This is a genomic window from Lysobacter sp. CCNWLW3 (genome assembly GCF_036697405.1).
Classification (GTDB): Bacteria; Pseudomonadota; Gammaproteobacteria; order Xanthomonadales; family Xanthomonadaceae; genus Lysobacter.
In genome coordinates, this window is sequence record NZ_JBAHWA010000009.1 from 1 (window position 1) to 57,061 (window position 57,061).

49 protein-coding genes and 2 riboswitches (1 of these 51 cut by a window edge) are annotated in these 57,061 nt (G+C 70.4%); of the genes, 29 read left to right on the plus strand and 20 right to left on the minus strand.

From position 1 onward, the window contains the following. The coding region (locus V1318_RS14660) for a hypothetical protein (protein WP_332940453.1) at nt 1-187 on the plus strand (187 nt) is incomplete at its 5' end. Between the two features lie 316 nt (nt 188-503). On the opposite strand, the gene V1318_RS14665 is transcribed toward V1318_RS14660, so the two are convergent. Together V1318_RS14665 and V1318_RS14670 are read right to left on the minus strand one after the other, a co-directional pair. Next, nucleotides 504-1,169: a hypothetical protein gene (locus tag V1318_RS14665; protein WP_332940454.1), complete on the minus strand. Its 666-nt coding sequence runs from the start codon at nt 1,167-1,169 to the stop codon at nt 504-506. A gap of 154 nt (nt 1,170-1,323) precedes the next feature. Continuing rightward, nucleotides 1,324-3,849, minus strand: coding sequence for a penicillin-binding protein 1A (locus V1318_RS14670; RefSeq protein WP_332940455.1), 2,526 nt, complete (start codon nt 3,847-3,849; stop codon nt 1,324-1,326). A 230-nt stretch (nt 3,850-4,079) separates the two neighbouring features. Here V1318_RS14670 and V1318_RS14675 point away from each other — a divergent pair, with 230 nt between their 5' ends. From V1318_RS14675 to V1318_RS14740, 14 genes are all read left to right on the plus strand, one after another. After that, the gene (locus V1318_RS14675) at nt 4,080-5,138 is read left to right on the plus strand and encodes a pilus assembly protein PilM (protein WP_056179307.1); all 1,059 of its coding nucleotides are present in this window, start codon (nt 4,080-4,082) and stop codon (nt 5,136-5,138) included. Then, entirely contained in the window at nt 5,138-5,980 is an 843-nt protein-coding gene (locus tag V1318_RS14680) for a PilN domain-containing protein (RefSeq protein WP_332940456.1), read from the plus strand. The genes V1318_RS14675 and V1318_RS14680 overlap by 1 nt, the downstream gene beginning before the upstream one ends. Further along, nucleotides 5,977-6,690 carry a type 4a pilus biogenesis protein PilO gene (gene pilO, locus V1318_RS14685; RefSeq protein ID WP_332940457.1) on the plus strand — a complete coding sequence of 238 codons (714 nt, stop codon included), beginning with the start codon at nt 5,977-5,979 and terminating at the stop codon, nt 6,688-6,690. The genes V1318_RS14680 and pilO overlap by 4 nt, the downstream gene beginning before the upstream one ends. 53 nt (nt 6,691-6,743) lie before the next feature. Beyond that, the gene (locus tag V1318_RS14690; RefSeq protein WP_332940555.1) at nt 6,744-7,238 is read left to right on the plus strand and encodes a pilus assembly protein PilP; all 495 of its coding nucleotides are present in this window, start codon (nt 6,744-6,746) and stop codon (nt 7,236-7,238) included. 15 nt (nt 7,239-7,253) lie between these two features. Then, the gene (locus tag V1318_RS14695) at nt 7,254-9,251 is read left to right on the plus strand and encodes a type IV pilus secretin PilQ family protein (protein ID WP_332940458.1); all 1,998 of its coding nucleotides are present in this window, start codon (nt 7,254-7,256) and stop codon (nt 9,249-9,251) included. Nucleotides 9,252-9,408: 157 nt separating this feature from the next. Next, nucleotides 9,409-10,446: a MoxR family ATPase gene (locus V1318_RS14700; RefSeq protein WP_332940459.1), complete on the plus strand. Its 1,038-nt coding sequence runs from the start codon at nt 9,409-9,411 to the stop codon at nt 10,444-10,446. A gap of 51 nt (nt 10,447-10,497) precedes the next feature. After that, nucleotides 10,498-11,394: a DUF58 domain-containing protein gene (locus V1318_RS14705; protein ID WP_332940460.1), complete on the plus strand. Its 897-nt coding sequence runs from the start codon at nt 10,498-10,500 to the stop codon at nt 11,392-11,394. Beyond that, nucleotides 11,394-11,849, plus strand: a complete 456-nt coding sequence (locus tag V1318_RS14710) for a DUF4381 domain-containing protein (protein WP_332940461.1) — start codon at nt 11,394-11,396, stop codon at nt 11,847-11,849. Before V1318_RS14705 ends, V1318_RS14710 begins: the two co-directional genes overlap by 1 nt. Further along, entirely contained in the window at nt 11,849-12,865 is a 1,017-nt protein-coding gene (locus tag V1318_RS14715; protein ID WP_332940462.1) for a VWA domain-containing protein, read from the plus strand. Before V1318_RS14710 ends, V1318_RS14715 begins: the two co-directional genes overlap by 1 nt. Continuing rightward, nucleotides 12,862-14,583, plus strand: a complete 1,722-nt coding sequence (locus tag V1318_RS14720) for a tetratricopeptide repeat protein (protein WP_332940463.1) — start codon at nt 12,862-12,864, stop codon at nt 14,581-14,583. Before V1318_RS14715 ends, V1318_RS14720 begins: the two co-directional genes overlap by 4 nt. Before the next feature lie 14 nt (nt 14,584-14,597). Further along, nucleotides 14,598-16,298, plus strand: coding sequence for a BatD family protein (locus tag V1318_RS14725; protein WP_332940464.1), 1,701 nt, complete (start codon nt 14,598-14,600; stop codon nt 16,296-16,298). 153 nt (nt 16,299-16,451) lie between these two features. Then, a complete protein-coding gene (locus V1318_RS14730) occupies nt 16,452-17,759 on the plus strand; it encodes a dicarboxylate/amino acid:cation symporter (RefSeq protein ID WP_332940556.1) in 1,308 nt (435 codons plus the stop codon). A 181-nt stretch (nt 17,760-17,940) separates the two neighbouring features. Continuing rightward, nucleotides 17,941-19,941: a transketolase gene (gene tkt, locus V1318_RS14735; RefSeq protein WP_332940557.1), complete on the plus strand. Its 2,001-nt coding sequence runs from the start codon at nt 17,941-17,943 to the stop codon at nt 19,939-19,941. A gap of 103 nt (nt 19,942-20,044) precedes the next feature. Then, complete coding sequence (locus V1318_RS14740) at nt 20,045-22,222, plus strand: tetratricopeptide repeat protein (protein WP_332940465.1); 2,178 nt, start codon at nt 20,045-20,047, stop codon at nt 22,220-22,222. A 21-nt stretch (nt 22,223-22,243) separates the two neighbouring features. Here the strand turns inward: V1318_RS14740 and V1318_RS14745 are convergent, their stop codons facing one another. After that, nucleotides 22,244-22,723, minus strand: a complete 480-nt coding sequence (locus V1318_RS14745; RefSeq protein ID WP_332940466.1) for a hypothetical protein — start codon at nt 22,721-22,723, stop codon at nt 22,244-22,246. Nucleotides 22,724-23,022: 299 nt separating this feature from the next. Between V1318_RS14745 and V1318_RS14750 the strand changes: the two genes are divergently transcribed. Further along, a complete protein-coding gene (locus V1318_RS14750; RefSeq protein WP_332940467.1) occupies nt 23,023-23,352 on the plus strand; it encodes a hypothetical protein in 330 nt (109 codons plus the stop codon). 36 nt (nt 23,353-23,388) lie between these two features. Here V1318_RS14750 and V1318_RS14755 read toward each other — a convergent pair whose 3' ends face one another. The 3 genes from V1318_RS14755 to V1318_RS14765 form a co-directional block, all read right to left on the minus strand. Continuing rightward, on the minus strand, nt 23,389-24,498 hold the full coding sequence (locus tag V1318_RS14755; protein ID WP_332940468.1) for a hypothetical protein: 1,110 nt from the start codon (nt 24,496-24,498) through the stop codon (nt 23,389-23,391). A gap of 183 nt (nt 24,499-24,681) precedes the next feature. Next, entirely contained in the window at nt 24,682-25,377 is a 696-nt protein-coding gene (locus V1318_RS14760) for a hypothetical protein (protein ID WP_332940469.1), read from the minus strand. 102 nt (nt 25,378-25,479) lie between these two features. Then, a complete protein-coding gene (locus V1318_RS14765) occupies nt 25,480-27,417 on the minus strand; it encodes an acetyl-CoA hydrolase/transferase C-terminal domain-containing protein (protein WP_332940470.1) in 1,938 nt (645 codons plus the stop codon). Nucleotides 27,418-27,501: 84 nt separating this feature from the next. On the opposite strand from V1318_RS14765, the gene V1318_RS14770 reads away from it, so the two are divergent. Further along, entirely contained in the window at nt 27,502-27,873 is a 372-nt protein-coding gene (locus tag V1318_RS14770) for a BlaI/MecI/CopY family transcriptional regulator (protein ID WP_056179358.1), read from the plus strand. Next, nucleotides 27,860-29,539, plus strand: coding sequence for a TonB family protein (locus V1318_RS14775; protein ID WP_332940471.1), 1,680 nt, complete (start codon nt 27,860-27,862; stop codon nt 29,537-29,539). Before V1318_RS14770 ends, V1318_RS14775 begins: the two co-directional genes overlap by 14 nt. Nucleotides 29,540-29,572: 33 nt before the next feature. Here V1318_RS14775 and V1318_RS14780 read toward each other — a convergent pair whose 3' ends face one another. From V1318_RS14780 to V1318_RS14810, 7 genes are all read right to left on the minus strand, one after another. Further along, nucleotides 29,573-30,211: an ATP-binding cassette domain-containing protein gene (locus tag V1318_RS14780; RefSeq protein WP_332940472.1), complete on the minus strand. Its 639-nt coding sequence runs from the start codon at nt 30,209-30,211 to the stop codon at nt 29,573-29,575. Then, nucleotides 30,208-30,900 carry a molybdate ABC transporter permease subunit gene (gene modB / locus V1318_RS14785; RefSeq protein WP_332940473.1) on the minus strand — a complete coding sequence of 231 codons (693 nt, stop codon included), beginning with the start codon at nt 30,898-30,900 and terminating at the stop codon, nt 30,208-30,210. The genes V1318_RS14780 and modB overlap by 4 nt, the downstream gene beginning before the upstream one ends. Nucleotides 30,901-30,913: 13 nt before the next feature. Further along, complete coding sequence (gene modA / locus V1318_RS14790; protein ID WP_332940474.1) at nt 30,914-31,699, minus strand: molybdate ABC transporter substrate-binding protein; 786 nt, start codon at nt 31,697-31,699, stop codon at nt 30,914-30,916. Nucleotides 31,700-31,750: 51 nt separating this feature from the next. Further along, nucleotides 31,751-32,272 carry a hypothetical protein gene (locus V1318_RS14795; protein ID WP_332940475.1) on the minus strand — a complete coding sequence of 174 codons (522 nt, stop codon included), beginning with the start codon at nt 32,270-32,272 and terminating at the stop codon, nt 31,751-31,753. A 7-nt stretch (nt 32,273-32,279) separates the two neighbouring features. Further along, a complete protein-coding gene (locus V1318_RS14800; protein WP_332940476.1) occupies nt 32,280-33,143 on the minus strand; it encodes an MBL fold metallo-hydrolase in 864 nt (287 codons plus the stop codon). A 73-nt stretch (nt 33,144-33,216) separates the two neighbouring features. Then, the gene (locus V1318_RS14805; protein ID WP_332940477.1) at nt 33,217-34,014 is read right to left on the minus strand and encodes a S1/P1 nuclease; all 798 of its coding nucleotides are present in this window, start codon (nt 34,012-34,014) and stop codon (nt 33,217-33,219) included. A 93-nt stretch (nt 34,015-34,107) separates the two neighbouring features. Then, nucleotides 34,108-34,734 (minus strand): OmpW family outer membrane protein, encoded by a 627-nt coding sequence (locus tag V1318_RS14810; protein WP_332940478.1) that lies wholly within the window; start codon nt 34,732-34,734, stop codon nt 34,108-34,110. A gap of 255 nt (nt 34,735-34,989) precedes the next feature. Here V1318_RS14810 and gap point away from each other — a divergent pair, with 255 nt between their 5' ends. Continuing rightward, complete coding sequence (gene gap / locus V1318_RS14815) at nt 34,990-35,994, plus strand: type I glyceraldehyde-3-phosphate dehydrogenase (protein ID WP_332940479.1); 1,005 nt, start codon at nt 34,990-34,992, stop codon at nt 35,992-35,994. A 286-nt stretch (nt 35,995-36,280) separates the two neighbouring features. On the opposite strand, the gene metE is transcribed toward gap, so the two are convergent. Beyond that, nucleotides 36,281-38,560, minus strand: a complete 2,280-nt coding sequence (gene metE / locus V1318_RS14820; protein ID WP_332940480.1) for a 5-methyltetrahydropteroyltriglutamate--homocysteine S-methyltransferase — start codon at nt 38,558-38,560, stop codon at nt 36,281-36,283. 208 nt (nt 38,561-38,768) lie between these two features. Next, a riboswitch (cobalamin riboswitch) is annotated at nt 38,769-38,976 on the minus strand. Nucleotides 38,977-39,167: 191 nt separating this feature from the next. Between metE and V1318_RS14825 the strand changes: the two genes are divergently transcribed. Continuing rightward, nucleotides 39,168-39,614 (plus strand): hypothetical protein, encoded by a 447-nt coding sequence (locus tag V1318_RS14825; protein WP_332940481.1) that lies wholly within the window; start codon nt 39,168-39,170, stop codon nt 39,612-39,614. A 25-nt stretch (nt 39,615-39,639) separates the two neighbouring features. On the opposite strand, the gene V1318_RS14830 is transcribed toward V1318_RS14825, so the two are convergent. The 4 genes from V1318_RS14830 to V1318_RS14845 form a co-directional block, all read right to left on the minus strand. Continuing rightward, nucleotides 39,640-40,098 (minus strand): protease inhibitor I42 family protein, encoded by a 459-nt coding sequence (locus V1318_RS14830; RefSeq protein ID WP_332940482.1) that lies wholly within the window; start codon nt 40,096-40,098, stop codon nt 39,640-39,642. 139 nt (nt 40,099-40,237) lie between these two features. Beyond that, nucleotides 40,238-40,618 (minus strand): acyl-CoA thioesterase, encoded by a 381-nt coding sequence (locus tag V1318_RS14835; protein ID WP_332940483.1) that lies wholly within the window; start codon nt 40,616-40,618, stop codon nt 40,238-40,240. Nucleotides 40,619-40,922: 304 nt separating this feature from the next. Then, nucleotides 40,923-41,939, minus strand: coding sequence for a ribonucleotide-diphosphate reductase subunit beta (locus tag V1318_RS14840; RefSeq protein WP_332940484.1), 1,017 nt, complete (start codon nt 41,937-41,939; stop codon nt 40,923-40,925). A 152-nt stretch (nt 41,940-42,091) separates the two neighbouring features. After that, a complete protein-coding gene (locus tag V1318_RS14845) occupies nt 42,092-44,455 on the minus strand; it encodes a ribonucleoside-diphosphate reductase subunit alpha (RefSeq protein WP_332940558.1) in 2,364 nt (787 codons plus the stop codon). A 361-nt stretch (nt 44,456-44,816) separates the two neighbouring features. Next, nucleotides 44,817-45,111, minus strand: a riboswitch (cobalamin riboswitch). 127 nt (nt 45,112-45,238) lie between these two features. Between V1318_RS14845 and V1318_RS14850 the strand changes: the two genes are divergently transcribed. The 5 genes from V1318_RS14850 (at nt 45,239) to V1318_RS14870 (ending at nt 51,847) form a co-directional block, all read left to right on the plus strand. Continuing rightward, nucleotides 45,239-48,010: a DUF2339 domain-containing protein gene (locus V1318_RS14850; protein ID WP_332940485.1), complete on the plus strand. Its 2,772-nt coding sequence runs from the start codon at nt 45,239-45,241 to the stop codon at nt 48,008-48,010. Further along, a complete protein-coding gene (locus V1318_RS14855; RefSeq protein ID WP_332940486.1) occupies nt 48,007-49,386 on the plus strand; it encodes a DUF3999 domain-containing protein in 1,380 nt (459 codons plus the stop codon). The genes V1318_RS14850 and V1318_RS14855 overlap by 4 nt, the downstream gene beginning before the upstream one ends. A gap of 191 nt (nt 49,387-49,577) precedes the next feature. Further along, nucleotides 49,578-50,753, plus strand: a complete 1,176-nt coding sequence (locus tag V1318_RS14860) for a phosphoglycerate kinase (protein ID WP_332940487.1) — start codon at nt 49,578-49,580, stop codon at nt 50,751-50,753. Between the two features lie 2 nt (nt 50,754-50,755). Beyond that, the gene (locus V1318_RS14865; protein ID WP_332940488.1) at nt 50,756-51,406 is read left to right on the plus strand and encodes an HAD hydrolase-like protein; all 651 of its coding nucleotides are present in this window, start codon (nt 50,756-50,758) and stop codon (nt 51,404-51,406) included. A gap of 210 nt (nt 51,407-51,616) precedes the next feature. Then, on the plus strand, nt 51,617-51,847 hold the full coding sequence (locus V1318_RS14870) for a DUF6289 family protein (RefSeq protein ID WP_332940489.1): 231 nt from the start codon (nt 51,617-51,619) through the stop codon (nt 51,845-51,847). A 295-nt stretch (nt 51,848-52,142) separates the two neighbouring features. Here V1318_RS14870 and V1318_RS14875 read toward each other — a convergent pair whose 3' ends face one another. Then, nucleotides 52,143-52,730: a GNAT family N-acetyltransferase gene (locus tag V1318_RS14875; protein ID WP_332940490.1), complete on the minus strand. Its 588-nt coding sequence runs from the start codon at nt 52,728-52,730 to the stop codon at nt 52,143-52,145. Nucleotides 52,731-52,801: 71 nt separating this feature from the next. On the opposite strand from V1318_RS14875, the gene pyk reads away from it, so the two are divergent. From pyk to V1318_RS14895, 4 genes are all read left to right on the plus strand, one after another. Continuing rightward, nucleotides 52,802-54,268 (plus strand): pyruvate kinase, encoded by a 1,467-nt coding sequence (pyk, locus tag V1318_RS14880; RefSeq protein ID WP_332940491.1) that lies wholly within the window; start codon nt 52,802-52,804, stop codon nt 54,266-54,268. A gap of 68 nt (nt 54,269-54,336) precedes the next feature. Continuing rightward, nucleotides 54,337-54,876: a hypothetical protein gene (locus V1318_RS14885; protein ID WP_332940492.1), complete on the plus strand. Its 540-nt coding sequence runs from the start codon at nt 54,337-54,339 to the stop codon at nt 54,874-54,876. A gap of 155 nt (nt 54,877-55,031) precedes the next feature. Then, nucleotides 55,032-56,042 (plus strand): class I fructose-bisphosphate aldolase, encoded by a 1,011-nt coding sequence (locus tag V1318_RS14890; protein WP_332940493.1) that lies wholly within the window; start codon nt 55,032-55,034, stop codon nt 56,040-56,042. Between the two features lie 287 nt (nt 56,043-56,329). Next, nucleotides 56,330-56,845, plus strand: a complete 516-nt coding sequence (locus V1318_RS14895) for a hypothetical protein (RefSeq protein WP_332940494.1) — start codon at nt 56,330-56,332, stop codon at nt 56,843-56,845. Nucleotides 56,846-57,018: 173 nt separating this feature from the next. On the opposite strand, the gene V1318_RS14900 is transcribed toward V1318_RS14895, so the two are convergent. Further along, nucleotides 57,019-57,061 carry the 3' end of a DUF6498-containing protein gene (locus V1318_RS14900; protein ID WP_332940495.1) on the minus strand. Its footprint extends 593 nt past the window's final position, so only the last 43 of its 636 coding nucleotides appear in the window; the start codon falls outside the window, past its right edge; it ends in the stop codon at nt 57,019-57,021.

A 57,061-nucleotide genomic window follows, 5' to 3' on the forward strand; every position in this document is an offset into this window, starting at 1 on the left:
GCCGGGATTTTTCGATAGGACATCCCTGTCCTATCGAAAAACGGCGCGCGTCCTGCGCGCCGCCCTTCGGGTCTACGATTCGTTGGCGAGTGCGGTGCTATGGATTCCAATGCAACGGCAACAGGAACAGGAACAGGAACAGGAACAGGAACAGGAACAGCCGCGGCCGCGCCGCGCCGCGCCGTGAGCCGGCCGTCCGTATCCCTCGATTTTCGTCCGCGAGCAGCGCCGTAGGGTGTGGTGAGCCGTAGGCGAACCGCACCGTCGCGCGATGCGGGTGTCGCGAGGGTGGGCTTGGGGCGATGCGCCATGGTTTCGGGGCATCGGTGGCGGAAGCAAATCCCCCTCAATCCCCCTTTTTCAAAGGGGAAGGTTGTGCGTGGGGATGTGGTGAGTCGTTGGCGAACCGAGCCGGCGCGCAGTTTCGATAACGTGCAGCGAGGCAGTGGTCATCGCAAACCGACACGCGAGGTCGGCAGCGTTTGCCGCTCACCCCTCATCCCTCACTCCTGCTTCAAGCCCTCGTACCCAGCGATTTCCTCGTCCGCGAGCAGCTGTCGCAGCTGGGCGGCCGAGGCGCGCTTCATCGGCTTCTCGTCCACGCCCGACAGCGGGGCCTGGCGCAGCACGTCCAGCGGCAGCACGGTGAGGTCGAAGCTCAGGTCCTCGGCGCTGAAGATCCAGACCGGGAAGTCGTCGGCGCGTTCGCGGTCCAGGCGCAGCCGGCGGCTGCGTGCCTCGGCCGGGATGCCGTGCTGGTCGAGGAAGCGCGGGGCGGCGTCGGGGTCGTCGCTGAACAGCTGCAGCGCGACCGGACTGCGTGCGTCGGCGGTGCCGTCCAGGACCGGGCCGACCAGGCGCGGTTCGAACTCGGCTAAGAATTCCATCGCGCGCAGCGCGGCCTCGCGGCGCTGGCGCAGGCCGGCGGCGTTGTCGCGCTGGAACAGGCGCTGGTACTCGCGCAGGGCGTCCTCGATCTCGCGGTTACGCGGCAGCGAGGCGTCGTCGTAGATGCCCAGGCGTTCGGCCGCCTTGAGCTTGGCCTGATGGTAGTCGCGGATGCCGCCCTCGGCCATCAGCCGCGCGGCCTCATGGGCGAGGCGGTGGCGGCGTTCGCGGGTGCGGGTCTCGGCGTGCTGTTGTGCGTGCTGACGGGCGTGGTGTGGCATGACGACCTCCGCGGCTGGCACGGCGTCGGCGAGGGGACTCGCCGCGGCCGGCGGCCCGCGCCGGCGGTTTCAACGCTAACACGCCGATGTGCTTTTTCTCATCACATCGGCGCTGAAACGGTCCAGGCCCGCTGCGAGGCGGGCCTGGGGGCTTTTAGAAGATGTCGAAGGACTCTTCCGACGGCGCCGCCTCGGCCGGGCCGTAGTCGACGTAGGACTGCATCTTGTCCAGGTCTTCGGCCTTGACCCACTCGACGATGCCGCCGCCGCCGTCCGGGATCAGCGCGCCGTTGGCGCCGACCGAGACCTTGACCATGCCCTGCGGCGGTTCGTTGGGCGCGATCGGCTTGTCCTTGAGCGCGACCCGCATGTAGTCGATCCAGATCGGCAGGGCGGCCTTGCCGCCGTATTCGCGGTAGCCCAGCGACTTGTAGTTGTCGCGGCCGACCCAGACCGTGGTCACCAGCGGGCCACCGAAGCCGGAGAACCAGGCGTCGCGGTGGTCGTTGGTGGAGCCGGTCTTGCCGCCGATGTCCTCGCGGCCGAGCACCTTGGCCGCGGTGCCGGTGCCGCGCAGGACCACGTCGCGCAGCATCGACACGATCCGGTAGGCGATGCGGTCGTCGATCGCGCGCGGCGCCATCACCAGGTCGGCCGGCGGCTTGGCCGCGGGCTTGGCCGGCTCGGAGGCCTTGGCGCTGGTCTCGGGCTTGGCCCCGCCCTCGGGGCCGAAGTTGAAGCCGTCGACCACGGTGGACGAGCGCACGGCGCTGCTGCCGGGGCCGCGGCCGCCGCATTCGGGGCAGGCGGTCGGCGGCTTTTCCTTGAACACCACCGCGCCGGCGCGGTCCTTGATCTCGTCGATGAACCAGGGCGTGATGCGGAAACCGCCGTTGGCGAAGGTGGCGTAGCCGCGGGCGACCGAAAGCGGAGTCAGCGAGGCGGTGCCCAGCGACATCGACAGGTTGGGCGGCAGCTGTTCGATGTCGAAGCCGAAGTTGCTGATGTACTTGCGCGCGAAGTCCACGCCCATGGCGTCGAGCAGGCGCACCGAGACCAGGTTGCGCGACTGCACCATGGCCTCGCGCACGCGCATCGGGCCGGCGAAGTTGCCGCTGTCGTTCTGCGGGCGCCAGATATGGCCGCGGCGGTCGCGGAACACCACCGGGGCGTCTAGCACGATCGAGGCCGGGTTGTAGCCGCGTTCGAACGAGGCCGCGTAGACGAAGGGCTTGAAGCTGGAGCCGGGCTGGCGCCGGGCCTGGGTGGCGCGGTTGAACTTGGCGCCGGCGAAGCTGAAACCGCCGGACAGGGCGCGCAAGGCGCCGGTGGCCGGCTCCAGCGAGACCAGCGCGGCCTGAGCCTGCGGCAACTGCTCAAGGCGGTAGCCCAGCGGTGCGCCGGCCACGGGCGCCGCCGCCGCGACCGGGGCGTCGGGGTTCTTCGGGTCGACCTTGGGCGCCGGCGGTTCGATCTTCTCGACCCGGACCAGGTCGCCGCGCTTGACCAGGCTGCCCGGGCTGCGCCCGCCCCAGCCCTGGCTGGCGCTGAGGCTGATCTCGCTGCCGTCGGCCAGGGCCAGGCGCGCGCCGCCGCCCTCGTTGCCGAGCACGATCGCCGGCAGCAGGCCGGCCTGGGCCGGAATCGAGCGCAGGCGCTGCTTGGCGGTGGCCGCGTCCTCGTTGGCGGCCAGGTCGAAGTGCTGCTCGACCCCGTGCCAGCCGTGGCGGCGGTCGTAGACCTTGAGGCCGTCGCGCACCGCCTTGTCGGCCGCGACCTGCAGGGTCGGGTCGATGGTGGTGGTGACGTGGTAGCCCTTGGTCAGGGCCTCGGCACCGTAGCGCTCGATCATCTGCTGGCGGACCATCTCGGCCACGTAGGGCGCGTAGACCTCGACCGGACGCTCGTGCGGGGTGGCGTGCATGGGCACGGCCTTGGCCGTCGCGGCCTCGGCGGCGCTGACGAACTTGAGCTCGGCCATGCGGTCGAGGATGTAGTCGCGGCGTTCCTTGGCGCGCTCCGGGTTGCTCAGCGGGTTGCCGCTGGACGGGAACTTCGGAATGCCGGCCAGGGACGCCATTTCGTCGAGCGACAGCTCGCTCATCTTCTTGCCGTAGTAGAACTCGGCCGCGGCGCCGACGCCGTAGGCGCGGTTGCCGAAGAAGCTCTTGTTCAAGTACAGCTCGAAGATCTCGTCCTTGCTCAGCTCGCGCTCCATGCGCATGGCCAGCAGCATCTCGCCCAGCTTGCGCTTGTAGCTGTATTCCGAGCTCAGGAAGAACTGGCGCGCGACCTGCTGGGTGATGGTGGAACCGCCCGGGACGCGCTTGTCGTCGGTGGTCGCCAGCAGCCAGACCGCGCGGGCGACGCCTTTGTAGTCCACGCCGTGGTGCTGGTAGAAGCGCGAGTCCTCGATCGAGATGAAGGCCTGCTTGAGCCGCAGCGGCACATCCTCGATCGCCACCGGGTAGCGCCGGGTCTCGCCGAACAGGGCCATCAGACGGCCGTCGGCGGCGTAGACGTACATCGGCTCCTGCAGCTCGACGTTGCGCAGGGTCTCCACGTCCGGCAGCTTGGGGGCGATCAGGTAGTACAGGGTGCCGGCGGCGATCGCCCCAAGCAGGGTCAGGCCGGCGAACGCATACAGCGCCCAGCGCAGAAGGCGGCGGAGACGGGGCATCGAAGCGGGTTCCGATTGCGGGTTGTAGTGGGCGTGGAGTATAGAGGAGCCGGGGACAGGGACCGCCCCGGGGGGCACACGGCCGGTGGTTTCCGCTAAGGCCGTTACGCAAAAAAGGCGGTCTAGGTTGGCATTCCTGAAAGAAATGGTTGCCAGCCTGTGAAAAGTCCGTTATCTAAGGCGGGGCCACACGAAGTGCGCGTAAGCGCTTGTGGCATGGGGAGAAAACAGTGGGCGTCATCACAAAAAGCCAGCCGGCCCTCGTCGGCGTGGATATCAGTTCGACCGCAGTGAAGCTGTTGCAGCTCTCCCGAGCCGGCAACCGCTACCGGGTCGAGCATTACGCCGTCGAGCCGCTGCCGCCGAACGCCGTCGTCGAGAAGAACATCGTCGAGGTCGAGGCCGTGGGCGAGGCGATCAAGCGGGCGGTCGCGAGGTCCGGAACCCGGGCCAAGCACGCCGCCGCGGCGGTGGCCGGGTCTTCGGTGATCACCAAGGTGATCCCGATGCCGGGCGACCTGGACGGCGAGGAACTCGAGTCCCAGGTCGAATTGGAGGCGGTGAACTACGTGCCGTATCCGATCGAGGAAGTGAATCACGACTTCGAGGTCCTGGGCCCGATGCCCAACAGCCCGGACATGATCCAGGTGCTGTTGGCCGCCTCGCGGTCGGAGAACGTCGAAGTGCGCGCCTCGGCGCTGGAGATCGGCGGCTTGACCCCCCGGGTCATGGACGTCGAGGCCTTCGCGGTCGAGAACGCGTTCGCGCTGATCGCCGACCACCTCAGCACGCCGCGAGACGGCATCGTCGCCCTGATCGACTCGGGCGCGACCATGACCACGCTCAACGTGCTGCGCAACGGCCGCAGTCTCTACAGCCGCGAGCAGGTCTTCGGCGGCAAGCAGCTCACCGACGAGGTGATGCGCCGCTACGGCCTGAGCTACGAGGAGGCGGGCCTGGCCAAGCGCCAGGGCGGCCTGCCCGAGAGCTACTCGGCCGAAGTGCTGGAGCCCTTCAAGGAAGCGATGGTGCAGCAGGTCAGCCGCCTGTTGCAGTTCTTCTACGCCGGCAGCGAGTTCAACCGGGTGGACCAGATCGTGCTCGCCGGCGGCTGCGCCTCCATTCCCGGCATCGCCGAGATGGTCGAGGAGCAGCTGGGCGTGCCCACCATCATCGCCAATCCGCTGGCGCACATGACGCTCGGTCCGCGCGTGCAGGCGCACGCGCTTGCGCAGGACGCGCCGGCGTTGATGATCGCGTGCGGCCTCGCCCTGAGGAGCTTCGACTGATGGCACGCATCAATCTTCTCCCGTGGCGAGCCGAACGCCGTAAGCAGCGGCAGAAAGAGTTCGTCACCATGATCGTGGCGTCGGTGATCGGCGCCCTGTTGTTGTCCGGTCTGATCGTCATGTTCTACAACGGCCAGATCAAGGGTCAGAACACCCGCAACAACTTCCTCAAGGATCGCATCACCGAGGTCGACAAGCAGATCAAGGAGATCGAGGAGCTCGACAAGAAGAAGTCGAAGCTGCTGGCGCGCAAGGAAGTGATCGAGCAGCTGCAGTCGAACCGTTCGCAGATGGTGCATCTGTTCGATTCGCTGGTGCGCACGATCCCCGACGGCGCGGTGCTGACGGCGATCAAGCAGGACTCCGACACCCTGACCCTGGAAGGACGCGCCCAGTCCAACGCCCGCGTCAGTACCTACATGCGCAATCTCGAAGGCTCGGGCTGGATGACCAATCCGGACCTGTCGATCATCGAGGCCAAGGGTACCGACAAGGGCCTGCCGTACGAGTTCAAGCTGCAGGTCAAACTGGCCAACCCGAACGCGCCCAAGGACGAGGACGGCGACGGTCAGCCCGACGCTCCGGCCGCCGGCGCCGAGGCCGCGACGGCCGATGCCAACGCGACCGCTCCGGCGGCTGCGGCGCCCGCCGCCGCGGCTCCGGCCGCGAATGCGCCGGCCGGCGCGCCCGCTCCGGCGGCGATCGCTCCGGTGGCCCCGGCCGCCGCGCCCGCCGCCGCACCGGCTCCCGCTACCGCTCCGGGCAGCGTTCCGACGCCGGCCAAGAGTCCGGCCGCCGAACCGGCTCCGGCCGCAGGCAACAACAAGGGGGCCGAATCGTGAGCCAGAAGAAGATGTCGCTCAAGGACCTCGACTTCAACAACATGGGGTCGTGGCCGCAGCAGGCCAAAATCGGCTTCTGCGTGATCGTCGGCCTGGTGATCGTGGGCCTGGTCTGGTACGCGTTCGTGCGCGAGAAGCGCACCGCGCTGGAAGGCTTGGAGCGTACCGAGAAGGAGCTGCGCGGCGAGTTCGAGACCAAGCAGGGCCGCGCCGCCAACCTGGAACCGCTCAAGCAGCAACTGGTGCAGATGGAGCAGCAGCTGCAGCAGATGCTGCGCCAGCTGCCGAGCAAGACCGAAATGCCCGACCTGATCGTCGACATTTCCCAGACCGCGCTCGCCACCGGCATCAACAACGAACTGTTCCAGCCCGGTCCGGAGCAGCCCAAGGACTTCTACGCCGAGAAGCCGATCGCTCTGCGCATGGTGGGCACCTACCATCAGTTCGGCGCTTTCGTCAGCGGCGTCGCCTCGCTGCCGCGCGTGGTCATCATGACCATGCACGACATCTCGCTGCGTCCGCGCGGCGCCGCGGCCGGCGACAAGACCGCGGTGATCACGCCGAACAGTCCGCTGGAATTGGCCGGCACGGTCAAGACCTACCGTTACCTGGACGAGGAAGAAGTGTCGGCGCAGGAAAAGGCCAACGGTGATCCCAACGCCGCTGCCGCACCTGCCGCGCCCACTGGCGACAAGAAGGAGGGCGGCTGATGCGTACGACATTCAACGCGGGCGCTCGCGGCCGCTTCCTGATCGCGGCGACGATGCTGCTGGCGGCCACGGCCTGCTCGCGCGGCATCACCAGCACGCCGGGCGACGCGCCGAACCTGGAAAAATGGGTCGCCGAAGTGAAGGCGCGTCCGGCTCCGCCGCTGGACCCGCTGCCGGTGATGCAGCAGTTCGAAACCTTCGAGTACGCCGCGCAGGCGATGCGCGATCCGTTCAGCAACGCGTTCACCGACCAGGGCGGCGGCAGCGGTCCGCGCCCGGATGCGACGCGTCGCAAGCAGACCTTGGAGCAGTTCCCGCTCGACAGCCTGGACATGGTCGGCACGCTCGGCCGCGGTCCCGGGGTGATCGCCCTGGTGATGGCGCCCGACAAGGTGACCTACCGGGTGCGGCCGGGCGCGTACATGGGTCAGAACGACGGTCGCGTAACCAGCGTGTCCGAAGATCGGATCGAGTTGGTGGAACTGGTGCCGGATGGCGCGGGTGGTTGGCTGGAACGGCCGGCCACCGTGGCGTTAGAAGACAATTGATTGGGGGATAGCACGATGACCGTATTCAACGCCAAATGCTCGCGGCCGGCCCGGCGCCCCTTGGCTTTCAGCACGCGTGGCGCCGGCCTGGTGGTCGGCCTGCTCGCGGGACTCAGCGCCGCGCACGCAGCGACGCCGGCGTCTGAAGCCGCGGCACCGGTCGCGGCTCCCGCCGCGCCCGCGGTCGCTCCCGCGCACAACCTCGATCCGGCCAAGCAGCTGCCGGGCGCGATCTCGGTCGCGAACATCGATTTCAAGCGCGGCGACGGCGGCTCCGGCAAGCTGATCCTGAAGTTCAGCGGCGACGGTGCCGCGCCCGACCTGCGCAATCAGGGATCGAGCGTGATCATCAACGTCGGCAACGCCCAGTTGCCGGCCGCGCTGCAGCGCCCGCTCAACGTCACCGACTTCGCCACGCCGGTCCAGCGCATCGACGCGCGCGCCAGCGGCACCGGGACCCAGCTGGTGCTCAACACCAACGGCGGCTTCGAGTCGCTGGCTTACCAGACCGGCCGCGAGTACATCGTCGAGATCGTGCCCAAGTCGGCGGCCGCGGCCTCCAGCCGCGCGGTCGGCGCCAGCACGATCAGCAGCACCACCGACGCCAGCAAGCGCGGCTACAGCGGCCGTCCGGTGACCTTCAACTTCCAGGACGTGCCGGTGCGCACCGTGCTGCAGTTGATCGCCGAGGAGTCCAACCTCAACGTGGTCGCCGCCGACACGGTCCAGGGCAACGTCACCCTGCGCCTGGTCAACGTGCCGTGGGACCAGGCCCTGGACATCGTCCTGCAGGCCAAGGGCCTGGATAAGCGCCGCAGCGGCAACGTGGTGTGGATCGCGCCGCAGGCCGAAGTCGCCAAGTACGAACAGGACAAGGAAGACGCGCGCATCGCGCTCGACAACCGCGTCGACCTGGTCACCGAGTACATCCAGATCAACTACCACAACGCCGGCGCGATCTTCAAAGCGCTGACCGAGGCCAAGGGCGTCGGCGGTTCGGGCGGCGGCGGTGGCGGCGGTCAGAGCCAGAACGAGAACGGCTTCCTCTCGCAGCGCGGCCGACTGGTCGCCGACGAGCGCACCAACACGCTGATGATCAGCGACATCCCGAAGAAGGTTCAGCAGATGCGCGAGCTGGTTCGGGTGATCGATCGCCCGGTCGACCAGGTCGTGATCGAGGCCCGCATCGTGATCGCGACCGAATCGGTCTCGCGCGAGCTCGGCGCCAAGTTCGGCATCAGCGGCAACAAGGACAACGCCTACTTCAGCGGCAATCTGCAGGCCAATACGGATACCCGCAACTCGCAGGTCGCGGCCGATACCGCCTACGCCAACGCCTTCCGCGACTGGCTCAACGGCGGCTCGGTCGGCTCTCCGCCGGTGCGCACCCTGGGCTCGATCACCCGCGGTCTGATGACCAACCTGGGCGTCGACAACCCGGCCGGTTCGCTGGCGCTGTCGATCCTCAACGCCGGCTACCTGCTCGACATCGAGCTGTCGGCGATCCAGGAAGAAGGCCGCGGCGAAGTCATCTCCAACCCGCGCGTGGTCACCAGCAACCAGCGCGAAGCGGTGATCAGCCAGGGCCAGGAAGTGGGCTATGTGACGATCTCCCCGCAGCAGGGCGGCAACGCCACGCCGATTCCGAACGTCCAGTTCAAGGACGTGCTGCTGGAGCTCAAGGTCACCCCGACCATCACCAACGACGGCCGCGTGTTCCTGAACATGGCGGTCAAGAAGGACGAGGTCGACGGCCAGATCAACACCTCGATCGGCCAGGTGCCGATCATCGCCAAGCGCGCGGTCAACACCGCCGTGCTGGTCGAGGACGGCCAGACCGTGGTGATCGGCGGCGTGTACGAGTTCCGCGACCGCAGCGACATCACCAAGGTGCCGTTCCTGGGCGACATCCCCTTCCTGGGCAATCTGTTCAAGAAGAAGGGCCGCTCCAAGGAAAAGGCCGAGCTGCTGATCTTCGTCACCCCGAAGGTGCTCAAGGTGACGCAGCGCTAAGCGCCCGTCGCCGCAGCCGTAACGCGCAAGAGGGCCTCCGGGCCCTCTTCGCGTTTGCGGGCGGCGCCGCGGCTGGGAACTGAACGTGCCATCGGTTGGGTGAACCCCGGCCGCCAAGTTCGGTCAAAATCGAACTTCGCCCCGCCTCGGAACATCGATGGATACCCCCGAAAGCCTCGCCGGCCTCGCGCCGGACCGTCCGCCCGTCCTGCCCGATGCCGAGCTGGCGCGCCTGCACGACGCCTTCCGCGGGCTGCGCGAGGCGCTCTCGGCCGAGATCGTCGGCCAGGCCGCCCTGATCGAACGCCTGTTGATCGCCTTGCTCGCCGACGGCCATCTGCTGGTCGAGGGCGCGCCCGGCCTGGCCAAGACCAGCGCGGTGCGCGCGCTGGCGGCGCGCCTGGAGGCCGACTTCGCACGCGTCCAGTTCACTCCCGACCTGCTTCCGGCCGATCTCACCGGCACCGAGGTCTGGCGTCCGCAGGACGGTCGCTTCGAGTTCCAGCCCGGGCCGATCTTTCATCCCATCCTGCTCGCCGACGAGATCAACCGGGCCCCGGCCAAGGTCCAGTCGGCCCTGTTGGAGGCGATGGGCGAGCGCCAGGTCACGGTCGGGCGCGCGACCTACGCGCTGCCGCCGCTGTTCCTGGTGATGGCGACCCAGAACCCGATCGAGCAGGAAGGTACCTTCCCGCTGCCCGAGGCCCAGCTCGACCGCTTCCTGATGCACGTGCGCATCGGCTACCCGGAAGCCGCGGCGGAAGCCGAGATCCTGCGCCTGGCGCGCGAACGCGCGCGCGATTCCCTGCGCGCGGCCGCGCCGATCGAGCGCCGGATGCCCCTGGACGACGTGTTCGCCGCGCGCGCGGCGGTGCTGTCGCTGCACGTGGCGCCGGCGGTCGAACGCTATCTGATCGAACTGGTGCTGGCCTCGCGCGATGCCGCGCGCTACGACCCTGCGCTGGCGCGCCGGATCGCCTGGGGCGCCAGTCCGCGCGGTTCGATCGCGCTGGAGCGTTGCGCGCGCGCGCACGCCTGGCTGGCCGGCCGCGACTACGTGACCCCGGACGATGTGCGCGCGATCGCGCCCGAGGTGCTGCGCCACCGCATCCTGCCCAGCTACGAAGCCACCGCCGAGGGCTGGGACGGCGACCGCCTGCTGGCCGAACTGCTGCAGCGGGTGCCGCTGCCTTGATGGCCGGGGCCGAGCGTTCGTGATCCCGCTCAGGACCCCACGGAGCGACGGATGAGCGAGGGCATCGTACCCGCGCTGGCCGAACTGGTCGCCTTGCGCGCCGCCGTGGGCGGCCGCCGCAACGCGCGCCTGGGCCGCCACGGCGTCAGCGGCCATGCGCTGTCGCCCCTGCGCGGGCGCGGCATGGAATACGCCGAATCGCGCGAATACTCCAACGGCGACGACGCGCGCCATATCGACTGGCGCCTGACCGCGCGTACCGGGCGCGCCCATACCAAACTGTTCCAGGCCGAGCGCGAACGCCTCAGCCTGATCGTCGCCGACACCGCGCCGGCGCTGTACTTCGGCACCCGCGTGCGCTTCAAGTCGGTGCAGGCCGCGCGCGCCGGCGCGATCGCGGCCTGGGCCGCGGCGCGCGACGGCGACCGCATCGCGGCCCTGCGCGGCAGCCTGCGCGAAGCCCCGGTGCCGCCGGCCTCGGGCCCGCGCGGCGCCCTGCGCGCGCTGGACGCGCTGGTGCGCTGGTACACGCGGCCGCCCGAGGACGACGCCGGCCTCGCGGTCGCGCTGGACCACGCCGAACGCCTGCTGCGGCCGGGCTCGCGCCTGGTGGTGCTGGCCGATCCGCGCAGCCTGGCGCTGGTGCCGGAACGGCGCTGGCCGGCGCTGGCCCAGCACCACGAAGTGATCGTGCTGTTGCTGACCGATCCGCTGGAACACACGCCGCCGGCCTCCGCCCTGCCGTTCCGCAGCGGCGAGCGCCGGATCGAGCTCGATCTGGGCGTGGCCGCGCAACGCCAGCGCTGGGCCCAGGAATTCGTCGCCCCGGTCGCGGCCGCGCTGCAGAGCCTGCCGCTGCGCGGCGTGCGTGTGCAGGCGCTGTCCACCGACGCGCCCAGCGAATCCTGGCTGCCGCTGCTGGGCCGGGCGCGGCCGCTGGTGGCGTGATGGCCGATCCGACCCTGCTCCTGCGCGACGTGCACGACACTGCGGCGCCCTCGTGGTGGCCGCCGGCGCCGGGCTGGTGGATGGTGTTCGCCGCCGCGGCCTTGATCGCCGCGGCGGTGTGGTTCCTGCGCGCGCGCAGGCTGCGCAAGCGGCGTACCGCCGAGCGTCTGTTCGACGATGCGGTCGCCGCCGCCGACACGCCGGCGGCGCAGGTCGCGGCGATGTCGGAGCTGCTGCGCCGCGCGGCGCGGCGGCGCGACGGCGCGGCCGATCGTCTGCAGGGCGAGGACTGGCTGGCCTTTCTCGACCGCGGCGCCAAGTCGCCGCAGTTCGTCGAGGCCGCGGGCCGGCTGTTGCTCGACGGCGGCTACCGTCGCGACGTCGACCCGCTGCACGTGGAGGCGCTGCGCGAGCCGGTGCGCGCGCGTTTCCTCGAACTGATGGGCGTGCGCTGATGGACGCGCTGATGCGCGGCCTGGCCGACGCGCGCGACCTGTTCGCGTGGCCGTGGTGGCTGTTCGCGCTGCCGCTGCCGTGGCTGGCGCGCTGGCTGCTGCCGGCGGCGCGCGACGGCTCGGCGGCATTGAAGGTGCCGTTCGGCGAGCGCCTGGACGCGGTCGCGGCGGCCGGCGGCCATGGCCTGCGCGGGCGCGGACCGGGCTGGCTGATGTGGGCCGCGTGGGCGCTGCTGTGCGTGGCCGCCGCGCGTCCGCAGCAACTCGGCGACGCGGTGCAGCCGCCGCAGGTGGGACGCGATCTGATGCTGGCCTTGGACCTGTCGGGCAGCATGCGCGAGCCGGACATGGAACTGGGCGGACAACCGGTGGACCGCCTGACCGCGGCCAAGGCGGTGTTGTCGGACTTCCTCGACCGCCGCGTCGGCGACCGCGTCGGCCTGCTGGTGTTCGGCCGGCGCGCCTACGCGCTGGCGCCGCTGACCCTGGACCGCGCGACCGTGCGCGATCAGCTCGCCGACAGCGTGGTCGGCCTGGCCGGTCAGGAAACCGCGATCGGCGATGCGATCGCGCTGGCGGTCAAACGCCTGCGCTCGCAGCCGGCCGAGCAGCGCGTGCTGATCCTGCTCACCGACGGCGTCAACACCGCCGGCGCGATCGAGCCCAAGAAGGCGGCCGAACTGGCCCAGGCCGAGCAGGTGCGCGTGCACACCATCGCCTTCGGCGGCGACGGCGCGCTGTCCCTGTTCGGCATCAAGCTGCCGATGCCGGGCGCCGGCGACGATATCGACGAGACCACCCTGCGCGCGGTCGCCAAGCAGACCGGCGGGCGCTTCTTCCGCGCCCGCGATACCTCCGAACTGGCCGGCATCTACGCCGAGATCGATCGTTTGGAACCGATCCAGCGACCGGGCCAGGCGGTGCGTCCGCGCATCGAGCGCTATGCCTGGCCGTTGGCGGCCGCGTTCGCGCTGGCGCTGCTCGCGTTCGCGCTGCAGGGGAGGCGACGCGCATGAGCGACTGGCTGAGCGCGTTCTCGCAATTGCATCTGCTGCGGCCGCACTGGCTGTGGGCCTTGTTGGCGCTGCCGGTGCTGGCGCTGTGGTGGCGCGCGCGCCGGCGCCGCGCCAACGCCTGGCGCGATACCGTCGATGCGCACCTGCTGCCGCACCTGCTCGAGTCCGGTCAGGACCGCCGCACGCGCTACGGCCTGTGGCTGGCTTTGCTGGGCGGTGCGCTGACGGTGCTCGCCTTGGCCGGCCCGAGCTGGCGCCAGACCGAACAGGCGCTGTGGCAGAGCCGGGCGCCGCTGGTGATCGCACTGGACCTGTCCAGCGCCGCGCTCGCAGCCGATCTGCCGCCCTCGCGCCTGGCCCAGGCGCGCGCCAAGATCGCGACCCTGCTGCGCGAGCGCGACGGCGGCCAGGTGGGCCTGGTCGTCTACGCCGGCGACGCTTTCACCGTGGCCCCGCTCACCGACGATGCCGCCAACGTGGCCCTGTTCCTGGACGCGCTCAATCCCGACGTGATGCCGGTCGACGGCCAGCGCGGCGATCGCGCGATCGCGTGGTCGGCGCGGCTGCTGCGCCGGGCCGGCTTCGAACGCGGCGACATCCTGCTGCTCAGCGACCACTCCGATGCGCGCGCGCGCGCGGCCGCGGCCGAAGCGGCGGGCGAGGGCTACCGGGTATCGGTGCTGGGCCTGGGCAGCGTGGCCGGCGCCGCGATCCGGCGCAGCGACGGCAGCATCGTCGGGGTCAAGCTGGATCCGGCTTCGCTGCGCGACCTCGCTGCGGCCGGCGGCGGCGCCTACGCGGCCGTCGGCGGCGGAGACGAGGACCTGCAGGCGCTAGGCGTGCTCAAGCCCAAACCCACCGACGCCACCGCGGCCAAGGGCGAGAAGGGCCGGATCTGGCAGGACGAAGGCTATTGGCTGCTGCCGCCCTTGCTGCTGTTGGCGCTGTTCGCGTTCCGCCGTCGCGGCGGTGCGCTCGCGGTGTTGTTGGTATGCGCGTGGCTGCCGCTGCAGCCCGCGCGCGCGGCCGATCTGTGGCGGCGCCCCGATCAGGTCGAGCACAAGCGCATGCAAGAGGGCAGCCGCGCCTATCGCAGCGGCGACTACCCGCGCGCGGCGCAGTTGTTCCGCGGTTCCGACACAGCCGATGCGCACTACAACCTCGGTAACGCCCTGGCCAAGGCCGGGCGGTATCCGCAGGCGATCGCGGCCTACGATCGCGCGCTGCGCCTGCAGCCGGGCATGCCCGACGCGCTGGCCAACAAGCGCGCGGTCGAAGCGGCGATGAAGCGCAAGCCGCCGCCGCAGGACAAGTCCAAGCAGGATCAGTCCTCGCAAGGCGGCAAGGGCCAGCCCCAGCAATCGCAAGACCCGCAGCAGGGCCAGCAGAAGCAGCAGAAGCCGGCCCAGGGTCAGCCCAAGCCGGAGCGCGACGAGTCCGGATCCACCCCCAAGCAGGATCCGGCCGCCGCGGCCAAGGCCCAGGAGCAGGCCGATCGCGCCCAGCGCGAACGCATGCAGCGCGCCTTGCGGCAGCCGCCGCGCGAGCAACCGGCGCAGGCGCGCGCGCCCGGCAAGGAAACCGCGCAGCAGCGCGAAGTGCGGGTCGCCAACGAGGCCTGGCTCAAGCGCGTGCCCGACGATCCGGGCGGGCTGCTGCGCGAGAAGTTCCGTATCGAGCACGAACGCCGCCAAGTCCTGGGCGAGCAAGGAGATTGACCGCGATGCCGCGCATGCCATCCGCCCACGTCCGCACCGCCGCCGCGTTCGCGCTGTGGCTGCTGTTGAGCGCCGTCAGTTTCGGCGCGCTCGCGCAACCGCGCGCCTGGCTGGACCGCGACACCGTCAACGCCGGCGAAACCGTCACCCTCAACATCGAAACGACCTCGCTCAGCGGCGCCGGCCCCGACTATTCGCCGCTGAACAAGGACTTCGAGGTCAGCAACAACACCAGCCGGCGTTCCTTCGAGCGCAGCAACGGCCAGTTCGTCACCCGCTCGCTGTACGGCGTGGCGTTGCGCCCGCGCCGCGACGGGCGCCTGACCGTGCCGCCGCTGAGCGTGGGCGGCGAGCGCACCTCGCCGCTGACCCTGGTGGTCGCGCCGGTGGCCGCGCGCGCGCCGGCGCGCGCCGGCGACGACGTGTTCATCGAGAGCGAGGCCGACGACGCCGATCCCTACGTGCAGCAGGCGGTGGGCTGGGTGGTGCGCCTGTATTCGGCGGTGCCGATCGTGGCCGGCCAGCTCGATCAGCCGGCGCCGGAAGGGGCCTCGTTCCAGCGCGTCGGCGACGATGCGCAGTATTCGCGCGAACTCGGCGGGCGCCGCTACAACGTGGTCGAGCGCCGCTACCTGCTGGTGCCCGAGCGCAGCGGCGAGGTGACGGTGCCGGGCGCGCGCTTCGAGGGCCGCGGCGCGCCCAGCTTCTTCGAGGACATGTTCGGCAGCAACGGCGACAGCCTGCGCACCGCCGCCGCCGCCAAGCGCCTGCAGGTGCGGGCGATGCCGGCCAACGCGCCGCAGCCCTGGCTGCCGCTGCGCGATCTGCAGCTGCGCTACCAATCCGCGCCGCAGGACCTGCGCGCCGGCAGCGCCGCGACCCTGACCATCGAGGCCAGCGCCGATGGCGCCACCGCGGCGCAGCTGCCGGAGCTGCAACTGCCGCCGATCGACGGCGTGCAGGTGTTCGCCGAACCGCTGCAGTCGGACGAGAACTTCGTCAACGGCCGGCCGCGGGTCAAGCTCACGCGCAAATTCTCGCTGGTGCCCTCGCGCACCGGCGACGCGCGCCTGGACGGCCTGCGCCTGGCCTGGTGGGACGTGGGCAGCGGCAGCGCACGCAGCGCGCAGTTGCCGGCGCTGAGCTGGAAGATCGCGGCCGCCGACGGTTCCACCCCGGCGCCGCTGCCGGCGCCGGCCGCCGACGCCAAGGCCGGCGCCACCGCCTCGCCGATCGCGGCGATCGCGCAGGACCCGGCCGCGCGCTGGTGGGCGCTGGCGGCACTGGTGTTCGCGGCGCTATGGCTGGCGACCCTGGTCTGGGCCCTGCAGCTGCGCGCGCATCCGGCGCCGGCGCGCGCCGCGGCGGCCGCGCTGCCGGCGGCCGCGGGCGAGGGTACTGCGGCGCCGGTGCCGAGCGCGGGCCGGCGCGGTTCGCTCAAACAGGTATTGGACAGCGGCGATTTCGGCGAGGTCGCGGCCGCGCTGTGTGCGCTCGCGCAACCGCCCGCGGCCGATGTCGACGAGCTGATCGGGCGCCTGGACGATCCCGCCCAGCGCGCGGCCTTGCAGGCCATGCAACGCGCGCGCTGGGCCGGCGGCGACGGCCCCGGCGCGCGCGCGCAACTGCGCGCCGCGTTCGCCCAAGGCCCGCGTTGGCGCGCGGTCGCGGCGGCGGAACGCTCGCCCTTGCCGCCGCTGTACCCGCCGGCTTAGCCGGGAGCAGCGGCGCCGCTATCGGCGCAATGGCCTGTTCGCGCCGGCGGTTTCCTTCGATTTCGCGATTCAGCCAAGGCGGCGCGGGCCGGATCGGGCAGGTTTGCTAAGCTCCGCGGGTTCAAGTCGGGGAGTACGCAGATGACCGAAGCGATGACCGGGGCCGGCGGCGCCAAGCCCAAGAAGCTGCCGTTGCACTGGAAGATGGCGATCGGTTTCGCGGCCGGCCTCGCGTTGGGCCTGCTGGTGCACTACGGCGTCGGCGGCGACGCGGGCTGGGTCAAGACCCTCACGACCTACGTCACCCAGCCGCTGGCGACGGTCTTCCTGCGCCTGATCTTCATGCTGGTGATCCCGCTGCTGTTCTCGGCGCTGGTGATCGGCGTGTCGGAGATGGGCGACGTGCGCGCCTTCGGCCGCATCGGTTGGCGCACGCTCGCCTTCACGGTGCTGATGTCGGCCATCGCGGTCGCGATCGGCCTGCTGCTGGTGAACTGGGTCCAGCCCGGCGCCGGCGTGGACCCCGCCCTGGCGCAGCAGTTGCTGGCCGAGAACGCCGAGCGCGCCAAGGCCATCGTCAGCGATGTCGGCAGCCAGCCCAAGGGCATGGACATGCTGCTGGCCATCGTGCCCGACAACGTGGTCAAGGCCGCGGCCGAGAACACCATCCTGGCGGTGATGTTCTTCGCCCTGATGGTCGGCATCGGCATGGTGCTGACCCGTTCGGAGGCCGTGGACACGCTCAAGCGCGGCATCCAGGGCCTGTTCGAGGTGTCGATGACCCTGATCGGCCTAGTCATCCGCCTGGCGCCGTACGCGGTGTTCTGCCTGATGTTCAACATGACGGTGGTGTTCGGGGCCGACCTGCTGGCCAAGCTCGCCAGCTACGTGGTGGTGGTGGTGGCGGCGCTGGCCCTGCACCTGTTCGTGACCTATTCGCTGGCGCTGCGTTTCCTCGGCGGCTGGTCGCCGCTGAAATTCTTCCGCGGCGCCCAGGAGCTGATGCTGCTGGCGTTCTCCACCGCGTCCAGCAACGCCAGCCTGCCGACCGCGCTGCGCGTGGCCGACGAGATCGGCCTGCCGCGGCGGGTGTCGCGCTTCGTGCTGACCGTGGGCGCCACCGCCAATCAGAACGGCACCGCGCTGTTCGAGGGCGTGACGGTGATCTTCCTGGCCCAGTTCTTCGGCGTCGAGCTGAGCCTGGCCCAGCAGATCACGGTGATGTTCGTCTGCATCCTGGGCGGCATCGGCACGGCCGGCGTGCCCTCCGGTTCGCTGCCGGTGATCGCCTTGATCTGCGGCATGGTCGGGGTGCCGCCGGAAGGCATCGGCCTGATCCTGGGCGTGAACCATTTCCTGGACATGTGCCGGACCACCCTGAACGTGACCGGCGACCTGGCCGTGGCCGCGGTGGTGTCGCGCGGCGAGAGCGATCCGCCGGCCGAGCGCCTGGCCGACTGAGCCCAGCCGCCTTCGCACGCCGCAAAGCCCGCCACGGCGGGCTTTGCCGTTTCCGGGGCCCCGGCGGCGCCGATTCGGCGCGACAGGGCGGCGCGCGGATGGGACAATGGCGCGTCCGCCCGGCTGGTCCAGCCGCTCGCGCGGCCGCCTCCCGCCTCCAGAAGACCCCGTGCCCGACGCCATGACGACGCCCAGCCGCCGCGACCTCGCCAACGCCATCCGATTCCTCGCCATCGACGCGGTGCAGGCCGCCAACTCCGGTCATCCGGGCATGCCGATGGGCATGGCCGACATCGCCGAAGTGCTCTGGAACGATTACCTCAACCACAATCCGAACAATCCGAAGTGGTTCAACCGCGACCGCTTCATTCTCTCCAACGGTCATGGTTCGATGCTGCAGTACGCGCTGCTGCACCTGTCCGGCTACGACCTGTCGATCGAGGAGCTCAAGCGCTTCCGCCAGCTCGAGTCCAAGACCCCGGGCCATCCCGAGAACTTCATGACGCCGGGCGTGGAAACCACCACCGGCCCGCTCGGGCAGGGCTTCGCCAACGCGGTCGGCATGGCCCTGGCCGAGAAGCTGCTGGCGCAGCGTTTCAACCGTCCCGAGCTGGCCGTGGTCGATCACCGCACCTGGGTGTTCATGGGCGACGGCTGCCTGATGGAAGGCATCTCGCACGAAGCCGCCTCGCTGGCCGGCACCTGGGGCCTGGGCAAGCTGGTCGCGTTCTGGGACGACAACAAGATCTCGATCGACGGCAACACCGACGGCTGGTTCACCGACGACACCCCGGCCCGCTTCGAGGCCTACGGCTGGCGCGTGATCCGCAACGTCGACGGCCACGATCCGGTCGAGATCAAGACCGCCATCGACACCGCGATGTCGAAGAACGACAAGCCGACCCTGATCTGCTGCCGCACCACCATCGGTTTCGGCTCGCCGGCCAAGGCCGGCAAGGAATCCTCGCACGGCGCGCCGCTGGGCAAGGACGAAGTCGTCGCCACCCGCGAGGCCCTGCAGTGGCCGCACCCGGCGTTCGAGATCCCCGAGCCGATCTACGACGGCTGGCGTTCGCGCAGCACCGGCCAGGTGCGCGAGGACCAGTGGAACCGCCTGTTCGACGCCTACGCCGCGCAGTACCCGGACGAGTCGGCCGAGCTGGTGCGCCGTTCGCACGCGGAACTGCCGGCAAGCTTCGCCGCCGACGCCGACGCCTACATCGCCAAGCTGCAGGCCGACGGCCAGACCATCGCCTCGCGCAAGGCCTCGCAGATGGCGATCGAAACCTTCGCGCCGCTGTTGCCGGAACTGATCGGCGGTTCGGCCGACCTCGCCCATTCCAACCTGACCCTGTGGAAGGGCAGCAAGTCGGTCGCCAGCGACGACCCCAACGCCAACTACATCTACTTCGGCGTGCGCGAATTCGCGATGACCGCGATCAGCAACGGCCTGAGCCTGCACGGCGGTTTCATTCCCTACGACGCCACCTTCCTGGTGTTCAGCGACTACGCGCGCAACGCCGTGCGCATGAGCGCGCTGATGGGCGCGCACGCGATCCACGTCTACACCCACGACTCGATCGGCCTGGGCGAGGACGGCCCCACTCACCAGCCGATCGAGCATCTGGCCAGCCTGCGCTACATTCCGCACAACGACGTCTGGCGCCCCTGCGATGCGGTCGAGTCGGCGACCTCCTGGCGCGCCGCGATCGAGCGCAAGGACGGCCCGAGCTGCCTGATCTTCTCGCGTCAGAACCTGACCCACCAGCCGCGCAGCGACGAGCAGCTCAAGCAGATCGCGCGCGGCGGCTACGTGCTGCGCGACAGCGACGGCACGCCCGAGCTGATCCTGATCGCCACCGGTTCGGAGGTCGGCCTGGCCACCCAGGCCGCCGACGCGCTCGCCGCCGAAGGCGCGAAGGTGCGCGTGGTGTCGATGCCGTGCAGCGACGTCTTCGACCGCCAGGGCGCCGACTACCGCGAATCCGTGCTGCCCAACGCGGTGCGCAGGCGCGTCGCGATCGAAGCCGGCGTCAGCGATTTCTGGCGCAAGTACGTCGGCCTGGACGGCGCCGTGATCGGCATCGACGGCTTCGGCGCCTCGGCGCCGGCCGAGGCCCTGTTCCCGCACTTCGGCTTTACGGTCGAGCGCGTGGTCGCCGCGGCGAAGGCGCTGGCCTGAGCCCAGGGGCCGCGCCGATGAGGCTGCCGGCACCCGACACGCCGCACGCGGCGCGCGCGACGCGAGCCGCGCGGACGATGGCCGCCGTGCCGGGACGCGCCGCTTGATCGCGGGCCCGGCGCAGGGACCGGCCGCACCGCCGCCGACAGGGCGGCGCCGCGGCCTCTCCCTGGCCGCGGCCTGCGCGATCGGATCATGCTTCGCTGCCGGCCTAGCGCTGGCGGCGCCTCCGCGCATCCTGTGCGACGCCGGTCCCTCGCGCGCGCTGCCGGATCCGGCGGCCTGCGCCAACCGGCTCGGCCTGGACGCGCAGACCGCCGCCACCCCCACCGGCGCCGCCCAGGCCCTGCTCGCGCAGGCGCGCGAACGCATCGGCGGCGGCCGCTTCGACGAGGCCGAACAGGCCCTGGACTGCACCGAGGCGACGATAGGCCGCGATCCCGACGGGGCCTTGCATTACGAACTGGTGCGCCAGCGCGGCGTGCTCGCCTATCGGCGCGAACGCATACCCGAGGCCTTGGCCCGCTTCGAATGCGCGCTCAAGCTGTCCAGCGCGCAGGAGGACCGCAGCGCGATCGCGCGCGATCTCAAGAACGTCGGCAGCGCGCTGCGCCGGCTCGGCGATTTTCGCGGCGCCCTGCGCAGCCTGACCGAGAGCCTGCGCATGCAGCGCGACCAGGGCGAAGTCGGCGGCGCCGTGCTCAACAACATCGCCGACGTCTACCGCGAACTCGACGACCCCGACGAGGCGATCCATCACTACCGTCAGGCCCTGGCGGCGTTCCGCGCCCAGGACAACCGCGTCGAAGCCGGGCACGTGCTGGAAAGCCTGGCCGAACTCAGCCTGGACCGCGGCGACGCCGCGCAGGCGCAGCGCTGGTTGCGCGAGGCCTTGCAGACCTATCGCCAGGCCGGCAACCGCGCTTACGAATTGCGCGTCTACGCCGGGCTGATGCGCACCGCGCTGTCGCGCGCCGACCTCGCGCAGGCGCGGCTATGGCGGCAGGCCGCATTCGCGATCGCCGGCGAGCACAAGCTCGATCCGCCGGCCGGTCTGCAGCTGCAGGTCGCGCGCAGCGAACGCCTGGAAGGCCGCGCCGATGCGGCCGCGCAACGCCTGCGCGACGCGCTCGCGGCGCTGCCCGACGGAAGCGTGGAGCGCATCGCGCTGCTGGAGGAACTGTCGCTGGCGCAGGAGGCCGCGGGCGACCGCGGCGCCGCGATCGCGACCCTGCGCAGTGCGCACGAACGCGAGCGCGTGCTCAGCCGCGCCCAGCAGGACCGCCAGCTGGGCTGGCTGCGCACCCGCTTCGAAACCGCCGAGCGCGACCGCACCATCGCCGCGCTGGAAACCGAGAACCGGTTGCGCCGCGGCGAACTGCGCCAGCGCACTTTGCTGCTGTGGTTGACCCTGGCCGCGAGCCTGGCCGCGGCGCTGGCGCTGGGTCTGCTGTGGATGCGCCGGCGCCAGCGCGCGCGCCTGCTGGACGCCGCGCGCCAGGTGCGCGAGGAAGAGGCGCTGGCGCGCTACCGCCGCGAAGCCGATGCCTTGGCCGAGGATCGCAGCCTGCTGCAGGCCTTGCTCGACAGCCGCCAGGACGCGGTCTGCCTGGTCGACGCCGAGGGCCAGGTGCTGGCCGCCAACCGCGCCGCTTGCGAGCTGCTCGATGCCGACGCCCTGTCGCCGGTGGGCCAGGCCCTGGCCGACCATCTGGCCGAGGCCGATCGCGAGGCCTGGACGGCGGCGCTGGAACGCATGGAAGACGCCAGCGAACAGACCCTGGCCTGCGCGCGCCGCGACGGCGCGGTCCGCCTGCAGGCCCAGCTCACGCCCTGGCAGCGCGGCGACGGCCTGATCGTGCTCGGGCTGCGCGAGGACTCCGCGAGCGCGCCCGCGCTGGCCGCGTTCGCGCAGGTCGCGACCAACCCCGAGGACTCCGCCCACGACGCGCGCATGCGCGAGGATTTCCGGCGCGCGCTGGTGGAACTGATGCTGGCGGTGGTCGAGACCTGGGAGCGCAGCACCGGCAGCAGCCGCCTGGAGCTGGCGGAGAAGAGCCGCATCTGGCGCATCACCGTCGACGACGGCCGCCTGCGTGTGCGCGCGATGGAACGCTACCTCACCCTGTCGCGGCTGCCGCAGCGGCCGCGCTGGCGCGACGTACTGCGCTCGGCCTACTACGTGCTCAGCCACTGCGCCCTGTCGGCGCCCGAGCGCGAGGACCTGCAGCGCCGGGTCGACGCGGCGCTGGCCTATACCCGCCGCCGCGCCCTGGTTTGAGCGCTGTCTTCGGCGCCGGTCTCAGCGATCCGTCAGCAGCGGCTCGGCCTCGACCCGGTTGTCGACGCAGACCACGCACACGCCCTGCAGGTTGCCGTCCTTGAAGCGGTACAGGTCGTGGTGCGAGCCGTTGTCCGGATCGAAATCGGCCGGACTCTGCACGAACGGCACGGGCTGCTGGCCGGAGGCATCCGTGGATTTGACGCCCAGCGCCGAGCACTGGTCGTGCGCGGCTTGGTTGGCCCAGTACCACTCGTCGACGATGCCGCAGGTCTTCTCCGGCACGCAGTAGCTGGCGCCGCTCTCGCCCAGCAGCGGGGCGTGCTCGCTGCGGTACTGCGCCAGCGCCAGCGGCGACAGGCTGAAGCTGCTGACGATCTTGGGCGAGGTGTTCGGATCCAGGCACCAGTTCTTGTTCTTGGCCAAGGGATCGTGGGCCTGGGCGCAGGTGGCGAACAGCAGGCTCAGGCCGAGCAGGCAGGGCAGCGTATGGCGCGTCATGGCTCGATCATGGGTGTGGATGACCCGCTCAGTGTAGGCGCGGCCCGGTCCGCGGCTCCAACGGTTTCGGGGGCACAAACGGGGTACGAATCCGCGCCAAGCGATTGATTCTTCGACGCATCGGGGCGATTCCTTCCCGCCGCGGTCCGGTTTGATCCCGTGCGCGTACTGGCCGCGCGGCACGACCGCTCCTAGCGTGATCCGGCCCGGTCAGCCGCGATCCCCGCGATCGCGCCGCTGGCCCCGCGACCCGCACCGTCCAACCGCCGTCGCCACGGCGGTCCCACCTGGAGATCGATATGAAGCTCAAGCTGTTCAACCTGGCCCTGATGACCACCGTGCTGCTCGGCGCCAGCCTCGCCGCCGATCCCGCCGTCGCCGCCAACGGCGTCCCCGGCCGGGTCGTCCACGACCGCGACGATCCGGTCGGCACCGGCAACTGGCGCGGCAGCTACTACACCGAGTACACCGTGTGGGGCGACGGCATCGAACACATCGGCGAGGTCGGCACCACCTTCCGCACCGGCCACGACGTCTACGGCACTTCGTACGAGAGCTGCCACACCGCGCTGCTCGCGCAGGCGACCGCCGCCTACGCCGCCGGCTGGACCGATTGCACGCAGCTGTAATCGTCAGGGGGATCGCGCGCCGCCCCGCGGCCGCGATCAGCCGGCGGGCCGTTCGCCGCGCACGGTGACGCGTTGCGGCGGCTCGTCGGTCTCGAGCCGGCCGGGGTAGCGGTCGTACTCGGACATGGGGCTGTCCTGCGCGCAGCGCGCGTCGGGGAAACCGTAGCGCTGGCGCAGGGTCAGCCCGCATTCGGCCATGGCCTGGAAGGCCTGGCCGACCTGCATGCATTGCTTGTCGAAATCGCGCCGGAACGCATCGCGGCGGCGCATGAAGTCCTCGCCGCATTTGCGCCCGACCCTGATCCGGTCCAGGTCGTCCTGGGCGGCGTTGGTGCCGGCCAGGCCGTACTCCTTGAGCTCGGCCTCACTGAGGATGCGCAGGTCGCGGTTGGCCACCGTCATCATCTGGTCGGCCACCGCGGTGGCGACGCCGTTGCGTTCCAGGTAATCGCGCACCTGGCTGTTGATCGCCTTGAGCTCGGCGCTGAGTTCGGCGCGCGAGGTGGCGGTGGAGCGGTCGCGGATCAGGCGGTGGATGCCGACCTTGCCCGAAATCGAACGGGTATCGCCCGCGGCCAGGACCAGCACGCAGGCGCTGTGGCATTGCGAGTCGTCGCGGATCCAGATCGCCCAATGCGACTCGGCGATCGAGTCGCCGGCGCGGATCGCTTCCTCGACGTGGCCGCCGGTCGAGTCCAGGTCGAGGATGCGGGTCGGGATCTCCATGCGGTCGGCCATCGCCGCCACGCGTTGGATCAGGGCGGTGAAGCCGGCGCCGATCTTGCCGCGGTAGCGCACCCGCACCATGCCCTGCGGCTGGCAGTCGCGCAGCGCGTCGACCAGGCTGAAGAACTCCAGTGAGGTCAGCGCTTCGCCGTCGCCGTGCTTGGCGTAGTCGTACTCGCAGCTGATCGAGGCTTCGCCGGAGTCGAGCTTGGCCGGCGGCCAGTAGGTGCCCTTGAGCGAATCCGTCTTGCCCGGCGGCCGGACGTTGGCGGGCGCGGCGGGACGGTCGCCGGACTGGTCGCCGATGGTGACCGCCTCGGCCCCGGGCCTCGCATCGTCGCCGTCCGCCGTCCGCTGGCAGGCCACGGCCGCCAGGCACAGCGCCAGCAGACCCGATGCGAACAGCCACCTCTTCGACATGCCTTGCTCGTCCTGGTTACGGTTGCGGCCGCCGCGCGCCCTGCAGGTCGCGACGGTCGGCAGGGGATTGGACCGCGCGGCCGGCCGCGAGTTTCAAGCGCCGACCCCGCCATGATCGCGCGGGCAGGATGAACGCGAGCGTGATCCTGCGGCGCCGTGGACGGCGGCGCCGGCTTGGCCGCTTCAGGAGGCCGGCGGACGCGGCGTGTCGTAACGCTTGAAGTAGCGGTGGTGGCGCATGTGGTCGTGGCGTTGGCCGATCGCGAAATAGGCCTTGCCGCCGCGGCGCCCGGGCTGCAGGCAGGGCAGCTCGTGCTGGGCCTCGGGGTTGTTGGTGTAGTAGGCCGGAATCTTGTCGATGTAGCGGCTCAGCATTTGCGGCCCGCACTCGACGTCGTTGTAGCGGTCGAAGCCGAAGCGCGGATGGCCGATGTTGAAGTCGTCGACGCAGACCACGCCGTTCTCGATCAGCGCCAGCTCGCGTTCCAGCGGCCAGGCGTCGTACCAGTGCGCGTCCAGGTAGTACAGCGGGCAGCGGAACTGGTCGCGGAACTTGGCGATCAGGTCCGGCGAATCCAGCTTCTCGACATGGGTGTGCGGCATGAAGCCGACCCGGCGCTGGACCACGTCGACATAGCGGTCGACCACGTCGCAGGTGACGATGTTGAGGTGCGGATAGGCGCGCGCGAGATATTCGGTGGTGTCGCCGACGTTGGAGCCGGTCTCGATGATCGCGTCGCATTGGTAGCGTTCGATCAGGTAATCGAATTCCAGCGCCGTGGTGACGTCGAAACCGAACGGGCCGCCGTCGTCGCTGAGCTCGGCTGCGCCCAGGCGTACGGTGCGATAGAAATGCTTGTAGACGTTATCGGACGACATCCGCGACGCGCTCCCCCGAGCCTGGTCCGTGGCTTGAGTATAAGCGTCGTTCGGCGCGGGCTGCGCATCGTCTTGGCGCCTCGGCGCCGAAACCGGCCGGGCTCAGGGCGCGCGGGTCTCGCGCAGGGCCAGCGCCAGCAGGCGCGCCAGCAGGCGCTCGCCCAGGCCGGCGGGAGCGGCCAGGTCCATGCGCGCCAGGGCCTCGGCGTCGTCGCCGCGCGCGCCGGCCAGGGCGCGCGCGATCGTGGCCAGCTTGCCGCCGCGGCTGGCGGTGGCGGCCTTGAGCCAGCCCAGCGCACGCACCAGGCGTTGCTCGACCGCGGTGAAATCGCTGCCCAGCGGGTAGTCGGGCAGCAGGCCGTCGCGACGCAGCGGCGCCAGCGCCTGGCGCAGCTGCTCGGGCGCGTTGCGCCGCGTCGGCGCGGCCAAGCGCCGGTCCGCGCCCAGCTTGCCCTCGCGGCGCGCGGTGTCGAGCAGGCCGTCGCGGTAGCGCGCATCGGCGATCGCGGCCATCGCCAGCACGCAGTCCTCGTCGGCCCGTCCGCGCAGGTCGGCGATGCCGTACTCGCTGATGTAGATATCGCGCAGGTGGCGCGGGATGGTGGTGTGGCCGTAGTTCCAGACCAGGTTGGAACGGTTCGCGCCGTCGGCGTCGCGGGTCGCGCGCAGCATCAGCACCGAGCGCGCGTCGGGCAGGGCGTGGGCCATGGCGACGAAGTTGTACTGGCCGCCCACGCCCGACACGACCCGGCCGTCGGCGAGGCCGTCGGACACCGCCGCGCCCAGCGCGGTCGCCATCATGCAGGTGTTGAAGAAGCGCGCGTCGCGGCGTTGCAGGCGCTCCAGCGCTTCATGGCCGCCGTAGAGCTCGTTGACCTCGCTGATGCGACGCATGCCGATGCCGCGGCGCTGGTCCTCGGGCAGGTGGCGCAGCCAGTCGTAGAACTCGGGCGAGCCCAGGTAGAAACCGCCGTGCAGGTACTCGCCGTCGCGCTCCAGGGCGGCGCGGTCGGCCTCGTCGGCGCTGCCGTCGGCGAGGCGCCGCATCAGCGCTTCGTCGTCGACCACCTTGCGCCGGATCACCCCGACTTCGACCAGGCGCCGGAAGCCTTCGTTGATCATCTCGCTGCAGCCGTACAGGCCGATCGCGAACGGCGCCAGGTCCTCGCGCGCGGCCAGGGCCGGATCCAGCGCCGCCAGCACGCGCCGGTAGCCGGCGTTGTCGGCGTGGCGCAGCGCCAGCGCATGGCAGAGCGCGTCGGCGAGCGCGCCGATGCCGATCTGCAGGGTGCCGCCGTCGCGCACCAGGGTGCTGGCGTAGAAGCCGATCGCATAGTCGGCGTCGGTGACCGGCTGGCGCGGCAGGCCGAACAGTTTTGGGTGCGGGCCGGGCGGGGTCAGCACCACGTCGAAGTAGTCCTCGGCAACGGTGGCGCTGCCGCCCAGCCACGGCAGTTCCGGGTCGACCTCGGCGATCAGCAGCGGCCGCGGCAGGCCGCGCGCGACGATCGCGTCGACCGCGTCCTGGGTCAGGTCGGTATTGCACGACAGCGACAGGCGGCTATCGCCGTCGCGGCGCGCGACCTTCTGCACGATCGCATTGACGCCGCGGTCGGCGAGCGCGCGCGCGACATGCGTGTAATTGAGGCTGGCGTAGCGTTGCTGCGCCGGCGGCGAATGCAGCAGCGCGCCGGACTGCAGATAGAACTCCTCGATCTCGACGTTCGCGGGCAGGGCGTCGCGCTTGAGCGCGGCCACGTAGCTCAGGCGCGGAAAGTCGTCGCCGAAGTGTCGGCTCGCGAACGGCGCGACGAAGCGCCCCTCCAGGCCCTGGCCGGCGCCGGGCGGATCCAGCGACAGCGCGGTGTACAGGTGCAGCATTCGCGAGGGCTCGGCCTGGACGCGTGCGTAGATCGCGTTCAACAGGCGATGCGGCTTGCCCAGGCCCAGCGGCGCGCCCAGGTGCAGCGGGCCCTGGATGCGGGACAGCAGGAAATCGACGGCGTCGTCGACGCGTTCGTAGCGGGCGGGTGCGGTCATGGCCGCAGTATCGCATCGGCGCGGCGGTAGGCTTGACATGGGCGATTACGGGTGTAATCTCAGGAAAAATTACGGATGTAAACGATGCAGATCAGCGAAGCCGAATCGGTGGTGATGGACGTGCTCTGGCGCGAGCATCCGCTCGCCGCCGAGGACGTGGTCGCGGCCCTGGCCCAGCGCCAGGACTGGCAGGAGGCGACCATCAAGACTCTGCTCAACCGGCTCTTGAACAAGGGCGCGGTGCGCGCGGAGAAGCAGGGCCGTCGGTATTTGTACGCGCCGGTGCTCAAGCGCGAGGACTGGGTGCTGGAGGAAAGCCAGGGCCTGCTGCAGCGCCTGTTCGACGGCCGCGTCGCGCCGCTGGTCGCGCATTTCAGCGAGCAGCGCAAGCTCAGCCGCAAGGACATCGCCGAACTGCGCAAGCTGCTGGAGGAGCTCGACGATGAGCAGCGCTGAGATCGCCGCCGTGCTGTTGGAAACCGCGCTGGCGAGCAGCTTCGCGATCGCCGTGGTGCTGCTGTTGCGGCGCCCGCTGCGGCGCGGCTTCGGCGCGGCCGCCGCCTATGCGTTATGGGCGCTGGTGCCGGCGGCCGTGGCCGCGGTGCTGTTGCCGGCCGCGCCCGCGCGCATGCCGCTGGCCTTGCCGGTGCAGGCCGTGGTCCAGACTCCGCTGGCGATGGCCGCGCCGCAGGCGAGCGGCATCGCGCCGACCGCCGCGGTCCTGGCGGTCTGGCTGGCGGGCGCGCTGTCGGCCTTGGCCGCGTTGGCCTGGCAGCAGCGCCGTTTCGTGCGCGCGCTGGGCGTGCTGCGCCTGCGCGCCGACGGACTGCGCCAGGCCGATGCGGTGGCCGGCCTGCCGGCGGCGATCGGTTTGCTGCGGCCGATCATCGTCGTGCCCGAGGATTTCGAGCGGCGCTACAGCGTCGAACAGCAGGCGCTGATGCGCGCCCACGAGCGCGAGCACATCGCGCGCGGCGACCTGGCGCTCAACGCCGCGGTCGCGTTGCTGCGCTGCGTCTACTGGTTCAACCCTTTGCTGCACTACGCCGTGCGCCACTTCCACCACGACCAGGAACTGTCCTGCGATCAGCGCGTGGTCCGGCGCCATCCGCAGGCGCGTCGCGCCTATGGCGAAGCCATGCTCAAGACCCAGTTGGCCTCGCGCCCCGTGCCCCTGGGCTGCCATTGGGGCCACAGCCATCCGCTCAAGGAGAGGATCGAAATGCTCAAGCACGCCAACGTATCGCCGAAACGCTGGATCGCAGGCGCCGCCCTGGTCGCCCTGCTGGCCGCCGCTACCGGCGCGGCCGCCTGGTCGGCGCAGCCGCAACGCGCGCCGGCCGCGGCCGCATTGCCCGACGGCTATGCCTTGCTGAAGTTCGAGGTGCGCCTGGACGGCGGCGAGCCCAGCAGCTTCCGTGTGCTCGAACGCTACGGCCAACCCTTCGGCGTGAGCGGCGACGAAGGCGGTTCGAAGTGGTCGCTGCAGGGCCGGGTATCGCCCCTGGGCGAAGGGCGATCCTTGCTGGTGGCCTCGCTGCAACGCGACGGAAAGCCGGTCGGACAGCCGCGCCTGACGGTGCGCAACGGCGAACCGGCGCGCATCAGCATCGGCAGCGTGCGCGGTTCGAGCAACGCCGAAGTGCTGCAAGGCATCGACATGACGGTGACCGTCAGCGCCGCTGCGGATGCGCGGCCCGCCGCCCAGCCGCGACCCGTCGCCGAACCGCGGGCCGTGGTCGAACCCGCGCCGAGGCCGGTCGCCAACCCGCATGCGCAGACCATGGAGCTGACCGCCGCGGCGTATGGCGCGTTGTCGCCGCCGCCGTACCCGAAGGGCCGCAAGGTCAACGGGCGCGTGCTGCTGGAGATCCAGGTCGGCGGCGACGGCGGCGCGCAGCAGGTCCGGCTGGCGCAAAGTTCGGGCGATGCCGAGCTCGACGCCAGCACCGTCGAGGCCGCGCGCAAGTGGCGCTTCCAGCCCGCGACCCAGGACGGCCGGCCGGTGGCGTCGTGGGTGCAGGTGCCGGTCGATTTCGCCGCCGCTTCCGGTCCGACCGCGGGGGCGTCGTCCGACCTGTCGGCGGTCGCCCTGGATCCGATCCGGGTGACGGACGAATGATCGCGGCCGCCTGGCGGCGCGCATCGATTCGGGCTACGCGCCGACGATGTGGACCTCGTCGGCGATGCGCCGCACTTCGTCGGGGTAATGACTGACGTAGATCATCGGCAGGGCGACCTCGTCGCGCACGCGCTGCAGGTAGGGCAGCAGTTCGTCGCGGCGATTCATGTCCAGCATCGACAGCGGCTCGTCCAGCAACAGGATCTGCGGCTGCGACAGCAGGGCCCGGCCCAGGGCCACGCGCTGCATCTCGCCGCCGGACAGCCCGGCGGTGGAACGCGACAACAGCGCGCCGATGCCGAGCAGTTCGACGATCGCATCGAGCTGGAAACGCGGCGCCGCGCGCGCCTCGCCGCGCAGGCCGTAGAGCAGGTTGCGGCGCACGTCCAGGTGCGGGAACAGGCGCGCGTCCTGGAACACGTAGCCGATCCGGCGCCGGTGCGCGGGCAGGTCGATGCCGGCCTCGGCGTCGAACAGGCAGCGCCCGCCGATCTCGATGCGGCCGCGCTGCGGCCGCAGCAGGCCGGCGATGGCGTGCAGCAGCGAGGTCTTGCCGGCGCCGGAATCGCCGACCAGGGCGATCACGCGGCGTTCGCTGCGGATGCTCACGCTGCGCTCGAAGGCGCCGCGGCGCACGCTGAAATCGAGCAGATGGGTCGGCGCCGCGCTCATGCCTGGGTCTCGCGGCGCTGGCGCTGCACCAGCCATTCCGACAGCAGCACCGCGGCGAACGAGATCGCCACCGCGACCACGGTCAGCCGCCACAGCCCGGACTCGGCGCCGGGCACCTGCAACATGCCGTAGATCGCCGACGACAGGGTCTGGGTTTCGCCGGGAATATTGGACACGAAGGTGATGGTGGCGCCGAACTCGCCCAGGGCCTTGGCGAAGGCCAGCACCGCGCCGGCGATCACGCCGGGCAGGGCCAGCGGCAAGGTCATGCCGAAGAACACCCGCCAGGGATTGGCGCCCAGCGTGGCCGCGGCCTGTTCCAGGCGGCGGTCGACGGCTTCGATCGAGAGCCGGATCGCGCGCACCATCAGCGGAAAGCCCATGATCGCGCATGCCAACGCGGCGCCGGTCCAGCGGAACGCGAAGCTGAAGCCGAAGGTCTCGGACAGGAAGCGGCCGATCGGGCCCTGATTGCCGAACAGGATCAGCAGCACGTAGCCGGTGACCACCGGCGGCAGCACCAGCGGCAGGTACAGCATCGCGTCGAACAGCAGCTTGCCGGGGAAGGTCTTGCGCGCGAGCAGCCAGCCCATGGCCACGCCCAGCGGCAGGCTGAGCAGCACCGCCACGCTCGCGACCTTGAGGCTGAGCGCGATCGCGGTCAGTTCGGCGGGGCTGAAATCGAACATGCGCCGGTCGCGCTTACTTCAGCACGGCGAAGCCGTGGCGGCGGAACAGGGTCGCGGCGGGCGCGGTCTGCAGCCAGCGCACGAACGCCGCCGCCTGCGGATGGGCGCTGGTGCGGATGCGCGCGACCGGATAGACGATGGCCGGGTGGCTCGCGGCCGGGAAGGTCGCCAACACGCGCACGTTCGGTTCGGCGCGCGCGTCGCTGGCGTAGACCACGCCCAGCGGCGCCTCGCCGCGCGCGACCAGCATCAGCGCCGCGCGCACGTTCTCGGCCTCGGCGACCCTGGGCCGCAATTGCGCCCACACGCCCAGCGATTCGAAGGATGCGCGCGCGTACTTGCCGGCCGGCACGCTCGCGGTCAGGGCCAGGGCCAGGCGGCCATCGCCGAGCAGCGGGCGCAGATCGACCCCGGGTTCGAGTTTCAGCGGTTTGGCCGCGCTGTGCTCGGGCGCGATCAGCACCAGGCTGTTGCCGAGCAGGTTGCGCCGGCTGGCCGCGTCGATCAGCTTGCGTTGCTGCAGGTAGTCCATCCAGTCCAGGTCGGCGGACAGGAACACGTCGGCCGGCGCGCCCTGTTCGATCTGGCGCGCCAGCGCCGAGCTGGCGGCGTAGGACACCCGCAGCGGCTGGCCGGTTCGGGCTTCGTAGGCGACCGCGGCTTCGTCCAGCGATTCCTTGAGGCTGGCGGCGGCGAACACGGTGATCGGTTCGGGCTTGGGCGGCGCGGCGAACGCACCGCTCGCCGGCAGGGCGAAGGCGCAGAACGCGGCGAGCCAGCGGCGGCGCGACAGCAGCATGACGGACTCCGGTGGGCTACGGCGGCAGCGTAACGCGAAAAGCGAGGAGCCCTAAGGCGCGTCGATCACTCGGATCGACTCGATCTGACGCACCCAGCGCGCGGGCCGCGATTCGCCCGGTGCGATCAGGCGCCAGGGGCCGTCGTCGGCATCGAGGGCGGCGCCGTCGCAGCGATCGGTCAGCACCACCTCGCGCGCGCCCAGGCTGGGGTCGAGTTCGGCCAGGGAGTAGGCGGCGCGGTAGCCGTCGCGCGCCGAGACCACCACCACGCGCGCCAGCTGCGCACCGCGCAGCGGTTCTTCCGGCATCGCCCCGGACGCACGCAACAACGCCGCCAGCGACACGCCTTCGCAGCTCAGGGTCTTGCCGTGCGCGCTGGCGGTGACGGTCGTGCGCGGCAGGCCCGCGATCCGCGCCGCATCCAGGGCGACGTCGATCGGGGCCATGCGCTGCGGCGGGTCGGAGGCATGCGCATGCGCGCTCTTCTCGGGCTCCGCGGCGGCGGCGCCCAGGGACCAGGCCAGGCTCAGGGACAGGCAGACGATCGCGAGCGGCGTGCGGATCGGACGCATGACGGCCTCAGAGTTGGTTGAGCGGGATCTTGAGATAGCGTACGCCGTTGTCCTCGGCCTCGGGCAGCGCGCCCGCGCGCAGGTTGACCTGCAGGGCCGGCAGGATCAGCGCCGGTACGGCCAGGGTCGCGTCGCGCGCCTCGCGCATGCGCACGAAGTCGGCTTCGCCGGTATCGCCGCGTACGTGGATGTTGCTGCGCTTCTGTTCGCCGATGCTGGTTTCGCACAGCGGCGCGCGGCCGCCGGGGCCGTAGTCGTGGCAGACGTAGACGCGGGTGGCGTCGGGCAGTTCGTACAGGTGGCGGATCGAGGCGTACAGCATGGCCGCGTCGCCGCCCGGGAAATCGCAGCGCGCGGTGCCGCTGTCGGGCATGAACAGCGAATCGCCCACGAACACGGCGTCGCCGATGCGATAGGCCAGGCTGTCGAGGGTGTGGCCGGGCACGGCGATGGTGCGCGCGCGCAGGTCGCCGATCGCGAAGTCTTCCTCGTCCTCGAACAGATGGTCGAACTGGCTGCCGTCGGCTTCGATCTTGGCGTCCAGGCCCAGCACCGGCACGAAGGTGCGCTGCACTTCGCGGATGCGCCGGCCGATCGCGATGCGCGCATGCGGCAGGCGCTGCTTCAGCCAATGCGCGGCGCTGAGGTGATCGGCGTGCGCATGCGTTTCCAGCAGCCAGCGCACGTCGGCGCCGCGGGCCTGCGCGGCGTCCAGGATCGCCTGCGCCGATGCGCCGCCGGTGCGACCGGAGCGGGCGTCGTAGTCGAGCACCGGGTCGACGATCGCGGCCTGCGACGTCCCCGGGTCCACCACCAGGTAGCTCCAGGTCCCGGTGTCGGCATGATGGAAGGACTGCACCTGCGGGGACATCGGATTCCTCTTGCTGCAGCGTCCGTGCGATTCGTGCGCGCGCCGGGGCCCGGCGCTCGGCGAGGTCTTGCGCTCAGCGCTTCAGCGCGGCGTTGAGCAGGGCGGCCAGATGGCTGCCGCCGCGGCGCAGCTGGGCCTCGGCCTCGGGAAGCCAAGTCTGCACGTAATTGTCGTCGATGATCGCCCGGCTCGGATACAGGCCCGGCCGCAGCGCGATCCGGCACGAGGCCTCCGCCCAGCCCACCGAATCCGGCGGCAGCGGCGGTTGCGACAGCGGTACCGCCAGCGACAACGCGCGCAGGCGCTGCAGCCATGCGTGCTCGTCCAGCTTGGCGCGGTTGAGCAGGCCGCTGTCCCACAGCGCGTGCAGGTTGCTGCCGCGGCCGTCGAGATTGATCTGGATGTCGTTGCCGCCCTTGTCGCGGGCGTAGCCGGCATGCAGCGGCTGATGCACGTCGCCGACGAAATGGACCACGAATTTCAGCGCCCGCGCACGCTCGGCGCGCGGGCGCGTGCGGTCGGCCAGGATCAGGGTCTGGGCGCGGATCGCTTCGATCACGCAGTCGCCGTTGGGGCAGTGGCGCGCCGGCTGGTAGGCGCAGTCGTCTTCGCCGAGGTTGACGTAGTGCCACTTCGCGCTCTTCTTGCCCAGGTCGGGGTCGTTGGCGCGCAATTCGTCGGCCCAGTTGGCGATGCCGGGCAGGCTAGGGTCGGGCTCATCGGCCAGCAGCGCGGCGATCTGGGCGCGCGTGGCCGGAGTCAGGTCGTCCCAGGCCAGGGCGGCCACCAGGCGGTGGCCGAGCGGCCCCCAGGCCAGCGCATCGGCCGGCAGCAGCGCGAGCAGGATCAGCAGCAGTAGGGTCCGGATCATCGCGCCACTTTACCGGAGCGGGCGCCGTCATCGACCGCCGATCGGCGGTCGCGACGGTGCCGCGTCTGTCGGTTCGCCGTTGCCGGCCCAGCCTCAGAACCGGTGGATATAGGCCAGGCCGTAGACCAGCGGATCGATCTGGGCGGTGCCGATCTTGACGCCGTTGACCTCGACATCGGTGTCGATGTCCATCCAGCGCACGTCGACCCGGATCGCGCCGCTTTCGCCGATCATGAAGTCCACGCCCGCGTGCGCGGCCGGGCCCCAGGAATCCTTGAGCTTGATCGTGGTGCCTTCGAGCGCGCCGGTGGTCTTCTCGCTGAAGAACAGGGTGTAGTTGATGCCGGCGCCGACGAACGGCGAGACCATGCCGCGGCTGTTGAAGTGGTACTGCAGGGTGACCGTCGGCGGCAGCTGCTTGGTCGTGGCGACCTGGCCCACGTCGACGATGTCGATGTCGTGCTCGAACGGGATCGAGGCCAGGACTTCCAGGCCCAGGTCGTTGCGGATGAAATACTCGAACGTCACCGTCGGCTGGACGTTTTCGCTGATCTCCAGGTCGAACTCGCCGTCCAGGACGCTGCCGTTGTCCGAGGTCGGCGAGACCTGGTGGGCGCCGACACCGAGGCTCCAAGTGCCGGCCGACTGGGCCAGGACGGGTTGCGACAGGCAGGCCAGAGCCAGGGCGGCGATCGCGCCACCGTAAGTACGCTTGTTCATTCCTTGAATCCCCTGTTGGATCGAGCTGATTTGATCGGGCTGGGCGTAATCCGGTTTTGGATCGCCAGCCACTTTATGCGTGCCAAATCCTGCCCGTCCTTGACTTTCGTTGCAATATCGCCCGACGCCCGATGCCGGACCCGCCCGCCCGGGGCCGGGTCGTTCCGTGGGGCGGGCCGGGGCCAGGGCGCCGCGTTTGCTAGAATGCGGGTTTCCCCATCCCAGCCGCGCGTGCGGGCCCAGGAGTTTGCAGAAATGGCGATCAAGGTAGGCATCAACGGCTTCGGCCGCATCGGACGCAACGTGCTGCGCTCGGCGGTGCAGAATTTCGGCGGCGAGATCGAAATCGTCGCGATCAACGACCTGCTCGAGCCGGACTACCTGGCCTACATGCTCCAGTACGACTCGGTCCACGGCCGCTTCAAGGGCGAGATCGCGGTCGAGGGCAACACCCTGATCGTCAACGGCCAGAAGATCCGCCTGACCCAGGAACGCGACCCGGCCAACCTCAAGTGGGACGAGGTCGGCGCCGAGGTGGTGATCGAGTCCACCGGCCTGTTCCTGGACAAGGCCACCGCGCAGAAGCACCTGGACGCGGGCGCCAAGAAGGTCGTGCTGTCGGCGCCGTCCAAGGACGACACGCCGATGTTCGTCTACGGCGTCAACGACAAGACCTACAAGGGCGAGGCGATCATCTCCAACGCCTCGTGCACCACCAACTGCCTGGCCCCGCTGGCCAAGGTGCTGAACGACAAGTGGGGCATCAAGCGCGGCCTGATGACCACCGTGCACGCCGCCACCGCCACCCAGAAGACCGTCGACGGCCCGTCCAACAAGGACTGGCGCGGCGGCCGCGGCATCCTGGAGAACATCATCCCGTCCAGCACCGGCGCGGCCAAGGCGGTCGGCGTGGTGATCCCGGAACTCAACAAGAAGCTCACCGGCATGTCCTTCCGCGTACCGACCTCGGACGTGTCGGTGGTCGACCTCACCGTCGAGCTCAACAAGGACGCCACCTACGCCGAGATCTGCGCGGAAATGAAGGCGCAGAGCGAAGGCGCGCTCAAGGGCATCCTGGGCTACACCGAGGACAAGGTGGTCGCCACCGATTTCCGCGGCGACACCCGCACCTCGATCTTCGACGCCGACGCCGGCATCGCCCTGGACGGCACCTTCGTCAAGCTGGTGAGCTGGTACGACAACGAATGGGGCTACTCGAACAAGTGCCTGGAAATGGTCAAGGTGGTCGCGGGCAAGTAAGCCGCGGCGATCGTAGCCACAGGAGAAGGCCCCGCATTCGCGGGGCTTTTTCTTTGGGGCGAAGGTAAAGCAAATCCCCCTAAGCCCCTTTTCCAAGGGGGGAACCGAGTCGGTCTTTAGCGCACGACGAAAAATCGCCCCCTTTGAAAAAAGGGGGCTGCGCGCAGCGTCCCCGCGAGGTCTGTACTTGCCAGGCCGCGCGGGGGATTTGCTTTTGCGCGATGCGGTGAGGCAAATCCCTCCGACCCATCTTTTTCAAAGGGGAGAACCGGTTGCGAAGAAGGGGTTACGCCGAGGCCGTCGCCGACTCCCGCAAACCCTCCGCCGCCTGCACCATCGCCCGCAGCGCCGTGCGCACCTCCGGCCAGCCGCGGGTCTTGAGGCCGCAGTCCGGATTGACCCACAGCTGCGCCGGGGTCAGCACGTCCAGCGCCTTGCCCAGCAGCTCGCGCATCTCCTCCACGCTGGGCACGCGCGGCGAATGGATGTCGTAGACGCCCGGGCCGATGCCGTTGGGGTAGCGGTAGCGCACGAACGCGTCCAGCAGCTGCATGCGCGAGCGCGAGGTCTCGATCGAGATCACGTCGGCGTCCAGGTCGGCGACCGCCTCGATGATGTCGTTGAACTCGGCGTAGCACATGTGGGTGTGGATCTGGGTCGCATCCCCGACGCCGCTGGCGGCCAAGCGGAAGGCTTCGCCGGCCCAGGCCAGATAGGCGGGCCAGTCGGCGCGGCGCAGCGGCAGGCCTTCGCGCAGCGCCGGTTCGTCGATCTGGATCACGGCGATGCCGGCTGCCTCCAGGTCCAGCACTTCCTCGCGCAGGGCCAGGGCGATCTGGCGGCAGGTGTCGGCGCGCGGCTGGTCGTCGCGCACGAACGACCATTGCAGGATCGTGACCGGGCCGGTCAACATGCCCTTGACCGGGCGTGGGGTCAGCGACTGCGCATAGCGCGCCCAGTCCACGGTCATCGCGCGCGGACGCGCGACATCGCCGTACAGCACCGGCGGCTTCACGCAGCGCGAGCCGTAGCTCTGGACCCAGCCATGGGCGGTGAAGGCGAAGCCGGACAGTTGCTCGCCGAAGTACTCGACCATGTCGTTGCGTTCGAACTCGCCGTGCACCAGCACGTCCAGGCCCAGCGCTTCCTGTTCGCGCAGGCACAGCTCGGTCTCGCGTTCGAGAAAGGCGCGGTAGCCGGCGTGGTCCAGGCGCCCGGCCTTGTGTTCGGCGCGGGCCTGGCGCACCTGCGAGGTCTGCGGGAAGGAACCGATCGTGGTGGTCGGGAAGTCGGGCAGCTTCAGTCGCTGCGCCTGCACCGGCGCGCGCTGCGCGTAGGGCGAATCGCGACGGGCCATGGCGGGGACGATCGCGGCGAGCTTGGCGCGCACCTGGGCGTCGCGCAGCAGCGGCGAGGCCAGGCGCGCGGCGCGCGCGCTCGCGGCCGCGGCCAGCGCGTCGGCCGCGCGGTCGTCGCCGGCCAGGGTGTCGGCGAGCAGGCGCAGTTCCTCGAGCTTCTGCTTGGCGTAGGCCATCCACTGTCGCAGCGGCGGCGGCAGCTTGCGCTCCAGCTCAAGATCGATCGGCACGTGCAGCAGCGAGCACGACGGCGCCAGCCAGCGTGCGCGTGCGCCGGCGCGGCGCGCCAGGCTGAGCGCCGCGTCCAGATCGGCGCGCCAGACGTTGCGGCCGTCGACCACGCCCAGGCTGAGCGCGCGATCCTCCGGCAGCCTGGGCAACAGCGCTTCGAGCTGGCCGGGCGCGCGCGCCAGGTCCAGGTGCAGGGCCTGTACCGGCAACGCCGCGGCCAGTTCGGCGTTGTCGCCGAGGCCGCCGAAGTAACTGGCCAGCAGGCGCCGCGGCGCATCGGCCGCGGCGAGCGCGTCGTAGGCGCGGCGATAGGCGCGGCGATCGGCCTCGTCCAGGTCCAGGGCCAGGCAGGGTTCGTCCAGCTGCACCCATTGCGCGCCGGCGCTCTTGAGCCGCGCCAGCAGGTCGGCATAGGCCGGCAGCAGGGCATCGAGCAGCTCGCGCGGGTCGCCGCCGTCGCCGCGCTTGCCCAGCTTGAGCAGGGACACCGGCCCCAGCAGCACCGGCCGCGCCTGCAGGCCCAGGGCCTGGGCCTCGGCGAGTTCGGCCAGCGGTTTGTCGCCGCGCAGGACGAAGCGCTGGTCGCGCTCGAACTGCGGCACCAGGTAGTGGTAGTTGGTGTCGAACCACTTGGTCATTTCCAGGGCGCGCAGGTCGTGGCGCGCGTCCTGCAGGCCGCGTGCGAGCGCGAAGTAGCCGGCCAGTGGATCGGCGTCGAGCGTCTCGCGGTAGGGCGCGGGCACCGCGTCGAACAGCACGGCGGTGTCCAGCACATGGTCGTAGAGCGAGAAGTCGTTGCAGGGCACTACGTCGGCGCCGGCGTCGCGCGCCAGCGTCCAATGCCGGGCGCGCAGCGTGCGTGCGGTGTCGTGCAGATCGCCGGCCGCGGTCTCGCCTTTCCAGAACGATTCCAGGGCCTGCTTGAGCTCGCGTCGCGCGCCGATGCGCGGGAAGCCGAGGTGGGTAACGCTGATCATGATGTCTCCTGCGATGCGTGTGGGCATGAGCAGGGCAACGAAGGAAGGCGGATACGCGCGCGCGACCGCTCGCCGCGGAAGCGGCGACGCCGGAGCACGACCTGCCTTCGACCTTCGCCCCCGCGGGCGAACCGGCTACGTCGGATCGGCGGGGACGGGCCGCGGCCGCGTCGCATCGCCGGCCCGACGGGGCCGGAGTCGGACGGAGGGCGAACCCTCCGGTCGTGGCAGGTCTTCGGGCTTGGGGCGTGGCGTCGCTGGACGCCGCCTACTGTCCGTCGCTTCCCGGGTTCGCACCCAGTGCCTGACGGAGGTCGTTCCCTATACCGCTGCGGGGCAGCTCCGGAATTGGACAGGTGTCCGCACCGGATTCCCTCTGGACGCCGCCGGCGCGAACCGTCGGCGTCTTGTCGCATCGCTTTATCTTTATGAAGCGATGGTCACCATGACGGTTGCCAAAGTACGGCCCGGCCGCGTCCAAGTCAATCGCCGGCGGCCTGCCTCGGCATCGGCGCCGGGCGGCGTTCGTGGAACCCGCGCGCGAGACGGTATAAAGGCGCTGAGTCCGCCGGCTAGCCTGCCGGGGCGTCACGCTCAGGGGGAGCGCATGAAACTGAAGTTGAACTGGCATCAATCGATCGAACTGGGCGCTTTTCCGTACGCGGCGCCGATCGCGAACGTTCCCAAAAATCCGGGTATCTACATTTTCCTGCGCGTGCACGGCCGGACCGCCGAGGCGATCTATGTCGGCAAGGCCGGCAACCTGCAATCGCGGATCAAGACCCAGTTGAACAATCTGAAGCTGATGCGCGGAATCCAGTCCATGCCCAACGGAAAACGCCGGCTGGTCTACGCCGAGTTCGTGGCCCGCCCCGGGCAGAAAGCCGCCACCGCCCTGCCGATCTGCGAAAAGACCTTGATCCGCTACTACCTGTCGCTGGGTCACGAACTGCTCAACATCCAAGGCGCCAAACTGCGCTACCACGAGCTGGATTCGCAGCGCAGCGATCTGCGCAAGTTCCTGCCGATCTCGACCAAGATGCTGATCGGCTGACGGGTTCCGCGTCCGCCGTGGCGGCTCACTCCACCTCGATGCGGTACACCGCCTGGCGCGCGGGCGCGGCGCCTGGCTCTTCGGGGCGCCGGTAGTCCAGCCGCAGCAGGCCGCTGCCGGGCCGGATGGCACGGAAGCGCCAAACCACCTGGCCGGGCGCGCCGGGCGGTGGTTCGCCGTCGGCGGACGCGGCTTGAGGACGGAACGCCAGGACCGAACTCAGGACTTCGCTGCGACCCGGATCGCCGACATCGTCCACGCCGGCGACCACGTCCCAGCCGTAGCCGGTGGAGGGTTGGTCGTCGAGCGCGATTTCGAACTCTCCATCCAGCTTCAGTGCGATCTCGGCGCCGCTGTCGGCCAGCGTCAGCCGCGGCACCGGAGCGGGTTCCGCGGCCGGCGTGGCGGCTCGATCCTGCGGCGGCACGTACGCGCAAGCGGCCAGCATCAGCGCCGCGATGGTCAATGGGATAAGTCGGATCACGCGATATCGCCGCCTCGGTCGGAGCGGGCATCTTGCTGAAGTCGGGCCGGCTGCGCCAGCTCGGGCCCGGCTGGGATACGCATGCATCGTGTCGCGCGACCGCAGCGGCGTCGGGCCGGCGCGGAGGCGACGCGCGCGCTCAGGCCGGTGCGGACTCCAGCGCGGGCACCGGCGTCGGCACGCCCTCGCGATCCAGCGCGATCATGGTGAAGCGTCCGCGCGTGGCCAGCCGCGACTCGCCGCTGAGCAGGTCTTCGCTGTGCATTTCGACCTCCACCTGCATCGAGGTGCGTCCCACCGAGACCACGCGCGCGATCAGCTCGACCAGCGCGCCCTTGGGCACGGCGGTGTGGAAATCGATCTGCTCCGAGCGCGCGGTCACCACGGTGCGGCGGGCGTAGCGCGAGGCGGCGACGAACGCCGCCTTGTCCATCCACGCCAAGGCCTGGCCGCCGAACAGGGTGCCGAGGTGATTGGTGTGGTCGGGGAAGACGATTTCGATGATGCGGGCTTCGGTCATGGGTTTGTTTCCCGGCGGAGCGAGGAGAGCGACGTCGTAGCGAACGGTTCCCTATTCCGCTTGCAGGAGAGGGCTAGGGTGAGGGGCTTTTGCGTTAGCGGCGAGGAACCAGAGCAAAGGCATTCGCGCCGTTGGCGCTTACGCCCTCACCCCAACCCCTCTCCCGTGAGCGGGAGAGGGAGAGGGAGAGGGAGAGGGAGAGGGAGAGGGAGAGGGAGAGGGAGAGGGAGAGGGAGAGGGAGAGGGAGAGGGGCTTTAGGCTGGCGGGAGAGGTTTCAGAGTGCGGGTATCTCGCCCGCCTAAATCAAAACGCCTCGTCGAACGCGACCTCGCCCTGCACGCCGACCTGGTAGGCCGAGACCCGGCGCTCGAAGAAGTTGGTCACTTCCTGCACGTCCTGCAGGTCCATGAAGCCGAAGGGGTTGGTGGAGCCGAAATGCTTGGGCATGCCCAACTGCGCCATGCGCTGGTCGGCGCAGTACTCCAGGTACTGGCGCATGTCCTTCAGCGACAGGCCGACCACGCCGCCGGACAGCACGTCCTGGGCGAACTGGAGCTCGCAGGCCACCGCGTCCTCGAACATCTTCACCACTTGCGCGCGCAGGTCGGCGTCGAACAGGTCGGGCTCTTCCTCGCGCGCGGTGCGGATCACCTCGAAGGCGAAGGCCATGTGGCAGCTCTCGTCGCGGAACACCCAGTTGGTGCCCGAGGCCAGGCCGTTGAGCAGGCCGCGCGAACGCAGGTAATAGACGTAGGCGAAGGCGGCGAAGAAGAACAGGCCCTCGATGCAGCCGGCGAAGCAGATCAGGTTGAGCAGGAACTGGCGACGCTGCTCGCGGGTCTCGATGCGCTTGAGGCCCTGCACCGAATCGATCCAGCGGAAGCAGAATTCGGCCTTGGCGCGGATCGAGGGGATGTTTTCGACTGCGTCGAAGGCCTTGGCGCGCTCGTTGGGGTCGGGCAGGTAGGTGTCGAGCAGGGTCAGGTAGAACTGCACGTGCAGCGCTTCCTCGTACAACTGTCGCGACAGGTACATGCGCGCTTCGGGCGCGTTGATGTGCTGGTACAGGTTCAGCACCAGGTTGTTGGCCACGATGCTGTCGCCGGTGGCGAAGAACGCGACCAGGCGCTCGACCAAGTGACGCTCGGCCGGGCCGAACTTGTGCTTGAGGTCGTTGACGTCCTGCGAGAAATCGACCTCTTCGACGGTCCAGGTGTTGCGGATCGCATCGCGGTACATCTCGTAGAAATGCGGATAGCGCATCGGCCGCAGGGTGAGATCGAAACCGGGATCGAGCAGGCGGGGCGGGGCGAGGGACATGGGATTTCCTTGAATTGCTTTCCTTCTCCCGCGAGCGGGAGAAGGTGCCCGGAGGGCGGATGAGGGCGCTCGACAATCGGTTACGGCGCGAGTCGCAGGGCGGCCCTCACCCCAACCCCCTCCCGCGCGGTGGGAGAGGGGCTAGAGCGGGTTTACTGGCAAGCCTCGCAGGACTCGGGGTTTTCCAGCGAGCAGGCGATGGCCTCGTCCTGGGTGTATTCGGGCTTGGGCTGGGCCGCCACCGGCGCGCTGACGGTGCTCTTGGCGATCTTGGTGGCCGGGCGCGAACGCAGGTAATACGTCGTCTTCAGGCCCTTCTTCCAGGCGTACATGTACATCGAGCTGAGCTGGCCGATGTTCGGGCTTTCGATGAACAGGTTCAACGACTGGCTCTGGTCGATATAGGCGCCGCGCTCGGCGGCCATGTCGATCAGCGAACGCATCGGCAGTTCCCAGGCGGTGCGATAGATCTGGCGCAGCGACTCGGGCACTTCGTGCACCGACTGGATCGAGCCCTCGGCCATCTTGATGCGGTCGCGCATCTCGGCGGTCCACAGGCCGAGCTTCTTGAGCTCCTCGACCAGGTACTTGTTGACCACCAGGAAGTCGCCCGACAGGGTCTCGCGCTTGAACAGGTTGGACACCTGCGGCTCGATGCATTCGTAGCAGCCGGCGATCGAGGCGATGGTCGCGGTCGGCGCGATCGCGATCAGCAGCGAGTTGCGCAGGCCATGCTCGGCGATGCGCTTGCGCAAGGTTTCCCAGCGTTCCGGCTGCGACGGGGTCACGCCCCAGGCTTCGAACTGCAGCTCGCCGATCGAGGCGCGGGTGTCGTCGAAGGACGGGTGCTTGCCGTGCTCCATCGCCAGTTCGTTCGACGCCGACAGGGCATGGAAGTAGATCGCCTCGGCGATCTCCTGGGCGAGTTTGCGCGCGGGCTCGGAATCGAAGGCCAGGCGCAGTTTGAAGAACACGTCCTGCAGACCCATCGTGCCCAGGCCGACCGGGCGCCACTTCAGGTTCGCGCGGCGCGCGGTCTCGATCGGATAGAAGTTCAGATCGATCACGCGGTCGAGCTGGCGCACGGCCAGGCGCACGGTTTCGGCGAGCTTGTCGAAATCGAACGCGCCCACGCCCTTATGAGAGCTGGGGTCCTCGTACATCTCGACGTGGTGCGAGAGGTTGATCGAGCCCAGGTTGCACACCGCCGTCTCGTCTTGCGAGGTGACCTCGAGGATCTCGGTGCACAGGTTGGACAGGTGGATGACGTTGCCGTCGCGCAGGGTCTGGTTGGACGCGCGGTTGGACTTGTCCTTGAAGTTCATCCAGCCGTTGCCGGTCTGCGCCAGGGTGCGCATCATGCGGCCGTAGATGTCGCGCGCCTTGACCTTCTTGACCGCCAGGCCGGCGGCCTCGGCGGCGTGGTAGGCGCGGTCGAAGGACTCGCCCCACAGGTCGGTCAACTGCGGCACCTTGGCCGGGTCGAACAGCGACCACTCGGCGTCGGCCTCGACGCGGCGCATGAATTCGTCCGGAATCCAGTTGGCCAGGTTGAGGTTGTGGGTGCGGCGCGCTTCGTCGCCGGTGTTGTCGCGCAGCTCCAGGAACTCCTCGACGTCGGCGTGCCAGGGTTCCAGGTAGACGCAGGCCGCGCCCTTGCGCTTGCCGCCCTGGTTGACCGCGGCCACCGAGGCGTCGAGGGTCTTCAGCCAGGGCACGATGCCGTTGGACAGGCCGTTGGTGGAGCGGATCAGCGAGCCGCGCGAGCGGATGCGGGTATAGCTCAGGCCGATGCCGCCGCTGAACTTGCTGAGCTTGGCCACGTCCATGTAGCGCTTGTAGATCGCTTCCAGCGAATCGTCGGGCGAGTCGAGCAGGAAGCAGCTCGACAGCTGCTCGTGGGTGGTGCCGGCGTTGAACAGGGTCGGCGAGGACGGGATGTAGTCGAGCTGGGCCATGCGCCGGTACAGCGCCAGCGCATCGCCGACGTCCTCGCTGAGCGCGCAGGCGATGCGCAGGAAGAACTGCTGCGGGGTTTCGATCACGGTGCGCGCGGTCGGGTGGCGCAGCAGGTAGCGGTCGTACAGGGTGCGCAGGCCGAAGTAGTCGAAGCGCGCGTCCAGGCTGCGGTCGATGGCGTCGTTGAGCTTGCGCGCGTTGGCCTGCACGAAGCCCAGCAGGCGGTCGTTGATCAGGCCCAGCTCGTGGCCGCGCACGACCGACTGCGAGAACGCGTGGATCTCGATGCCGGCGACTTCCTTCTCGATCACGTTGCTGAGCAGGCGCGCGGCGAGGCGGCCGTACTCGGGCTCCTCGGCGGTGAGCAGGGCGGCGGTGCGGATCGACAGTTCGTCCAGCTCGCGCGTGGTCGCGCCGTCGTACAGGCCGGAGATGGTGCGGGTGGCCACGCGCATCGGATCGACCGCGTACAGGTCCTCGCCGCAGCGGGTCACCGCGCGCACGATCTTGTTGAGGTCGACCGGCTCGCGGCGCCCGCTGCGCTTGGTCACGCTCATGGTCAGGTTGGCGGCCGGCGGGGTCAGGGCGAAGCCGGGGGCGGCGTCGGGCTTGCGCGCCGGCGCTTCGGCGGCGGGGGAGGTGCTCGCTGCGGCGGGCGCTTCGGTGGTGGTGGTCATAGGGGCTCCGATGCGTGGGCGCACGGGTCGCCGGCCTTCCCACGAGGGCCGACGTGCGCGGACGCAGGACGCAACGCCGGGGCTTCGGCGTTGCGGCTTGCGCCCCCGCGGGCGCGAAGTGTTCGAGGATGACGACAGGGTGTCGCGCAGCCCGAGACGGACCGCGGACCGCCATGGCGAACCGCGGCGGGGCGACACCGGCCGTCTTCCCCCGAAGACTCCTGAGCCGGTACCGCGCGGTGTGCGACGCGCGGTTGTCGGCAGGTCTTCGGGCTCGGGACTTGGAGCTAGAAGTGAGCGGGGAGAAGCGAGGAGCGAGTACCAGACCGCTCACACCTCACTTCTCTCCGCTCACTCCTGCCTTTACCTACTGGCGGCCGCTTCCCAGGCGCAGGGCGCCCAGTGCAATGACCGCGTTCGTTTCCCATACCGCTGCGGGGCAGCGCCGGCTTTGCCGCCGCCCTTTCGAGGCGGCTACGCACCGGCTTCCCTTTTAAGCCGATCTCGCGATCGGCACCGACGGACACAACATATTCGGGGTGCTTCGATCCGTCAACACGATATGTGGTGAGCGACCGCAGATTCGCAACAAAAACTTCGGCGCCGTTGCGGCGCCGCGCTTGGTGTTAACGTGCGTGGCGACAAGGACAGGGATGGGGCGCGATGGCAGGACTGGTGACGTTGTTGGTGCTGGTGCTGTTGACCGTGCCGGTACTGTTGATCATCGCCTTGGTCTCGATCTCCGGGCTCAAGGCCCGGGTCGGGCTGCTGGAGGAGCGGATCGCCGAACTCGCGCAGCGCGCCGCCGCGCGGCCGGCGGCGTCCGTGGCCGAAGAGGAGGCCGAGCGCGAACCGACCCTGGGCGAGCTCATGCGCGACGCGCAGGCGGCCCCCGCGCCGTCCACCGCCGTGCCCGCGCCGGTCGCGCCGCCGCCGCCCCAGGTCGCGCCGCCCGCCTCGATTCCCGGCGAACCGACCGCGCCGCCGCCCGCCGCCGAGCCGGCGCCGGCCGTGCCGCCGCCGCTGCCGGCGCCGGCCGTGCCGCCGCCGCTGCCGGCGCCGCGCCCGATTTTCGAGCCAGCGCCGCGCGCCCAGGTGCGCGCGCCGGCGCAGCCGGATCCGATCGAGCGCCTGGTCGGCGCGGTCAAGCGCTGGTTCACCGAAGGCAACGTGCCGGTCAAGGTCGGCATGCTGGTGCTGTTCGCCGGCGTCGCCGCGCTGCTCAAGTACGCCACCGATCAGGGCTGGATGCGTTTCCCGATCGAATTCCGCTTGGCCGGCATCGCGCTGGCCGCGCTGGCCGGGCTGGTGTTCGGCTGGCGCCAGCGCGAACGCAAGCGCAGCTTCGCGCTGAGCCTGCAGGGCGGCGCGATCGGCGTGCTGCTGCTGGTGGTGTTCGCGGCCTTCAAACTGTACGGACTGATCGAGGCCGGGCCGGCGTTCGCGCTCAGCATCGTGCTGGTCGCTGGCGCCGGCGTGCTGGCGGTGCGCCAGAACGCGATCGCGCTGGCGCTGCTGGGCATCCTCGCCGGCTTCATGGCGCCGATCTGGCTGTCGACCGGGCAGGGCAATCACGTCGCCTTGTTCAGTTACTACGCGGTGCTCAACGCGGCGATCTTCGCGATCGCCTGGTGGCGGCCGTGGCGCGCGCTCAACCTGCTCGGCTTCGTGTTCACCTTCGGCATCGGCACCGCCTGGGGCGTGCTGCGCTATCGCAGCGCGGACTTCGCCAGCACCGAGCCCTTCCTGTTGCTGTTCTTCGCCTTCTACCTGCTGATTCCCATCCTCTACGCCTGGCGTCAGGCCGCCGGACGGCGCGATTTCATCGATGGCTGCCTGGTGTTCGGCACGCCGCTGGTGGCGTTCTCGCTGCAGGCCGGCCTGCTGGAAGGCGAGCGCATGCCGCTGGCGTTCTGCGCGCTGGGCCTGGCCGCGCTGTACGCGGCGCTGGCCTGGTGGCTCAAGCGGCGCGAGCACTTCGTCGCCCTGGCCACGCCCTACGCCTTGCTCGCGGTCGGTTTCGCGACCCTGGCGGTGCCGCTGGCGCTGTCGGCGCAGACCACCGCCTGCGTGTTCGCGGTCGAAGGCGCGGCGCTGGCCTGGTTGGGCCTGCGTCAGCAGCGCGCGCTGCCGCAGTTGGCCGGTCTGGCCCTGCAGCTGTTCGCCGCAGCCGGTTTCGTGATCGGCGTCAGCGACGGCCCCGAGCCGCTGACCGCGGTGCTCAACGCGCGCTTCATGGGCGCCTTGCTGATCGCGCTGGCCGGTTTCGCCAGCGCCTGGAGCTACCGCCGCGCCGAGCGGCGCAATCCGGCGCTGGGCTACTACCTGTGGGGCCTGGCCTGGTGGTGCGGCAACGCCTGGGGCGAGTTCGACCGCTTCCTGCTTTCCGATCTGCGCGCCGACGCCTGCCTGGCGTTCGCCGCGCTCAGCGCCTGGCTGGCCGCGGAAACCTATCGCCGCCTGCCCACGCGGGCGCTGTCGTGGACGGCCGCGCTCGGCCTGGCCGCGGCGCTGCCGCTGGCGATCGCGCAGGAGTCGGCGCATCTGCATCCCTTCGGCGGCTACGGCGTCGCGGCCTGGCTGGTGTATGCGCTCGCCGGCCTGCGCGCGCTGGCTTGCCTGCGCGAGCGGGCAGGCGGCGAACTCGCGTTCGCGCATTCGGTCTGGTTGTGGGCCTGGCCGCTGGCGGCGAGCCTGTCGCTGCACGAGTTCGCCGGCCGCGCCACCGTCGGCGACGGCTGGACCTGGGCCGCGCTGGCCTTGCCGTTCCTGGCCATGGCGGCCGCCCTGCAGTGGCGGCCGCAGTGGCTGGCGCCGCCGCTGGGCGAGCGCTTCGGGCAATGGCGCGCCGTGGTGCAGGGCACGTTCGTGTTCGCCCTGGCGCTGGCCGCCATCGTCGTGCTGGGCCAGCCCGGCAGCAGCGCACCGCTGGCCTGGTTGCCGTTGCTCAATCCGCTCGACCTGAGCCAGCTCGCGGTGCTCGTGCTGTTCGCGTTCTGGCTGGCCTCGCCGTCGGTGCCGGACGATCTGCGCGCGCGGCGGGTGCCGCTGTTGGCGACCGCGGGTTTCGCCCTGGTCACCGCGATCACCCTGCGCGCGACCCATCACTGGGGCGCGGTGCCCTGGGATGCCTCGATGTACCGCACCGGCCTGGTCCAGACCAGCCTGACCGTGGTCTGGAGCCTGCTCGGCGTGCTCGCCTGGGTGGTCGGCTCGCGGCGCGGCCAGCGCGGGCTGTGGCTGGCCGGCGCGGTGCTGATGGCGGTGGTGCTGGTCAAGCTGATCGCGGTCGACCGCACTCACCTGGGCAACCTGCTCGGCATCGCCTCGTTCATGGCGTTCGGCCTGCTGTGCCTGGTCGTCGGCTACCTCGCGCCGGCGCCGCCGGCCAGCGGCAACGCCGCTGCAGATCAACCTCCGGAGATGTCGGCATGAGCCTGGTCCGTGCACTGGCGACTTTCGCCTTCGTTCTGTGGCCGGCCCTGGGCCTGGCCGGGCCGCGCGACGATTACGCCCAGCAATGGCCGTTGCAACTGACCGGCGCGGACGCGGGCGCCTATCGCGTACTGCTGGACGATTCGGTCTATCTGCATGCGCGTCAGTCCGGCTTGCGCGATGTCGACGTGATCGACGGCACCGGCAACCCGGTGCCCGCCGCCGTGTACCGCCCCGGCGTCAACGACGTGCGCGCGACCACCCGCGTCAGCCTGCCCTGGTTCGCCTTGCCGGCGCGTCCGGCCAGCGACGCGCAGGATTGGCAGTTGGTCAGCGAAGTCGAGGCCGACGGACGCCTGCGCCGGGTCGAGGCGCGCGGCATCGGCCGCTCCACCGCGATCGGGCCGCAGACCGCCCTGCTGATCGACGCCAGCGCCGTACGCACGCCGATCCACGCGCTGGACCTGGACTGGGCGCCGGGCACCGCGCTGGACGCGGCCTACCGGGTCGAGGCCAGCGACGATCTCGAGCATTGGCGCAACGTCGCCGCGAGCGGCCGCCTGGTCGATCTGGAACAGGGCGGGCGCCGCCTGCTGCAGCGGCGGATCGCGTTCGACGCCGACGGCCTGCGCGCGCGCTACCTGCGCCTGAGCCCGGTCAACCCCGACGAGGTCGCGCCGATCCGCGCGGTCAGCGCCGAGCTCGGCGCTGGCGCCGATCCCGCGCCGCTGCGCTGGCGCCAGCTCAAGGGCCGCCGCCTCGCCGCCGAAGGCAAGGACAAGGGCGCGCGTTTCGAATTCGAACTCGACGGCCGCTTCCCGATCCAGCGCGTCGACGTCGCGCTGCCGGGCAATTACGCGGTGCGCTGGACGCTGGAGAGCCGCGACCAGGCCGACGCGCCCTGGCAGCGCCGCCTGGACACCTGGACCGCCTACCGCGTCGGCGCCGACGGCCGTTCTTCCGCGCGCACGCTGTCGGCGCGCAGCGACGATCGTTACTGGCGCCTGCGCGCCGACGGCGCGGTGCCGGCCGAGCCCACCCTGCGCCTGGGCTATCAGCCGGAGATGGTGGTGTTCATCGCCCAGGGCGCGCCGCCCTATGCCCTGGTCGCGGGCAGCGCGCGCACCGCGCGCGACGACCTGCCGCTGCCGCAGGCGATGATGGCGCTGCAACAGGCCCGCGGCGCCGATTGGCGGCCGGCCGAGGCCGGCCTGGGCCCGATGCGCGCGCTGGCCGGAGCCGCCGCGTTGCAGGCGCCGGAGCCGCAGCGCAATTGGCGCACCTGGCTGTTGTGGGCGGTGCTGGTGGTCGGCGCGCTGGTGGTCGCGGGCTTCGCCTTCAGCCTGCTGCGCGGGAGCGCGCCGCCGGCGGCTTGATTTGAAAGCCGGGATTTGGGATTCGGGATTAGGGATTCGTTACGGCAACAGCGAAGGCCCGCCACGCGGGCTTTTCGCTTTTTCGAATCCCGAATCCCGAATCCCAAATCCCGGCCTCTACAATACGCGGCTACGGCGGTCGAGCCTGCGCGCGCCGCCTTTCCCCTTAGTCCGTGCCCAGGAGGCCTTACGTGTCCATCGTCCGCATGACCGATCTCGATCTCGCCGGCAAGCGCGTGCTGATCCGAGAAGATCTCAACGTGCCGATCGACGCCGGCCGCATCACCTCCGAACAGCGCATCCTGGCCGCGCTGCCGACCCTGAAGCTGGCCCTGGAAAAGGGGGCGGCGGTGATGGTGACCTCGCACCTGGGCCGGCCCAAGGAAGGCGTGTGGAGCCAGGCCGATTCGCTGGCGCCGGTGGCCGCGCGCCTGTCGCAGTTGCTGGGCATCGAGGTGCCGCTGGTCAAAGACTGGGTCGACGGTGTCGAGGTGCGGCTCGGTCAGTTGGTGCTGCTGGAGAACTGCCGCATGAACGTCGGCGAGGGCAAGGACGACGAGGTCCTGTCGAAGAAGTACGCGGCGCTGTGCGACGTGTTCGTCATGGACGCCTTCGGCACCGCCCACCGCGCCCAGGCCTCGACCCACGGCGTGATCCGCCAGGCCAAGCTCGCCGCCGGCGGCCCGCTGCTGATGGCCGAACTCGACGCCCTGGCCAAGGCCCTGGACAACCCGGCGCGTCCGCTGCTGGCGATCGTCGCCGGCTCCAAGGTCTCGACCAAGCTGGAGCTGCTGTCTTCGCTGGTCGGCAAGGTCGATCAGCTGATCGTCGGCGGCGGCATCGCCAACACCTTCATCGCCGCGCTGGGCCATGGCGTCGGCAAGTCGCTGGTGGAAACCGACCTGATCGGCACCGCCACCCGGATCATGGCCGACGCCAAGGCGCGCGGCGCCGACATCCCGGTGCCGACCGACGTGGTGGTCGCGCCGGCCTTCGCCGCCGACGCCCCGGCCACGGTCAAGGCGGTCGACGCGGTCGGCGCCGAGGACATGATCCTGGACATCGGCCCCGACACCGCCGCGCGCTACGCCGAGCTGATCAAGAACGCCGGCACCGTGGTCTGGAACGGCCCGGTCGGCGTGTTCGAGTTCGACGCCTTCGGCCACGGCACCCAGGCCCTGGCGCGCGCGATCGCCGCGTCCAAGGCCTTCTCGATCGCCGGCGGCGGCGACACCCTGGCCGCGGTCGACAAGTACGGCATCGCCGACGACGTCAGCTACATCTCCACCGGCGGCGGCGCCTTCCTCGAGTTCCTGGAAGGCAAGGAACTGCCGGCGGTCGCCGCGCTCAAGCAGGCGGGCGCCTGAGCGTGACCGCGGCCACGCCCACGCTGTTCTTCGACCTCGACGGCACCCTGATCGACTCGGCGGTCGGCATCACCCGCTGCGTCGCGCATGCGCTGACCCGAATGGAACAGCCGGTGCCGCCGGAGTCGGAATTGAGACGCTGGATCGGCCCCTCGCTGCGTACCAGCTTCGGGCCGCTGTTCGCCCGCCCCGAGCAGGTCGAGCGCGCGGTCGAGCACTACCGCGAGCGTTTCGAGACCCACGGCTGGGCCGAGCACGAGGTCTATGCCGGCATCGAACAGACCGTGGAATCGCTGCACGCGGCCGGTCACCGGCTGGCCATCGTGACCGCCAAGAACGAGCCGCACGCGCGCAAGATCATCCAGCACCTGCCGTTCGGGCATCGCTTCGACGACGTGATCGGTTCGACCATCGACGGCAGCCTCAGCGACAAGCCCGAGCTGATCGCCGAGGCGCTGCGGCGCTTCTCGCTGGACGCGCAGGACTGCTGGATGATCGGCGACCGGCGCATGGACATCGAAGGCGCGCGCCACCACGGCATGCGCAACATCGGCGTGCTCTGGGGCTTCGGCGGCGAGGACGAACTGCGCCAGGCCGGCGCGCAGAGCCTGGCGGCGACGCCGGCGCAACTGCCGGCCCTGCTCGCGGCCTGAGCCCGCCGCGCCGCGCCACGCGACCTCGTGGCGCAGCAATCCGCGCATCCGCGCCGCGCCGCACGTCGGCGCGTGCGGGCGCGGATGTGCCGGCGCACGCAATTCGTTCCATCCGCCCGCCCGGCTGTGAAGCGGGTCAAGGTTTGCGGCCGGCACCGGGGGTAGCGTCCGGCTGCGGTCGGCCGACCGCGCCGACACGGAGACCGCACCATGCGTCGCAAGGGAATTGTGTTCTGGAATGCATCGCTCGGCGTGGCCCTGCTGGGGCTGCTGCTGGCCGGCGCCGCCATCGCCGGACGCGCCGGCGAGGCCTATTCGATCCTCTACTTCGACGAAGCCGGCAACGAGGTCGGCGGCGCGACCGCGAATTGCGGCGGCCAGTACCTGTCCTGGGGCATCCGCACCGCCTATTACACCCGCAATACCTGGATCTGCGACTGACGCCAGCGCCGGCCTTGGTCCCGTAGCGGCGCGCGGCATCGCGCGAGGTTCGCGCCACCGTGAGCGCGGGCGCCGGATGCCGCGTCGCTTCCTCTCCCACGCAGGATGCGGCGAGTCCGGTGAACCCGCCCGTCGATGCGAGCGACGCGTGTCGCGCTATTGCGCCGTTCGTAGGATGCGGTGAGCGCAGCGAACCGCATCGTTGCCAAGCTCCGACGCAGGCGCCGCGCAACGCATCATCGCGATGATGCGGCTCGCCTTGCGGCTCGCCGCTTGCTACGGCGCCGTCGCGCCTTCAATCCGCCCGGGCCTGCCACTCGCTCGCGAGCAGGCCGTAGATCGCCGAGTCCTGGCATTCGCCGGCGACCCGCCAGCGCTCGCGCAGCAGGCCCTCGCGGCGGAAGCCCAGGCGCTCCACCAGCCGGCACGAGGCCAGGTTGCGCGGATCGATATCGGCCTCCAGCCGGCGCAGGCCGAGTCGGCCGTAGGCGTGTTCCATCACCAGCTGCAGAGCTTCCTGCGCGTAGCCCCGGCGCCAATGCGCCGATTGCAGGGCGTAGCCGATCTCGGCCCGGCCCTGCTCGCGATGGATGTCGAACAGGGTCGCCGCGCCGATCAGGCGGTCGCTGTCGCGCAGCGCGATCGCCCAACACAGCATGGTCTGCTCGCAACGTGCGGCGATCGCGCGCGTCAGGTAGTCCTCGGCTTGGCTGCGCTGGGTCCAAGCCGGGAAGCTCCAATAGCGCATCACCGCCGGATCGGCGTGCAGGGCGTAGAAGTCGCCGAGGTCGTCGCCGCGGAAACCGCGCAGGCGCAAGCGCTCGCCGCGCAGCAGCGGCAGGTCGTCGCGTTCGGCGGATTCGTCTCGAATCGGGGAGGACATGCGGGCGGAACCGATGGAAGGACGCGGCAGCTGTGCTAGCGTGGCCCGCAGTCACGGAACCACAGTCTGCCATGTCCGCCAATCCTCGTCGCACCAAGATCCTCGCCACCCTCGGCCCGGCCACCGATCCGCCCGGCGTGCTCGACGCGCTGCTGGCCGCCGGCGTCGACGTGGTCCGGCTCAATTTCTCGCACGGCGACCCGTCCTCGCAGATCGCGCGCGCCACCGCGGTGCGCGAAGCCGCGCAGCGGGTCGGGGTGGAGGTCGGCATCCTCGCCGACCTGCCGGGCCCGAAGATCCGCATCGAGCGTTTCGCCGACGGCCGGGTGATGCTCAAGGCCGGCGACCGCTTCGACCTGGTCGCCAGCACCGACGCGCCGCCGGGCAGCCTGCGCGAGGTCGGGGTGAGCTACCTGGGTCTGCCCAACGACGTCAAAGCCGGCGACGTGCTGCTGCTCGACGACGGCCTGCTGCAGCTGCGCGTGGGCGCGGTCGAGGGCCAGCGCATCGTCACCACCGTGCTCAACGACGGTGCGCTGTCGGACCGCAAGGGCCTGAACAAGCAGGGCGGCGGCCTGTCGCTGGGCGCGCTGACCGAGCGCGACAAGGAGCTGATCGCGGTCGCCGCCGAGCTCGGCGCCGACTTCATCGCGGTCTCGTTCTGCCGCAACGCCGAAGACATGAACGAGGCCCGCCGGATCGCGCGCGCCGCCGGCAGCGACGCCGCGCTGGTGTCCAAGATCGAGCGCGCCGAGGCGATCGAGAACCTGGCCGAGATCGTGGAGGCCAGCGACGTGGTCATGGTCGCGCGCGGCGATCTGGGCGTGGAGATCGGCGACGCCGAGCTGCCCGGCCTGCAGAAGAAGATCATCCGCGAGTCGCTGGCGCGCAATCGCGTGGTCATCACCGCCACCCAGATGCTGCAGTCCATGGTCGACAGCCCGATCCCGACCCGCGCCGAAGTGCTGGACGTGGCCAACGCCGTGATCGACGGCACCGACGCGGTGATGCTGTCGCAGGAATCCGCGGCCGGCCGCTACCCGATCAAGGCGGTGGAGGCGATGGCGCGCATCTGCCTGGGCGCCGAACGCCAGTTCGACCACGACACCGATTTCGAAGCTGCGCCGCGCAACCTGGAGCGCGCCGACCAGGCCATCGCGATGGCGGCGATGTTCCTGTCCGAACACATCGGCGTGCGCGCGATCGTGGCCATGACCGAGTCCGGCGGCACCGCGCGCTTCCTGTCGCGCTTCCGTTCCAACTCGCCGATCTACGCCTTCTCGCGCCACGACGGCGCACGCCGGCGCATGGCCCTGATGCGCGACGTCTACCCGATCGACTTCGACAGCCGCGGCCTGGCCTCGCGCGACGCCGCGCGCAGCGCGGTCAAGCAACTGTTCGACAGCGGCAAGCTGGAGATCGGCGAGCGCGTGTGCTTCACCAGCGGCGATACCATGGAGCAGCACGGCGCCACCAACACCCTGCGCCTGCTCCAGGTCGGGGCCGGCGGCTGCGCCGAGGGGCTGGGCGAGCTCTGAAGGATTCCGCGCGGCGGCCCGAGGTCGCCGCCACCGTCGTAGTCGCCGCATCGCCAAGGAGCCCGTGCGTGACCCGTACCAATGCCTACACCCTGTTATGCGTCCTGATCCGCGCGATCGCGATCTGGAGCCTGATCACCCTGCTGATCGCGCTGCCGTCGCAGGCGGTCCTGTTTCGTTCGACGCCCGGCGGCATGGAGGCGATCGCTCCCATCGCGGTCTCCTACGCGCTGCTGCTGATCGCGATCGCGTTGATGTGGCTGTTCGCTCACAAGCTGGCCCGACTGGCGCTGGTCCGGCCGCAGGACCAGACCTTCGAAAGCGATCTGGCGCCCACCGTCTGGCTGGGCCTGGCGATTTCGGCGATCGGCGCCTGGCAACTGTTCGGCGGCCTGGTCGACGGCGGTTACTGGCTGACGCGCTGGCTGTCCATGCGGGTGCTGGCGCGCGATTACCCCGGCCTGGATGCGGAGTCCGGCCCCGAGCAACTGGCCCAGATCGTGTCCATCGTGTTGCAGATGCTGCTGGGCCTGGTGTGCCTGCTGCGTGGCAAGGGCCTCGCGGGCTGGGTGCAACGGATGCGTTACGGCGCCCACGCGGACGGCTGAGGCGGCGATGCCGCGCGGGGTCGCCTGGGCCCCGGCTGAAAACGATTACCGCCTCGGTTCGGCGCAAGTGGCTGATTCCACACGCGCTGCGTGGGGGCAGGCTTCATCGGCAGCGGCTATAATTGCGGGCTTCCCACCGCTTCCCCAGGACGTCCATGAGCATCGAACAGCTTGCCGAAACCGCCCAGGCCATGGTCGCCGCGGGCAAGGGCATCATCGCCATCGATGAGTCCAACGCCACCATCGCCAAGCGCTTCGCCGGCGTCGGCATCGAGAACAGCGAAGAGAACCGCCGCGCCTACCGCGAGCTGTTGCTGAGCACGCCCAAGCTGGGCGACTACATCTCCGGTGCGATCCTGTACGACGAAACCATCCGCCAGTCGACCAAGGCCGGCGTGCCGTTCACCAAGCTGATGGCCGACAACGGCATCATCCCGGGCATCAAGGTCGACAAGGGCCCGCAGCCGCTGGCCGGCTTCCCCGGCGAAGTGGTCACCGAGGGCCTGGACGGCCTGCGCGCGCGCCTGGAGGAGTACTACAAGCTCGGCGCCCGTTTCGCCAAGTGGCGCGCGGTCATCAACATCGGCGACGACATCCCCTCCGGCACCTGCATCGAGGCCAACAGCCACGCCCTGGCGCGCTACGCCGCGCTCTGCCAGGAGCAGGGCCTGGTGCCGATGGTCGAGCCGGAAGTGATCATGGACGGCGGCCACGACATCGACACCTGCTTCGAAGTCACCGAAGTCGTGCTGCGTTCGCTGTTCGGCGCGCTGTACGAGCAGAGCGTGATGCTCGAGGGCACCATCCTGAAGGCCTCGATGGTGCTGCCGGGTTCGACCAGCGGCGAGCAGGCCAGCGTCGAGGAAGTCGCCGCCGCCACCCTGCAGTGCCTGAAGTCGACCGTGCCGGCGACCCTGCCGGGCATCGTGTTCCTGTCCGGTGGCCAGTCCGACGCCGACGCCACCGCGCACCTGGACGCGATGAACCGCATGGGCCCGAATCCGTGGCCGCTGTCGTTCTCCTACGGCCGCGCCATGCAGTCGGCCGCGCTCAAGCTGTGGTCGCAGGACCTGGCCAACAACGTCGCCGCCGCGCAGCAGACCGTGTTCGCGCGTGCGCGCGACAACGGCCTGGCCGCGCTGGGCCAGTGGGAATCGGCCGCGTAATTCCGGCTGCCGGGTTCAACGAAAACGCCGGCCATGCGCCGGCGTTTTCTTTTGTGGAGGCGTCGGCGATCGTCCGTAGCCTTGGATCTTCTCGCTCCCTCTCGCGGGATCAGGAGGCGTAGCGCCGGATTGGGGCCCGCAGCGCCTCAACCGGCCAGTCGCCCGTCTGCGGGGGAGCGGGCGGCTGGCCGCGGCCTGTTCGGCCGCCCGCTTAGAACCATTTAGCTACCCGTGACCGCGCCGTAGCCGGGTAGACTGGCCGCAGTCGATGCAGGAGGCAGCGCGGCATGGCCGAGTCCAAGAAGGTCGCAATCTCTCCCGAGGCCGCCGCGGCGGTCGCGCGCGGCGATCTGATCGCCGCGATCAAGCTGGTGCGCGACGCCAACGGCAAGATCGAGCTGCGCCTGGCCAAGGAAGCGGTCGAGGCCTGGCGCGACAGCCGGCCTCTGCCCGGCAAGGCCACGGCTACGACCGTGTCCGCGGCCGGCACGCACGGCGGCTTGCCCGCGGCTGCGTTGCTGGCCTTGTCGCAGGGCAAGACCATCGAGGCGATCAAGGTCCTGCACCAGTCCGGTCTGGACTTGCGCACGGCCAAGGAGCGCGTCGAGGCGCACCTGCACGCGCACGCGAAGACCGGGACCGTCGCCCGCCCGAACAACGCCGCCAGCGCGCGCGCCAGCACGGTGGCGGTGCGCACGCCGACCGTGCAGCAAGACGACAGCGACCGCCGGGTGGTGGTGTACGCCTTGTTGGCGGTGGTGCTGGCGGTGATCCTGTATGCGTGGGACGCGGGCTGGTTCTGAGACGCGCTCGAGGCGACTCGCGTCGCCGCCACCGCCGAAACCCCGCCGTCGAAACCCCGCCGCGTCGCCCCGGGCTGCCTCGCTATCGATGCGGTTCGCTGCGCTCGCCGCATCCTGCGAAACGCATTACGAGACGGGTTTTACGAAGCACGTTTAAGAAGCGCCACGCGCGCTCAGACCTCTTCATCGCCCGCCGCATCGGCGACGCCCGCCGGC

Coding starts and splice junctions, on each gene's coding strand:
- V1318_RS14665 (WP_332940454.1), bottom strand. CDS start 1,169: ATGCCACACCACGCCCGTCAGCACGCACAACAGCACGCCGAGACCCGC.
- V1318_RS14670 (WP_332940455.1), bottom strand. CDS start 3,849: ATGCCCCGTCTCCGCCGCCTTCTGCGCTGGGCGCTGTATGCGTTCGCC.
- V1318_RS14680 (WP_332940456.1), top strand. CDS start 5,138: ATGGCACGCATCAATCTTCTCCCGTGGCGAGCCGAACGCCGTAAGCAG.
- V1318_RS14690 (WP_332940555.1), top strand. CDS start 6,744: ATGCTGCTGGCGGCCACGGCCTGCTCGCGCGGCATCACCAGCACGCCG.
- V1318_RS14695 (WP_332940458.1), top strand. CDS start 7,254: ATGACCGTATTCAACGCCAAATGCTCGCGGCCGGCCCGGCGCCCCTTG.
- V1318_RS14700 (WP_332940459.1), top strand. CDS start 9,409: ATGGATACCCCCGAAAGCCTCGCCGGCCTCGCGCCGGACCGTCCGCCC.
- V1318_RS14705 (WP_332940460.1), top strand. CDS start 10,498: ATGAGCGAGGGCATCGTACCCGCGCTGGCCGAACTGGTCGCCTTGCGC.
- V1318_RS14710 (WP_332940461.1), top strand. CDS start 11,394: ATGGCCGATCCGACCCTGCTCCTGCGCGACGTGCACGACACTGCGGCG.
- V1318_RS14715 (WP_332940462.1), top strand. CDS start 11,849: ATGGACGCGCTGATGCGCGGCCTGGCCGACGCGCGCGACCTGTTCGCG.
- V1318_RS14720 (WP_332940463.1), top strand. CDS start 12,862: ATGAGCGACTGGCTGAGCGCGTTCTCGCAATTGCATCTGCTGCGGCCG.
- V1318_RS14725 (WP_332940464.1), top strand. CDS start 14,598: ATGCCATCCGCCCACGTCCGCACCGCCGCCGCGTTCGCGCTGTGGCTG.
- V1318_RS14730 (WP_332940556.1), top strand. CDS start 16,452: ATGACCGGGGCCGGCGGCGCCAAGCCCAAGAAGCTGCCGTTGCACTGG.
- tkt (WP_332940557.1), top strand. CDS start 17,941: ATGACGACGCCCAGCCGCCGCGACCTCGCCAACGCCATCCGATTCCTC.
- V1318_RS14745 (WP_332940466.1), bottom strand. CDS start 22,723: ATGACGCGCCATACGCTGCCCTGCCTGCTCGGCCTGAGCCTGCTGTTC.
- V1318_RS14750 (WP_332940467.1), top strand. CDS start 23,023: ATGAAGCTCAAGCTGTTCAACCTGGCCCTGATGACCACCGTGCTGCTC.
- V1318_RS14755 (WP_332940468.1), bottom strand. CDS start 24,498: ATGTCGAAGAGGTGGCTGTTCGCATCGGGTCTGCTGGCGCTGTGCCTG.
- V1318_RS14760 (WP_332940469.1), bottom strand. CDS start 25,377: ATGTCGTCCGATAACGTCTACAAGCATTTCTATCGCACCGTACGCCTG.
- V1318_RS14765 (WP_332940470.1), bottom strand. CDS start 27,417: ATGACCGCACCCGCCCGCTACGAACGCGTCGACGACGCCGTCGATTTC.
- V1318_RS14770 (WP_056179358.1), top strand. CDS start 27,502: ATGCAGATCAGCGAAGCCGAATCGGTGGTGATGGACGTGCTCTGGCGC.
- V1318_RS14775 (WP_332940471.1), top strand. CDS start 27,860: ATGAGCAGCGCTGAGATCGCCGCCGTGCTGTTGGAAACCGCGCTGGCG.
- V1318_RS14780 (WP_332940472.1), bottom strand. CDS start 30,211: ATGAGCGCGGCGCCGACCCATCTGCTCGATTTCAGCGTGCGCCGCGGC.
- modB (WP_332940473.1), bottom strand. CDS start 30,900: ATGTTCGATTTCAGCCCCGCCGAACTGACCGCGATCGCGCTCAGCCTC.
- modA (WP_332940474.1), bottom strand. CDS start 31,699: ATGCTGCTGTCGCGCCGCCGCTGGCTCGCCGCGTTCTGCGCCTTCGCC.
- V1318_RS14795 (WP_332940475.1), bottom strand. CDS start 32,272: ATGCGTCCGATCCGCACGCCGCTCGCGATCGTCTGCCTGTCCCTGAGC.
- V1318_RS14800 (WP_332940476.1), bottom strand. CDS start 33,143: ATGTCCCCGCAGGTGCAGTCCTTCCATCATGCCGACACCGGGACCTGG.
- V1318_RS14805 (WP_332940477.1), bottom strand. CDS start 34,014: ATGATCCGGACCCTACTGCTGCTGATCCTGCTCGCGCTGCTGCCGGCC.
- V1318_RS14810 (WP_332940478.1), bottom strand. CDS start 34,734: ATGAACAAGCGTACTTACGGTGGCGCGATCGCCGCCCTGGCTCTGGCC.
- gap (WP_332940479.1), top strand. CDS start 34,990: ATGGCGATCAAGGTAGGCATCAACGGCTTCGGCCGCATCGGACGCAAC.
- metE (WP_332940480.1), bottom strand. CDS start 38,560: ATGATCAGCGTTACCCACCTCGGCTTCCCGCGCATCGGCGCGCGACGC.
- V1318_RS14825 (WP_332940481.1), top strand. CDS start 39,168: ATGAAACTGAAGTTGAACTGGCATCAATCGATCGAACTGGGCGCTTTT.
- V1318_RS14835 (WP_332940483.1), bottom strand. CDS start 40,618: ATGACCGAAGCCCGCATCATCGAAATCGTCTTCCCCGACCACACCAAT.
- V1318_RS14840 (WP_332940484.1), bottom strand. CDS start 41,939: ATGTCCCTCGCCCCGCCCCGCCTGCTCGATCCCGGTTTCGATCTCACC.
- V1318_RS14845 (WP_332940558.1), bottom strand. CDS start 44,455: ATGAGCGTGACCAAGCGCAGCGGGCGCCGCGAGCCGGTCGACCTCAAC.
- V1318_RS14850 (WP_332940485.1), top strand. CDS start 45,239: ATGGCAGGACTGGTGACGTTGTTGGTGCTGGTGCTGTTGACCGTGCCG.
- V1318_RS14855 (WP_332940486.1), top strand. CDS start 48,007: ATGAGCCTGGTCCGTGCACTGGCGACTTTCGCCTTCGTTCTGTGGCCG.
- V1318_RS14870 (WP_332940489.1), top strand. CDS start 51,617: ATGCGTCGCAAGGGAATTGTGTTCTGGAATGCATCGCTCGGCGTGGCC.
- V1318_RS14875 (WP_332940490.1), bottom strand. CDS start 52,730: ATGTCCTCCCCGATTCGAGACGAATCCGCCGAACGCGACGACCTGCCG.
- pyk (WP_332940491.1), top strand. CDS start 52,802: ATGTCCGCCAATCCTCGTCGCACCAAGATCCTCGCCACCCTCGGCCCG.
- V1318_RS14890 (WP_332940493.1), top strand. CDS start 55,032: ATGAGCATCGAACAGCTTGCCGAAACCGCCCAGGCCATGGTCGCCGCG.
- V1318_RS14895 (WP_332940494.1), top strand. CDS start 56,330: ATGGCCGAGTCCAAGAAGGTCGCAATCTCTCCCGAGGCCGCCGCGGCG.